Origin of the sequence: Microbispora amethystogenes (assembly GCF_016863015.1) — a bacterium.
GTDB classification, from domain to species: Bacteria; Actinomycetota; Actinomycetes; order Streptosporangiales; family Streptosporangiaceae; genus Microbispora; species Microbispora amethystogenes.
Window position 1 is genome coordinate 1 of sequence record NZ_BOOB01000015.1, and the last position, 56,683, is coordinate 56,683.

Below are 56,683 nucleotides of genomic sequence, written 5' to 3' on the forward strand. Positions count from 1 at the left end.
AACATGCGGCCGTACGACTGGGAGGGCATCTGGGAGCGTGTCGAGGAGACCGACGGAGAATCCGACCTGGTCGTGACCCACGTGAACGGGTGGACGCTCGCCTTCGAGGCCTGCGGTTGGGAAGGCAACCGGCCGGAGACGTTGCGGGAGCTGTCCCGGGGAGGTGAGGCGGTTTCCGTCATGCGACATGACTACGCCGCATCCCACCACTTCGCGCATGCGGTCGAGGGTGAACTCCGCACGGCTTTCCGGCCGGATTGGCCCCAGGAACGCTGGGGAGCGCGGCCTGACGCCCTGAACGCCGACCTGCGCGAGCTCGGACTAACGCCTTCGGGCCCACAGGAGGAGTCCCTGTACCGGCACGAGACAGTGGCTCCCGCGCTCGCGCTGGCCAGCCGCCTCTCCGGGGTCCTGTTCCACCGGGACATGGTGGAAAGTGACACTCTGCTCGGCGGGATCATCACCGCTCCCGTACCCGACGACCCTAAGTAAGCCCCTCACCGATTCGGCCTCTGCGACCAACTGCCGAATAACGCGTCGGCCGGTGACTGATTCGGCCGAGGGCTGCTGTGCCCCCGGAGGGCGACGAATAGACGTGATGCCGCGATGAGGACCGCGGGGCCGAAGACGAAGCACAGTGGGACGATCGCCGCAGGACCGCTCTCATCGACGGCGTAGACGCAGACCGCCGCGATCGCCGACAGCAGCAGCCCTTGCATCGCGATTCTCGCCCGCCGGTTCGGCAGCGGCAGGACCGCCCAGATCATCGCCGCCAGAAACATCCCCCACACCAGGAATACGCCGGCACCCCACATCGCACACCCTTTCGTCGGGAGTAGCCCACATTACTCACGCAGGTCGCGCATCGCCGCCGGGCCAGGCACTGCTGAAGACGATGCGGGGTCCGTGAAATCGCGGACCAGGCGCGGGGAGTGCCGGGCTCATTCGTCGGTCTCTTCGCAGGGGACCCATTGCATGCCGGCGGGAAAGGCGACCGTTCCGACTCCGCTGCGGTCCCATGCCAGCTGGGCCACGGCGAAGATGTTGCCGGCCCGCCCTCGTAAGCCGGCCATGGCCGGGCATGTCGTCTTGTTCGGCTCGTTGCCGGCGGCGACCGTCATCATCCGTACGTCTCCGGCCGCCGCCACGGCGGCCTCGCAGAGATCGCAGGTGCCGTCGCAGGCGAACAATCCCCAGCGGCGTGAATAACAGCCGAGGCTGATGTTGACGCACACCGGCGACGACGTCTTCCGCGCGAAGTCGCGGACCCATTCGATGCCCTTGACGAGGTCGCGGGGAGTCGCGCGGCCGTTTCCGTCGGCGACCTTCACGTTGAGCAGACGCGGCCGGCGGGTCAGGCCGTCCGCCAGGATGAGCGCCACCATCGTTCCGTGGCCGTTCGTGTCCTCGCCGTCGGGCTCCGTGGTCAGGTTCGTCCCGTCCACGATCAGCCCGCGCAGGAGGGGGTGACGGGAGAGCAGTCCCGTGTCGAGAATGGCGAAATACTCGGGCGTGGGTTCCTGGCGCTTCCTCGTCAGTTCGCGCCAGATTCCCGGCCACGCGGCCTCGGACGCGTCCGCGTCGAATCCGGCGCCCGCCTGCGCCTGCATATACGCCATCTTCACGCCCCGCTCGCGGAAGGCGAGCATCTGCTCGGTTTCCGCCGGACGGAGGTACGTGCCGGTGTCGTCGTCGAAAACGTACCGCATATATCTGCCGGGTGAGCTGCCCTCGTCTCCGGCGATCTCGACAATGCGCTCGTCCATATGAGCCGTGACCCACGACATGTGCCGGCCTAGGCGAAGAGGGAAATGATCAGAAGGACCACGCCGACCGCCACCAGAAGGGCGCAGAGCCTGACGCCGAACTCGGAGAACCACTCGGTGAAGCCTCTCCGGCCACGGTCTCCCAGAACGGTCACCTGGGCCGGCAGTTTGACGGCCACGATCCCCGCCAGCAGTGCGCCCACCACCAGCACCGCGAGTCCGACGCTCGTGGTCTCCGCCTTGGCTCCGGCGACCTCGCCCTTGAACTCGACGACCCCGCCCAGGCCCAGTATCGCCACCACGGCCCCCACGACGGCGAGGAGAAGGCCGGTGATGATAAGCACGGTGTACGTGATCGAAATCCTGGTTCTGTTGGTTTTCTCGCCCTTACGCCCTTTGCCCACGCTGCCGCTCCAGAGCCCAGATCCATCCAGAACCAATGTGAAAGGATCTATATCACATCTTCTTCGGGGGTATCCACGGTTTCCGCAGAGAAGATTTTTAGCGGTCCTTCTGCCACAACTCCGGAAATGGGCGCTAATGGCGAGATTGGGTGATATTTCCGCTTGTGAGAATCATGAGAAGCGTTCGATGGTCACGGGGATCGGGCCCGCGTGACGTATCGCCGTCGTCAGCCTCCGGAGCAGTGGCCGGAGGGCGTCGTCGGACGTGGTGCCCAGATGCGCCGTGAGATCGACGCAGCAGGCGACGCCGGGCCCGATGCGGCGCAGTTCCCAGGTGAAGACGTCCCGCGCCGTCCGCAGTCCGCCCGTCCCGGCGATCCGGGTACGCGGGTCGCCGGCGTCCTCGGCGAGCGTGACGACCTCCGGTGCGAGGCAGGCGAGGCCGGAGAGCCGGAGGTCGCCCGCGAACAGGACGCGGTAGACCCGGGAGTCCGGGAACCCGTCGGAGCCCCCTTCCGGGCCGAGCCGCAGGGGAGCGGAGTCCGGGAGGGCCAGGGTGTCGCGGAAGCACTCCCGCAGCTCCGTCTCGCCGGGAAGCGCGCCTCCCCCGAGGCGGCGATAGGTGGTCTCGGCGTCCGTACGGCCGACGGCGGCCACGTGGGCGCGTAGTCGCGGATCCTCGCGCATGGCCCGCCCGAAGGCCGCCGAGCTCTGCCAGGCGCGGTCGTCCGTGCTCCACGCGGCGGTGTTCAGGCCGATGGTCCGATGGTCGCCGGTGAAGACGAACTCCTCGACGACGAGACCCTCCGCCCGTACGGCGCCGGCACCCGCCTCGGGCGTGATCACGTAGTAGTCCAGGGCCGGCTGGGCGCCGGTGGAGGCGGTCGCCGCCTGCCCGGCGCGAAGGAGGTCACCAGTCACGGCCATACCGTACTGATCCGCCCCACGTCCGCGGCGGCGTGCTCCATCGGCGAGGCGCCCCCGTCCCTCCGATGAGAGGGTCGGGGCGCCGTCGCGTCGCGTACCGCCTGACGGTCGTGACGTGCCTGCTCGCGTCAGGCCGGGCGCGTGGTCGGGCGCGAACCGGTGCGCCTCAGTGGGACATGTCCATGCCGCCGCCGGAGCCGCCACCCATGTCGTGGCCGCCCGGCACGTTCCCGTTCTGGTCGGACACCATGAAGACCCCGGCCATGCCCATGTCCGAGTGGCTCTGGACGTGGCAGTGGTACATCCACATGCCCGGGCCGACGCGCTCTCCCGCGATCACCTGGAAGCCGAACGACTCGGCCGGGCCGGTGGTCTTCGTGTCGATGATCCGGCTCGGGTCCTGGGGGCTCTCCAGCAGGCCGGTGCGGTTGTCGGCCCATCGGTGGCCGTGGATGTGGAACGTGTGGAAGACGCTCCCGTGGGTGATCACGATGAACTCGACCCGCTCGCCGATCTTCGCGAGGAAGTGCGGCCCGGCCGCGAGGTTGTTGATCTTCACGTCGTTGAAGACGACGGTGAAGGTCTTGTCCGGCAGCGTGTCGCCCTTGCGGCGGACCACCAGCGGGCCGTAGAGGCCCTTCTTGATGCCTCCCGTGCCGTGGTCGGTGCCGACCACGTGGTCGTGGTAGTGCCAGTAGCCCGCGCTGCCGGGCTCGATGGTCCCGCCCGGGCGGCGGCCCGGCGCGTGGGTGCGCCAGACGTAGACGCGCCGGGCGCCCGGCTCGACCACGCTGTCGTTCATCCGCGTGCCGTCGCTGCTGGTCTCGTAGTCCACTCCGTGCACGTGGAGGCTGGCGGTGACGTCCGCGTTGTTCACCAGCTCGACTTCGAGGGTCTCGCCCTCGACCATCTCGATGAGCGGTCCGGGGATCGTGGCCTTGCCCGGCGCGAGTCCGTAGCCCATCTCGCCGTTCGGCAGGTTCTCCACGTAGAGGGTGATGCGGCGCGGCTTGCCGGGGTCGGCAGGCGGTGGCGCGGTCTTGCCGACCGGCGCCGCGTCGGCCTGAGCCGACACGACCAGCGGTGCTATCGCGGCGGCCGTCGCCGCCGTGGTGAAGGCGCGCCGGGAGAACACGCTCCGCGTCGTTCCTCTGCCTACCTCGGTCATGGTTCCCCAATCCGTTATGCGGCCCCGTCCGCGAGGTGCGTGGCCGCGACCCGGCGGTGGGGCCGGGCCTCACGGCGTGACGCCGGGGCCGGACCACGGGCATGGTCCGGCCCTGGAACCAGGCGGGACGAGACGGGCGCCCGATGCTTTCGACGGCACCGGGTGACACTTTCGATCGAATTAGGCGATAGTGGCCGAGGAAAGTCAATAAGTTGGAGATAAAGTGATGACACTTCGTCACATTCTCGCTTGAAGTGGTGCGAGATGACTCCGTTCTGTTGTCGCGCTGTCGCATTCTGTTGTCTACGTGGCGGGTCCAGCGGTGATCCGGAAGCCGTACGGGAGCGCGTGGCGGTTGCACGCGCGGGGCCGGTCAGTCGGCGCGGAAGGGGTCGTGCTCGGCGAGCAGTTTGTCGAGCCTGGCCTGGTCCACGCGGCTGACGACGGTCGCCTCCTCCTGGCGGTCCCGCACGCACTTGGCCAGCGTGAAGGTCGAGGTCACCACGTACATCAGCCCGAGGGCGAGGAACGACCGCACCCAGGTCGTGACGGGCAGGTAGAGGATCCCGGCGGCCAGACCGGCGAGGGAGATCACGAACGAGATGACGGCCTGCAGGTAGAAGGCCGTGGTCGTCGTGCTCTTCACGGGTTTCGTCATGCTGCCCATGCTGCGTGTCCCGCGCCGCGCGGACATGAGCGCCGATACTCAGTTACCGGTGAGTACGATCTCTCAGCCGGGCGGCCGGAGCGGCCTGCGGGCACGGTCAGCGTGATCGGCAGCCTCGGGAGCACGGCGCAGCGCGGGCGGCAGCCCTCCGGCGCGCGGCTCGGCGCGGGCGGCGGCCGCCGGAGGCAGGGCTCAGTTCGGGGAGATCTCGTGGAGCCGGCAGACCTGACGCCAGACGCGCGGGTCGAGGGTGCCGGCCCTGTCGTCGAACGAGGCGGAGGGCACCCGGACCGGCCCGGTGAGGTCGAGGAAGCTGTTGTGGTCCGCGCTCGGGTCCCACGTGCGGGTGGGGATCTCGACGTGGTCGGAGCGGTCGCTCCGGTCCTGGCTGGTGATCTTCAGGACCTCCGCGCCGCCGCGGTATGTCCTGAGCACCACGCAGGGACGCACCTTGTGCCCGGGGCCGTCCTCGTACGGCACGTCGGCCCACCAGATCTCACCCGGCTGCGGGCCGGTGCTCTCGCCGGCGGCGGCGCCCGTCCAGGTTCCGCCACGGGCCGTACGGGAGGAGGGCCTGGCGCCGGGCCGGGCGCCCCCTGACGGCCGCGCCGTCCCGCCCGAGGGGCGCGGCGCGGGCCGGCGGCGCGACGTCCCGCGGGCGGGCCCGCGGGACGCCTGGCGGACACGTCCGGACGCGACCAGCGCGACGAGCACGATCAGTACGGCCACGATCAGAAGAGCCACCCAGAGCATGCCCGACAGCCTAAGGCCCAGCCGCGTCCCGGGAGACCCCTTGACCCCTGCGCCCGATGTGGCCGTGGTCGTCCGTGATGCCCCTTCAGTGAGCGGACCACCCGGCGGCCGGTGAGCGCGTCAGCGAGCGTCCCAGGCGGCGAGCACGCGGCGCTCCTTGTCGGGGTCGATGCCGCTGCCCACCCGCACGCCGCGGAAGCTGCGCCGCTCCTCCGGGATGTCCTTCAGCCACTCCCAGGTGTCGCGCACCGTCTCGCGCAACGGGCGGCAGGTGAGACCGGCGGCGACGGCCTTGGCGGAGGAGTGGGTCCACACGCCGAGGCCGTCCGCGCCCGGGTACCACAGCGGAAGCTCGGTCCACGGCTCCACGCCCTGTGCGGTCAGGAAGTCGTCGTCGGCCCAGACGAGCTCCGCGCCGGAGCCGGTGACCTCCACGCAGTCGCCGAGCCAGCTTCCGAACGTGGCCTCGCCGGGCACCCCGCCCGTCATGTAGCGGCCCGTCGTGCCCGCGGCCGCCTGGTCGAGCGTGAACGCCGCGATGTCGCGGGCGTCGATGAGCTGGATGGGCAGCGCCGGGTCGCCGGGAGCGAGCACCCGGCCGCCCTTGGAGATGCGGTGGAGCCACCAGGGCAGCCGGCCGACGTTCTCGTGCGGGCCGATGATGAGCCCGGGCTGGACGACCAGGGCGGCGCCGTCGAAGTGCTCCTCGACCGCGCGTTCGCAGCCGGCCTTGAGCACGCCGTAGTCGCCGAACTCGGCGTCCGCGTCCGGGGGACACTCGTGGGTGGGGAAGGTCTCGTCGAGGCCCGTCTTGTCGGGCCAGTCCGGATAGGCCGAGATGCTGGAGATGAACGTGTAGTGCGGGGCGTGCCCGGACAGCGCCCGCACCGACTCCAGGACGACGCGGGGGACGAACCCGCAGACGTCCACGACCGCGTCCCACTGCCTGCCGTCCGCGAGCCGCCGCAGGTCGCCGGTGACCTCGCGGTCGCCGCGCACCGCCTCCACACCCGGCAGGTCCGTCCCGCTCCTGCCCCGGTTGAACGTCGTGACCTCGTGACCGCGCCGCAGCGCCTCCTCCACGATGGCCCGGCCCAGGAACACCGAACCACCGATGACCAGAATTTTCATACGGTCATCCTTGGCGCTGCGGCGCGCGGCGTCCGCCCGGTTTCACGATCGGCGGACATCGTCCGCTGAGAGCGCAAGCGGGTTGACGGCGGTGCGTCTCAGCCGGTGGTGCGCAGCTCCGGGACCGGGGTGAAGCGCTCCTGCTCCAGCGCGTGCACCCGGGCCGCGCCGATGTCGAAGTACAGGCCCGTGAGCTCCAGCCTGCCCGCCCGTACGCGAGCGTCCACGAGGGGGTGGGTCCGCAGGTTGTCGAGCTGCTGGATGACGTTGATCCGGCACAGCCGGTCGAGCGGCCCGGCGTCGTCGGCGTCCTGCCCGGGCCCGGCGGCGACGAACCGGGCCAGGGTCTGACGTCCGTGCCGCAGCCAGGCGCGCAGCGCCGGCAGGTCGGGCACCTCGCCGAGGAGGGCGGCCATCGCGCCGCACCCGGAGTGCCCGCAGACGGTGATCGTGCGGACCTCCAGCACGTTCACGGCGTACTCGATCGCCGCCGCCACCGAGTCGTCCGGCGGGACGGCGCCCGCCCGCGGCACGAGGTTGCCGATGTTGCGCACCGTGAACAGGTCGCCGGGGCCGCTCGCGGTGATGATGTTGGGCACGATCCGCGAGTCGGCGCAGGTGATGAACAGGTGCGACGGCGACTGCTTGCGGGCCATCCGGGTGAACAGGGGACGGGCCATCGGCGCCGTCCTGCGCTGGAACTCCCGGGTTCCCTTCAGGAGGTCGGGCACGCCCTGCGGCTCGCAGATCACGGCGTCGCCGTCGCCCGCGGCGCTCCCGCCGTCCGCCCCGATCACCTCGAGGGACCCGTACGAGTGCGCACCATCGGGGCGCCGGTAGGCCCAGGGCAGCCACCAGCGGTCGTGCCGGGGCGGGATCCTCGCGGGGAAGAGCCGGGCTCCGTTGATCGCGGCGGAGTACCACTCGCCGTGCGTCTCGTCCACGTCGACCTCGCCGCCGGCGCGTTCGTGCTCCAGCCGCCAGTCGTGCAGCGCCACGAAGGCGGCGTTGTCCATGAAGTCGAGGTGCAGGTCGAGCTCCACCGCCGACCCCGCCGGGATGGCGCGCAGCGCCTCGGTCAGCCGGGGCACGCCGAGGAACGTCAGCGATCCGGTGACGACGACCCGCCAGCGCCGCTCGCCGTCCTGGCGCACGTCGACCGAGACCCACGCGAGGCGGCGCAGGGCGAGCAGGGCGGCCAGCGCGAGGCCGATCGCCACGCCCTCGGCGAGCCCGATCAGCACGACTCCGGCCATCGTCACGACGTACACCGGCACCTCGCGGTGGTTGCGCAGGTTCCGCACGTGCCCGAGGTTGACCATCTGCACGCCGATGAACAGCAGCAGCGCCGCGAGCGCCTCCAGGGGGATCAGCGCGATCATCCAGGCGAAGGCCGTGGTGAACAGCAGCACCCACCCGCCGTGCAGGACCGTGGACCAGCGGCTGCGGGCGCCCGCCCGCGCGTTGGTGGTCGTACGGACGACGACCCCCGCCACCGGCAGGCCGCCGAGCACGCCGGACACCACGTTTCCCACGCCCTGCGCGGTGAGCTCGCGGTCGAGGTCGGCGCGGGGGCCGTCGTGCAGGCGGTTGGACGACACGGCGGTCAGCAGCGACTCCACCCCCGACAGGAGGGCGACGAGCAGGACGGCCCCGGCGATCGCGTGCCAGTCGCCCTGCGGCGCGAGCGGCGTCTGGACGGAGGAGAACCCGCCGCCGAGGTCGACCCTCGTCAGGTCCCAGCCCGAGACCCCCGCCGTCAGCGTCGCGATCACCAGCGCAGCCAGCGGGGCGGGCACGGCACGCAGCCGGGGGATCCGGCCCCAGACCAGCAGGACCGCGATCGTCAGCACACCGATCAGCACGGCGTGCGTGTGGTTGTTGACGATCTGGGCGGGCAGCTCGAGGACGTTCCCCAGCGCGGAGCGCTGCGGGCTGCCGCCGAGCACGATGTGCAGCTGGGAGAGCGCGATCAGCACGCCGAGCCCGGCCAGCATGCCGTGGACGACGGCGGGGGAGACCCCCAGGGCCGCCCGGGCCACCCGCAGCGCGCCGAGCCCGAGCTGGAGCAGCCCGGCCATGGCCGTGATCGCGCAGGTCGCGCGCCAGCCGTACGTGTGGACCAGTTCCGCGACGACCAGGGAGAGCCCGGCGGTCGGGCCGCTCACCTGGACGACGGACCCGCCGAGCGCCCCCACCACCAACCCGCCGACCACCGCCGCGATGAGGCCCGCCGCGAGGGGAGCGCCGGACGCGACCGCTACGCCGAGTGACAACGGCACGGCCACCAGAAAGACGACGACTGAGGCGGGCACGTCATGGCGGAGCACGGACTTCCAGTCACGACGCGAGATCGTCTCGTCACTGATGGTCATGGGCCGACGATACGTCAGCCACGAAGCCCGTCACCAGGCAGGAGACGGCAAAGTCACCGGTAGTAGTCGGGATAGTCGGTGTCGGGGTCGCGGTGGCTGCCCCGGCGGCGGCCGCCGGCCGACGTGGAGGCGTCGCCGTACAGCTCGTCGTAGGAGGGCCAGCTTCCGCCCATGTTCTGCTCGGGCCACGACGACTGCGTGCCGCCGTACCCCTGCTGCTGGTCGTAGCCGTACTGGCTCTGTCCCGACGGCGCGTCGTAGCCCGCCGACTCGTACGGCGAGGCGGAACCGGGCGTGGCGCCCGGCACGCTGTCGGAGGCGTCGATCGACGCCCAGCCCGGGTTCACCTCGTACGACGGCGTGGCCGGCGGTGCGTCCGGCGACGCGGCCGGATAGGAGGGCTGACCGGTGTGGTCCGCCTGGTAGCCGTCGTAGGACGGAGTCTGGTAGGTCTCGGCGTTCGGCCAGGAGGACGAGCCGTGCGACGGCTCGGGGTCGTCCAGCACGTCCCGGGCTGCCGCCCAGCCCGGAGCGGGAGCCGAGGCGGCGGGGACCGGCGGATAGCTGCCGGCCACCGGCCACCCGGGGTCGGTGGCACTGCCCTGGTTGCCGGGAGCGGGGGTGCCGGCGGCCGGCTCCTGGGCGGGGGAGTACGAGGGGCGCGCCGCCGGGAACGGGCCTGTGGAGGCCTGGGAGGGGTCGTAGGCGTCGGCGCGGGCCGGCTGGCGGGCCGTCCACGGGTCGAAGTCGCTCTGCGGCGCAGGCTCGGCCAGAGCGTCGGCGGGCTGGGCGATGGGTTGAACGGGGGCCGGGGGCGTGGCCGCCTCGAACGCGCCGCTGCCGCGGGCCGAGTCGTAGTTGCCCATGACGAAGGTCCCGGTCTCCGGGATGGGAGAGGCCGAGGCGGCGTCGTAGGAGCCGGCGGCGTGACTGTCGTAGGAGCCCGCGCCGCCGGCGGCCGGGAACGGGCCGGTGGCCGCGGCGCGGTTGAAGAAGCCGGTGTCCCCGGACGCGGCCATCGGGCCGGTGTTCGCCTGGACGCCGTCCAGGGCGTCGGCGCCCTGCGGAGCCGGATACGCACCGGTGCCCGACGGCGTGCCGAACGGGCCGGTGCCCGCGGACGCCGGGAAGGGGCCGGTGCCGGGGGGGACGTCGTAGGAACCGCTCGGCTGACCCGTGTCGGCGGCAGCGGCGGCGGCACGGCGGGCCGCTCGCGACGACCTGCCGGACCTGCCCGGCCTGCCGCTCTGCGTACCGGCCGGCGTTGCTCCGGTCGAGCGGGCGGCGGGGGCGTCGAACGGGCCGGTGCCGGGGGAGCCGGCCGCTTCCAGCAGGTCGGGCGTCGGCGCGGCGAACGTCATGGTCTTCTGCTCGGCCATCGCCGAGGCGGGGACGGGGGCGTCGGCGCGACCGGCCGCGGGGCGCGGGGGCAGGGGAGCCTGCACGGTCACCGCGTCGGCGTCGGCCGCCTGATCCTGAGGCGCGCCCGCCGGGCCGGAGGTGTCCTTGACGGGCCGGGGAGTGGCCATCCTCGCGGCGATCGTGCCGCCGAAGCCACCCTCGTCGGCGCGTACGCGCGACCAGTAGTCGTCGTCGTAGTCGTCCGGCTCGCCCCACTCGTCCACACCGCGTTTGCCGCGGGCGGCGGCGGGCTGTTTGCCGCCGCGCTGCGCGGGCCGCGCCTGCCGGCTTCCGGGGCGGGTGCTCGCGGGCCGCGGCTTGGGGGCTTCGGGCTCGGGCTCCTCGAAGGCGTCGAACCCCTTGGGGAAGCTCTCGAAGAACGTCTCCTCGGCCGGCCGGCGTGGCTTGGGACCCTTGTTCTCGGCCATCGCCTTGATGCGCTCGGACGAGAGAGCGCTCTCTCTGCGGTTCATCGACCGCATGCCCAGCGCCACGACCAGCAGCACGAGAAGCACGACGGCGACAAGACCGACAATGACCGCAGTCATAGCACCACCTTCAAGGCCATGGCCTTTCTGCGGCGCCGGTGAGGTCGCGCGGCCATCGACGCGACCTGCCCCCTCTGGCCACCTGCGCTCAGCAATTGGAACCGATTCTGCTCGACCACAATGACCGTTGTCACACCCTAGGTGAAGATTGGTGTAGCACGACTACCTCCGGTGCCCAGCATGTCACTCGATCGTGTTCGCCGTGAGGCGTCCACGTGCGATGGTGTGGCTCGCGATGCTCTCCAGCGTCCGCGCGAGGCCGGCACCCTGCTCGAGGCTGAGCTTGGCGTCCAACGCGTAGACAGTGAAACGGTAGCTGCCATCGGTCCGGCATGGGGGCGTATAGCCCACCTTCCCGCTCGTCGTCCTGCCCAGCCGGGCGCCCCGGGGGACGTCGTCCATGCCGAGCTCGGTCGTGTCGGGATCGATGTCGAACACCACCCAGTGCACCTCCGGACCGCCATGCGTGCTGCTGTCGTCGACCACGAGGGCCACGGACTTCGCGCCCGACGTGCCCGACCAGCGAAGAGGCGGGTTCCCCTGCCCCCCCTTGCAGGAGTAGTCCTGCGGCAGGGGGGCGCCGTCGCGGAACTGCGGGCTGGACACGCTGATGACGTCGAGGTTCCTCGGCGATCCGCCGCCGATGATCGCACAGCCCTGCGTGGCCAGCATGAGCGCCGTCACCGTGACGGCGGCTCCCGCGACCGCTGATTTTCTCGGCGACCCCATGCCCGATGATGCTACGCGGATTGGACAGGTGCCCCGACCGCATCGCGATGATCCTTACGGTGGTCCATGCCCGCGTTGGCCGGTTGACCTCCACTTTCTCGCCGTACGATCCGTATGACCGAAAAGTGAGTGTGGAGCGCTCCGGGGCTTGACCACCGGCAGCGGCCCGACCCGGCCGCCGGCCCGGCCGCCGACGACGGGCGTCGGCGCCGGTCCGGGGAGCCGGCAGGGCTCAGCAGGTGACGTCGGCGGGCGGCAGCGTCCCGGTGGTGAGGAATGCGTCGACCGCGCCGTTGAGGCACGTGTTGCCGTACGCGGGGTAGGGCGCGTGGGTGTGGGCGTCGATGGTGACCATGCGCGACCCGCGGATCCGTGCGGCGACGGCGCGGCTGTTGGCGATCGGCACGGCCACGTCCCGCAGCGCGGCGGTCACCAGGACCCCGGGCGACCGGTTGGCCGACAGCCGCACCGGCTCGTCCTCGATCCGCGGCCAGAACGCGCACGGGGTGATGTTGGCGTTGGCCGGCCCGAACAGCGGATACCGCTCGCCGTACGAGGCGATGTCCCGCAGGTAGTCGCGGGGGTCGCGGGGCCACGGCCCGTCCCCGCACCGGTAGGCCATGTTGGTCGCGGTGTGGTTGTCGGCGGGCACATCGGGCACTCCGGCCGGGGGCAGCGGGCGCACGGGGAACGGCACGAACGGCTCCCGCCCCGCGGCGAGGGCGGCGAAGGCCGCCGCGACCAGGCCGAAGGACCGCTCGTCGTAGATGCCCGCCACGAGCAGCGTCCCCAGCTCGCCTGAGTCCCAGGCGTGGCCCGCCACGACGATCGGGGCCGTCCGGGCGCGGCGGATGAGCCCCGAGACGGCGTCGGTGACCTTCTGCGCGGTGTCGCCGAGCCCGTAGTCGGCGTTCCGCTGGGCCGTCCAGGCGGCGAAGGCGGCCGTCCCGGCCTCGAAGGCCGGGGTGCGCGCCAGTTCGTACGCCCGCCAGGCCGTGTCCGGGTTGGGCGGGCTGTCCAGCACGAACCTGTCGACCCGGCGGGGGAACAGCGTGCTGTAGACGGCGCCAAGCATGCCGGCGTACGAGCCGCCGAGGTAGGAGACCTTCTCCTCGCCGAGCGCGGCGCGGATGACGTCCATGTCCCTCGCGGCGTTCGCCGTGGTGGCGTGGGGCAGCGCCCACCCGGCGGTCCGGACGCACGCGCGGGCGTACGCGCGGGCCTCGGCGGCGTCCGTGGGGAAGCTCCCCGAGGTGGCGGTGCGGACCCAGTAGCCGCCGGGCTCCTCCACGTCCTGGCCGCAGCCGATGGGCGTGCTGCGCTCGACGAACCGCATGTCGAAGCCGATCAGGTCGTAACGCGCCCGCACCTCGGGGGACAGCAGGGGGGCGAGGCTCGACGGCAGCGGGACGCCCGGCCCGCCGGGGCCGCCGCCGGTCGTGAGCAGCACCCCACGGCGGCGGGTGGGGTCGGTCGCGGGCAGCCGCGAGACGACGACCGTGATTTTCCGGCCGTGGGGACGGTGGTAGTCCAGTGGCACGGCGACCTCCGCGCAGCGCAGGGCCGGGTCGGCGACCCCCGCGCAGTCGCCCCAGTGCAGCTCCTGCCACCCGAACCGGCCCACCGCGCTGTCCGTATTGTCCGCGCCCTGGGCGGCTGTCGCCGAGTTGTCCGTGCCCCGCGCGGCCGCTGCCGTGCCGTCCGTGCCCGCCGTGCCCCGCGCGGCCGCTACCGCGCTGTCCGCCCCCTGCGCGGCTGCTGCCGCGCTGTCCGTGGCCCGCGCGGCCGCCGCCGGTGGTGCGGCCAGCACCGCCGCGAGCCCGGCGGTGAACACCGCGACGAGTACACGCCGCGACCCACCCGTTTGGTACGCCATCCTCACGGCCTCCTGATCATGTGGATGCCGTGGATCATGGACGACGTGCCGCACCCCACGCCACCCGCCGCGGCCCAGAAATCGGGCCGTACGGGAGGCGCGCAGTTCCCGGACGTCTCACCCGGGTACGCGCGTGAAACTTTCCCGAGAGCGCGCACCGCGCGTCGCGAAAGTCTCCGGACTGGACCGCCGGCGTCGACATATCAGCCGGACGGCGCCCTCCGGGCGACGCTGGCCCACACCGAGCCTTGGCCGCATGAATCATCGACCTCTTCGGCTACGCCGCCTGCTACCGCGGCGAACTCGAAGCGATCGAGTCGGCGGAGAGCCGCCACAGCACAAGCGGATGGATACCGCGACGGCTCCACTCACGGACGGCGATGAGTTGACGAGTAGGGCTAGAGCGCTGCCGCGCTCGTCAGTCCTGCTTGCGGGCGCCGAACATGATCTCGTCCCAGGTCGGTACGGAGGCTCGTCGGCCGCGTGACTTGCGAGGACGTGGGGGAGCGGGCTTCGGCACCGGAGGAGCGGGAGTCTCGGGCTTCGACTCCTTCGGACCATCCTTGGCGGTGTCCTTCGGGCTGTCCTTCAACCCGTCCTTCGCGCCGCTCTTGGCCTCGTCTCCCGTGCGGTCTCCCGCTCGCCTCGGTCGCGGCTGAGGAGCCCTGGCCGCCTCAGTGGGCGGTGCGGGCGCGGGAACGGCGGGCCGCGTCTTCTGGACCGTGTCATCCGCAGCAGCGGGTGCTGCAGGCTCCGCTGCCGGTACGGCAGGCGGGGCAGCGGTGTCCGCCGCGGCTTCCGCCCCAGCGCCCGCAGGAGCGCCAGGTGCGGTGTCCGTCTCCGTCTTCGTGGACGCTGCCGTGGCTGGAGCGGCTGTGGCGTCGGCTGCCGCCGGGCTGTCCACCGTTGAGGGGGCGGCACCGTCGGTGTTCGCCGTCCCGCCACGCCCAGCGGTGTTGGTGTCCGATGTGTCAGCGCTCGCCGTGTCCGCCACGCCGCCGGTTGGCGTGTCTCCAGCCGACGCAGCAGGTGCTGCGATGCTCGGCGCGCTGGGAGTGCTGTCATCGGCCACGTCCGCGCTCTTGGCGTCCGGGGCCGCGGAGCCTGTGGTCATGTCGGTGGCGGTGCCCGGCGCTTCGGGCGCCTTGGCGACCGCATCCGCCTGCTGCGGCGTCTCTGTGACAGGTCCCTCGACGGCCGGAGCGTCGTCGTCCACGCTCTTGGTAGTCGCTGGGGCGGCTGCCGCTGAAGGGTCGGCGGACGACACGCCGGCGGGCGCAGGAGCGGCGGAGGCGGGCGCTGCGACGTCGTGCGTCGCGGACTCTCCCACCGGCCGGGCGCCGGTGTCCGATTCGCGAGCATCGGCATCCGCCTTCGCGGCGGGTGTCGTAGCGGCGGCCGGGGCGTCCGTCGTGGCCTGCGTCGCCGGCTCAGCGACGGGGGCGGGCCGCATGTCGCCGTCAGCGACGGTCGCAGCGGCAGACGGAGTAGCGGAACCGGGTGTGACCGCCGCAGCGGTCTCCTTGGCGTCCAGCGCCGTCGTGGGGCCGGGCCGCGAATCCGCCGGCACGTCATCGGCGGCAGTCCGAGAGCCGGCCGGGGCGTCATCGGAGGCGGTTCGTGAGCGGGTGGCGGCGTCGGTGGGAGCATCCGGCACCGGGGCGGGCGTGACGGACTGCACTGCGGGTGACACATCCGCGCCAGAATCCGTCCGCTCACTGGCGGGGCCGTCCTGGCTGACCGTGAACTGCGGCGGCACGGGCGCGTCCGCGCCACGCTCCGCCTCCGCGCCGGAGGTCGCGGGCGTGGCCTGCACTGTGGAGTCCGTTGCGGTGGCGCTCTGCGCCGCAGGGGGCGCGGAGGTGGCAGGCGTGGCCGAAGGCTCGGGTTCGGTCTGCGCGGGAGGCGCGGCGGTCGCGGCGGCGTCCGGCGCCGAAGAAGGTTCGGGTTCCGTTCGAGCCGGGGGCAGCGCGTACGCCGCGACGTCCGGAACCGGGGCGGGCGGCGCGGCCGGGGACACGGGCGGGGTCGCGTCGTACCGATCCCGGCTGGCCGGGGGAGCTGGTGGGGCGGCGTCGTACGGGTCGCGGGCCGGCGGAAGGGCGGGCGGGGCGACCGGTTCGGGCGCGGAGATCAGCGACTGCGGCAGCCGGAAGGGCACCGGGGTGAGCTCCGGCCGGTAGGCGGCCAGCTCCTCCTCGGACGGATCCGTCCGTCCAGGGTCGCGCCGCGCGGCGGGGTCCTGGTGCCGTCCGGGCTCCGGGCGCAGCGGAGCGCCCAGCCGCGGCAGCGGCTCGACAAAAGCCGCGGGCTCGGCGAAGGCCGCGGGCTCGGCCCGCGGCGGCTCATATCTCACCGGCTCGGCGGCGCGCATGGGCTCGGGACGCACCGGCTCGGCACGCGCGGGCTCGGGCCGCGAGGGCTCATACCGTACGGGCTCGGGACGCACCGGCTCGGGACGGAACGCGGACTCGTCGCGGCTGCGGACCTCGTTGGGCAGCGGCGGCACAGGCGCGAGCTTGGAGGCGAGGCGGGGCACGAACGGCCGCACGGTGGCGTCGTCGGCCTGGTCCGGCTCGACGTACTCGGCCGCCGACAGGCGCATGGCCTCGTCGTCGTTCGGGGTGATGTGGCGGCGGCGGGGGTCGAAGAGCCACTCGGCGTGCCGGGTGTGGCCGTTCCAGACGAAGCCGAGCCGCACCCGCCAGAGGTTGTCGTCGCGCTTGGCCGAGTCCCAGTCGATCTCGTCGGCGGGCACGCCGCGCCGGGTGAGCCGCTCGGCCACCAGCTCGCCGAGCGTCGGCCCGGGGGTGGTCTCGCCGGGCATCCGGACGGGGACCCGCTGGGCCTGCTGGGCCATGTACTCGCGCTCCTGGAGAACGGGCCCCTCGAACCAGCGGACTCGTTCCACCGGGATCCCGGCGGTGGCCGCGATCTCCTCCGCCGTCTCGCCGGCACGGATGCGCGCCTGGATCTCCTTGGGACGCAACGGGCTCTCCACTTCGATCTCGTACTGGCCGAGACGGGAGAAGTTGCCGCGAACCGCAGCACGGAGCCGGTCGTCGACGGGCAGCGTGAAGCGCGTGCCCCGCCCGGCCGTCGCCAGGACGAGGTACGTTCCGTCTTCACTCACCGCGACGAGACGGAGCTCCTGCATGCGAGTCCCTTCGTCGTCGTGCTCTGTCTTCCCCCGGACCCTTGAGTCTCTCGCGTGAACCGGTTGCCTTCCAGCACCGTACCCGGCATGTCCGAACATCGCCTCGCCAGGAGGCGAGGCAGGTGTTGTGACCCCGGTCACATTTTTGACGTTCACTTCGCCGCAACCCGTCGGTCATGATCGACCAGAGGAAAGGCGGCACCCGGAACGCGAGAGTGAGGGTCGTGTCTCGGATGGCGCGCGCCCACGGCCCGTCCGTACGGCACGGCGGCGGCGCACGTGGCGTACGCCGTGCGGCCGGACCTGCGGGAGGGTCTCATTGCTGCGTTGCTCCCTCGGTTCGAGTGGCGCGCCGGGCTCCGGTCTGCCCGTGCTCCGCAATGTGCCTGCCCCGGGGGAGGCTCGGGCAACGCGACACGCGGAAGACGCCGGACCGTGGAGAGGGACTTTACGCGGCGATGGGGTCAGCCATCCCGCGACGCGCCGAGGACCCGGTCGAGGTAATCGTTGGCGAACAGCCCGTGAGGGTCCATCTCGCGCCGCAGCGCGACGAAGTCGCCGAACCGGGGATAGACGCCGCGCAGGTAGTCCGCGTCGCGGGTGTGCAGCTTGCCCCAGTGGGGCCGGCCCTCCAGCCGGGTCATGATCTCCTCGACGCCCGCGAAGTACTCCGGGTCGGGCGCGCCCCGGTAGACGTGGCAGGCGACGTACGCCGAGTCCCGGCCGTACGCGGTGGACAGCCAGGCGTCCGAGGGCGGCGTGACCCTGACCTCCACCGGGAACGTGACCGGCCGGCCCGAGCGGTCCAGCAGGTCGCGGACCTCCCGCAGGGCGCGGGCGAGGTGGCGGCGCGGGATCGCGTACTCCGTCTCCAGGAAGCGGACCTCGCGGACGGAGGTGAAGACGCGGTGGGAGGCGTCCACGAACTCCGACGTCCCGAGCAGCCGGGCGGACGCCCGGTTGATCGCGGGCACCGCCTGGGGGAGGCGGGCCCCGAGGGCGCAGGCCGCGCCGAACGCCGTGTTCTCCAGGAACACCTCGTCGAGCCACCTCTTGAACGTCGTTGGCGGCCGGGCCGGGCCGGCGTCGCGGTTGTTGCGCTTGACCAGGCAGGTGTCGGTGTGGGGCAGCCAGAAGAAGTCGAGATGGTCGTCGGCCCCGGTCAGGTCGTCGAGCGTGTCGAGGATCCGGCCGAACGCCATCGGCTCCCGCCGCGCGCGCAGCAGGAACGCGGGCTCGACCCGGAACGTGACGGCGGTGAGGATGCCGAGCGCGCCCAGCCCGACCCGGGCCGCGTCGAACAGGTCGCCCTCCCGCACGGTCGCGACCGAGCCGTCGGCGAGCACCATCTCCAGCTCGGCGACCTGGTCGGCGAGCCCCCCGGTGTGCCTGCCGGAGCCGTGGGTGCCGGTCTGGATCGCCCCGGCGGCGGTCTGCGCGGTGATGTCGCCCATGTTGGCGAGCGCGAGCCCCCGCCGGTGGAGCTCCTCGTTGAGCGCGTGGAGCGGAGTGCCCGCGGCCACCTTCACCCAGCCGTCGCCCGCGCCGAGCACGCCGGTCAGCGCGTTCGGCCGCAGCAGGACGCCGTCGGTCAGCGCCACCCCGGTGAACGAGTGCCCGGTGCCGGTCATGCGGACCCGGCGGCCCGCTCTCGCGGCGTCCCGTACGGCGTCCGCGACCTCGGCGGCCGAGGCGGGGGTGCGCACCTCGGCGGGCGTGACCGACTGGTTGCGCGCCCAGTTGACGAAGGCGTCCATGCTCTCCATCCAGTGGCCTGGCAGTGAACGTGAACACTACTCATGAACGCCCGCGCTGCCTACACGCCAAAAAAGAGCGTCAGCCGGCCCGCTGCCGTACGCGGGCCAGCGCCGACCCGCCGAGACCGACCGCGACGGCGAGCAGCGCGCACGCGTAGGAGAAGCCGTACGCGTTGGACGCGCCGTAGGCGTCGGTGAGCCGCCCGCCCGCCCACGCGCCGACGGCCACCCCGAGGCCGATGGACGTGGAGATCCACGCCATGCCCTCGGTGAGCTGCCCGGCCGGCACCATCCGCTCGACGAGCGAGAACCCGGTGATCAGCGTGGGGGAGATGGACAGCCCGGCGAGGAAGAGCGCCAGGGCCATCGCGCGGATGTCGTCCATCAGCAGCACCGGGGTGAACCCGGCCGCGAACAGCGACAGCCCCCGGACGAACCGGCTGCGCAGGCCGATCTTCCAGTGCCGGGAGCCGAACCACAGGCCCGAGATCATGCTGCCGGCCGCGACCGAGGCGAGCAGCAGCCCGGCCGCAGGCTTGTTGCCGTGCTCGTCGGCGAAGGCCACCGTGATGATGTCGACCGAGCCGAACACCGCGCCCATGGCGAGGAAGACGGCCGACAGCAGCGCCACCCCCGGGATCGCGATCGGCGACCCGCCCGCCCTGTGGTGCCGTACGACCGGTGGCTCGGTGCCGCGCAGGCAGGCGAAGACCAGCGTGCCCGACAGAGCCAGGACGATCGTGGCGATGAGCCCGGCGTAGGCGTTGACGCCCGTCGTCAGCGCGGTCACGAACGCCGGGCCGCCGACGAAGATCAGCTCGTCGGCCACCGACTCGAACGAGAACGCCGTGTGCAGCCGTGAGGGGTCGTCGAGCACGTGCGACCAGCGGGCCCGGACCATGGAGCCCAGCGACAGGCCGGTGGCGCCGGACGCCACGCCCGCCGCGTAGAGGGCCCACTGGGGGGTCCGGGCGTGCGCGCACAGCATCAGCGCGCTGATCGAGGCGGCGTGCAGGAGGATGAACGGGACGAGCACCCGCGACTGGCCGAAGCGGTCCACGAGCCGCCCCGACAGGGGAGCGGCGATCGCGAAGGCCACCGAGACGGTCGCCGCGACCGCCCCGGCCGTCGCGTACGACCCGGTGACGGCGTTGACGAGCAGGATGACCCCGATGCCGAGCATCGACATGGGCGCCCGACCCACGAACCCCGCGAAAACGAAGCCCTTGACTCCGGGCGTGCCGAACAGCCCGCGATACGGCCCGACCATTGGTGTTCCCCTTCAGCACGATGGTGCGTGTGCGTCCGGGCCGGCCGTTCGGACAGCGGCGGCGGCCTGCGGAATGTTCCGGTGAGAACTTCCGAGGCACGCGGACGTCGTAGATTTCCGGTTTCGACCATCGCCTGCCCGCCTATCATGGGGCAAGTGATTTTCCGTCGCCGGGGGTGCGGGGTCTGACTGTGCTTTCCCGCTCTTCCTACGCTACCGGGCGCATCCGTCCCATTGTGACCGGGCTCGCGGTCGTGATCGTCAGTGTGCTCGCCGTGGGTGTCGCCGCCCTCGTGACCTGGCCCGACGCCGATGCGCTCGCGGCCGGTGGACGGCCGCGCCCGGACAAGGCGCTGCCGGCCGCGCGGGCCACCACGGCCGCCCTCCTGCCCGACCAGACGCTGCCGTCGAGCGCGCCCGTCGCCGGTGGGCCGGGCGTGCAGGTCACGCCGCCGCAGCTGCTGGCGATCTCCCCGGCCACGGTCCCGGCGGAGACGCTTCGCAGGATCGCCAAGCTGCCGCACGTGCAGAAGGTGGCGGTCACCGACGGCGGCGCGGTCCACGTCTCCGGTACGGCCCTGCGCCTGCTCGCGGTCGACCCGGCGCAGTTCCGCTCCTGGACCCCCAAGCGGGTCGCCGAGCACCCGGAGGTGTGGAGCGGGCTGGCCCGGGGCGAGCTGGTCGCCGACAGCGGGACGATCAAGCGGCTCGGCATGCAGTTGGGCGTGGACTACCAGATCGACGGCGGCCCCCGGCTGCGGGTCGCCGCCTCGGCCTCGCTCGGGCTCCCCGACATCGACGGGCTGGTCAGCCGGGACGTGGGGCAACGGCTCGGCTTCCCCGGCGGGGTCGTGGTGCTCGTGCACGGCGACCCCGGCAAGGTGGACCGGGACGCGGTCGCCCGCCTGCTCGGCAAGGGCGCGCAGGTCGTGCGGATCGGCCCGGACAGCGATCGGCCGAAGGCCGCGAAGCCGCAGGGGCAGGCCCTGGTGGGCCGGCCGGCGAGCTACCTCGACCTCTACCAGCGCTCGGCGACCGTCTGCCCCGGCCTCTCCTGGACCGTCCTCGCTGCGATCGGCCAGGTGGAGAGCAGCCACGGCCGCAACAACGGCCCGTCGTCCGCCGGGGCGCTCGGGCCGATGCAGTTCATGCCCGCCACCTGGAAGTCGTACGGCGTGGACGGCGACGGCGACGGCAAGGCGGACATCTGGAGCCCCTTCGACGCGGTGCCGTCGGCGGCCACATACCTGTGCGCCAACGGGGCGGGCCAGGGCGGCGAGAAGCTCAGGAAGTCCGTGTGGTTCTACAACCACTCCTGGGACTACGTGAACAAGGTGCTGTCGCTCGCCGACGCCTACGCCCGCACGTACGCCTCCTGAGGTCAGGAAGGGCGGCGGGCCGGGGCCGGGCAGCAGGTGCCCGGGCACGGCGCGGGAGCGGGTTCGGCGAGCAGTTCGGCCACCATCGACACGAACCGCGGATGGGTGCCGGCGGTCGCGGCCCTGGTGAGCGGCATGCCGAGCTTGCCGGCCAGGTCGGCGGCCTCCGTGTCGAGGTCGTAGACGACCTCCATGTGGTCGGACACGAACCCGATCGGCACCAGCGTCACGGCCGGCACGCCCTCGGCGTGCAGCGCCTCCAGGTGGTCGCAGACGTCCGGCTCCAGCCACGGCACCTGCGGCGGGCCGCTGCGGCTCTGCCACACGAGGTCCCACGGCCGTCCCGCGTCCACCTGCTCGACCACCAGCCGCGCGGTCTCGCGCAGCTCGGCCTCGTACGCGCCCCCGGACGGGCCGGCGGTGCGCGCCATGGAGACGGGGATGCTGTGCGCGGTGAAGACGAGCCGGGCGCCGGTCCGCACGTCCTCGGGCAGCGTGGCGAGCGCCTCGCGGGTGTGGTCGGCCATCGCGGCCACGAACCCGGGGTGGTCGTAGTAGTGGCGCAGCTTGACGATCTCGGGAGCCCCCGGCACGGCGGCGCGGGCCCGGTCGATGTCGTCGAGGTACTGCCGGCAGCTCGAATAGGAGCGGTAGGCCGCGGTGACGAAGGCCGCCGCCCGGCGCACGCCGTCCTCCTTCATCCGCCGGACCGTGTCCTCCAGGAACGGATGCCAGTTGCGGTTGCCCCAGTAGATCGGAAGGTCCACATCCAGCGCGTCGATCAGCTCACGGCACTGCCGGTTGATCGGGCTGACCCCGCCGAACCGCTGGTAGTGCGCCTCGACCTCCAGCAGCCGCTCACGCGGCACGCCCCGGCCGCGTACGACGTTCTCCAGGAACGGCATGACGTCCTCGGGCCCTTCCGGCCCCCCGAACGAGACGACGAGCAGAGCGTCGTAGCCCGCGTCAGACCCCGTGGTGCTCCCCATGAAGGACAACACTATCGGGGGGTCGAGCCGGGCGGCCCGGGCGAGTAGGTTCGAGCGGTGACTGAATTTCCCGACATCCGCGAGTACATGGCCCTGCCGCGCGTGGCGTCGCTGCGACTGTCACCCGACGGAACCCGGCTCGTGTCCGTGGTCCAGTCCCTCAACCCCGACGGCAAGTCGTACGGAACGGCGCTGTGGGAGATCCCCCTCACCCCTGACGGCGAGCCGCACCGGCTGACGCGGTCGGCGAAGGGGGAGGCGGGCGCGGAGTTCACCCCCGGCGGAGACCTGCTGTTCGTCTCCCGGCGGCCCGACGAGACGGTCAAGGAGACCGGCGGCGAGGTGCCCGCGCTGTGGCTGCTGCCCGGGCGGGGCGAGCCCGTACGGCTGGCCACCCGCCCCGGCGGGATCGGCGCGGTCCGGGCGGCCGGCGACGTGGTGGTCTACGCCTCCGAGGTGCTGCCCGGCGACGCCGCGACCGAGGAGGAGCGCCGCAAGGGCCGCGAGGACGACGGCGTCAGCGCGATCCTGCACGAGGGCTACCCGATCCGGCGCTGGGACCACGACATCGGCCCGGCGCAGACCCGGCTCTTCGCCGGCCGTGCCGGCCGGGACGGCCTGGAGGACGTCCGGGACCTGACCCCCGAGCCGGGCGGCGCGCTGCGCGACGCCTCCTTCGCGGTCGTCCCCGACGGCTCGACCGTGATCACCGCCTGGCGGGAATTCCTGCCGAACGGCGCGGGGCGCACCGACCTGGTCGCCATCGACGTCGCGGACGGGTCGCGGCGGACGCTCGCGACCTCGCCGGAGCACGACTTCGGCGGGCCGGTCCTGGTGTCGCCCGACGGGCGGCACGTCGCCTGCACCCGCGAGCGGCACGCCACCGAGCAGGTCTCGGCCACGGTCGACCTGTGGGTGATCGACCTGGACACCGGGGTGGGACGGGCCGTCGCCGAGGAGATCTTCCCGGCGTCGGTCGCGTGGGCGCCCTCGTCGGAGGAGCTCTACGTCGCCGCCGACGACCGGGGCCGCCGCCCGGTCTTCCGGGTCGCCCTCGACGCGCCTTCCGACGCGGCGCTGACCCGGCTGACCTCGGACGACGGCGCCTACGCCGAGCTGTGCCCGGCCGCTGGAGGGGTGGTCTACGCCGTGCGCGGCGCGGTCGACTCGCCGCCCACGCCAGTGCGGATCGCCCCGGACGGCACGGTGACCACGCTGCCCTCGCCCGTTCCGGCGCTCGACCTGCCCGGCACCCTGACCGAGGTCACCGCCACGGCCGACGACGGCACCGAGATCCGGGGCTGGCTGGTGGTCCCCGCGGAGGCGACCGCCGAGAGCCCGGCGCCGTTCCTGCTGTGGATCCACGGCGGGCCGCTCGGGAGCTGGAACGACTGGAGCTGGCGCTGGAACCCCTGGCTGATGGCCAGGCACGGATACGCCGTGCTGCTGCCCGACCCCTGCCTGTCCACCGGGTACGGCCAGGGCATGATCGACCGGGGCTGGGGCGACTGGGGCCCGGTCACCCACGCCGACCTGATGGCGATCACCGACGAGTGCCTGAAGCGGCCGGAGATCGACGAGCAGCGGACGGCGGCGATGGGCGGGTCGTTCGGCGGTTACATGGCCAACTGGGTCGCCGGGCACACCGACCGCTTCCGGGCGATCGTGACGCACGCCTCCCTGTGGAACCTGGAGCAGTTCGCGGGCACCACGGACGACGCGGACTACTGGTATCGCGAGTTCGGCGCGCCCGGCTCGGCCCGCTACGAGCGCCTCTCACCCCACCGGTGGCTCGGCGAGATCAGGACGCCGATGCTGGTGATCCACGGCGACAAGGACTACCGCGTGCCGATCGGCGAGGCCCTGCGGCTGTGGTGGGACCTCCAGCGGTCGGGGGCCGAGGCGAAGTTCCTCTACTTCCCCGACGAGAACCACTGGGTGCTCAAGCCCGGCAACGCGATCGCGTGGTACGAGACCGTGCTGGCCTTCCTGGCCCAGCACGTGCTCGGGGAGGAGTGGCGCCGCCCGGCCTCCCTGCGGTGACCACCCGAGATCACTCGATCCCGGTTTGGGAGGATGTGCGGGTTACCCGTGGCCGTTCCGTTCCGGTGAACGGTCACGGACGATCACCGACTCGATAGGGGGCGCACCGGCATGGACGACCGTGTACGGGAGGAGGAGCTGCTGGACCTGGCGGCCCGCATAGCGGAGGAGGCCGGTCAGATGCTGCTCGCCAAGCGGCCCGCGCGGCCCGAGGTGCTCGCCACCAAGTCGAGCCCCACCGACGTCGTCACCGCGCTGGACCGGGCCGCCGAGGAACTGATCCGCGCCCGCATCGCCGAGGCCAGGCCGCGTGACGCGGTCCTCGGCGAGGAGGGCGGCGACACCCCCGGCGAGGGCGTGGTCCGCTGGGTCGTCGACCCCATCGACGGCACGGTCAACTTCCTGTACGGCGTGCCCGACTGGGCGGTCAGCATCGGCGTCGAGGTGGACGGTGAGATCGTCGCGGGGGTGGTCAACAACGTCCCGCGCGGCGAGCTGTTCACCGCCCGCCGGGGCGGCGGCGCGTGGCTCCGGGGCGAGCGGCTGCGCTGCAACACCGGCGTCCCGCTCGACCGCGCGCTCGTCGCGACCGGCTTCGGCTACGGCGCCGCCCGGCGCCGCGTGCAGGCCGAGGTGGTCGCGCAGGTGGTGCCGAGGGTCAGGGACATCCGGCGGGGCGGCTCCTGCGCGATCGACCTCTGCTCGGTGGCGGCGGGCCGGGTCGACGCCTACTACGAGCGCGGCGCCAACTACTGGGACCACGCCGCGGCCGGGCTGGTCGCCGCCGAGGCGGGGGCGCGGGTCGGCGGCCTGAACGGCAGACCGCTCAGCCCCGACATGGTGCTGTGTGCCGCCCCCGGGCTCTTCGAGGAACTGCACGACCTGCTCGTCCCCCTCGACCCCGAGCGGGACTGACCACCACACCCCCGGGTTCACCCCCGGCACAGGCGAGGGGGCCCGCCGGACGGCGGGCCCCCTCGTCAGGTGTTGGTGGGCTCAGCGGTTGATGGAGACGCCGTGATCCTCCGCGAGGCGGTGCAGGTCCTCGATCTCGGCGGTGAGGGTGTCGGCGAGGAAGTCGTCCCCGCTCGTCGTGGCCTCTTCAAGACCCTTGTAGGCCTGGTCGAGCCTGGATTCGATCGTGGTCGTGAACTCGCCCATCTCACCTTCTTTCTCAGGGGGCGGACGTGGCACGGGGGACGCCGGCGCGGAATCCGCTCAGGAGAGACGCGCCTACCCATGCACACGACAATGGAGGGTGCCCGGGGCCATACCCATAACCGAACCGATCGCAAACCTGTGAATTTCTGTGCTCTACGTCACGTAGAGTGCCGGGACCTCTTACCGGCGGCTTACGCCGGTCAGGGCCACAATGAGGCGTCCGTACCAGCGAGGAGGACCTTGATGCGCGTGCTTGTGGTGGAGGACGAGAGGGTGCTCGCGGACGCGATCGCCACCGGCCTCCGCCGGGAGGCGATGGCCGTGGACGTCGCCTACGACGGCGCCGCCGCCCTGGAGAAGACGGGGTACATCGACTACGACGTGATCGTGCTCGACCGCGACCTGCCGAAGGTCCACGGTGACGAGGTGGCCCGCCGCCTGGTCGCGGAGCGGTCCGCCTCGCGGATCATCATGCTCACCGCGGCGGGTGACGTCGACGCCAAGGTGGAGGGGCTGGAGCTCGGCGCCGACGACTACCTGGCCAAGCCGTTCGTCTTCATGGAGCTCGTGGCCCGGGTGCGCGCGCTCGGCCGCCGGTCCGCGCCGGCGCTGCCGCCCGTGCTGGAGCGGGCCGGGATCCGGCTCGACCCCGGCAAGAGGCAGGTGGCCCGGGACGGCGCGGAGATCCACCTCACCAAGAAGGAGTTCGCGGTGCTGGAGGAGCTGATGCGCGCCGAGGGCGCGGTCGTGAGCCAGGAGGACCTGCTCGACAAGGCGTGGGACGAGAACATCGACCCGTTCACCAACGTGGTCAGGGTGACGATGATGACCCTGCGCAAGAAGCTGGGCGACCCGCCGGTCATCGAGACCGTGCCGGGCGTCGGCTACCGGCTGTGACGCGCGGCCGGATGTCGGACCCGATGGGCACCGGTCCCTACCGCAGCCAGGTTCCGCCGCCGCCCAGCGGGCCGCCCGCCTGGGACGGCCCGCCGCCCCTGGTCGCCCACCCCGTCCAGCGGGCCAACATCCTCGACGAGATGCGGTCGCTGCAGAACCGCGTGAGCATCCGCTGGCGGCTGACCCTCACGTACGCCGCGCTGGTCTTCGTCGCGGGCGCGCTGCTGGTGATGGTCATGTACGTGCTGGTCGGTCACGCGATCAACGTCGGCTGGCAGAGCGTGCCGAAGATCCTGCTGCCGCCGAGCGTGCCGCAGGAGGTGATCGACGAGTTCAACAACAACTACGCCAACCTCCAGGCGGAGGCCACGGCGGCGGCGCGGGGCGAGCTGCTGCAGCGGTCGCTGCTGGCGCTGCTGGGCGTGGGCATCTTCGCCCTGATCCTCGGATACGTCGTGGCCGACCGGGCGCTGCGGCCGATCATCAAGATGACGACCACCGCGCGGAAGCTGTCGGAGACCTCCCTCGCCCACGAGCGCATCGACCTCCAGGGCCCCGACGACGAGCTGAAGGAGCTGGCCGACACGTTCGACGCCATGCTCACCCGGCTCAACACCGCCTTCGACGCCCAGCGGAGGTTCGTGGACAACGCCTCGCACGAGCTGCGCACGCCGCTGGCGATCAACCGCACCGTGCTGGAGGTCGCCCTGTCCGACCCCGAGGCGTCGGACGACCTCAAGGTGCTCGGGCGCACGCTCCTCGGCACCACCGCCCGCAACGAGCGGCTCATCGAGGGCCTGCTGCTGCTCGCCCGCAGCGAGCGGGAGCTGTCGGTGCGCAAGCCCGTGGATGTGCAGGAGGTGGCGAGGACGGCGGTGGAGCAACTGGCCGCCTTCGCGGAGGAGGAAGAGGTCATGGTCGAACACGACCTTCATCCCGCCGCCACGACGGGTGATCCCGTTCTCGTCGAGCGCTGCCTCTCGAACCTCGTGGAGAACGGCATCAAACACAATCTTGGTCCCGGCGGAAAAGTATGGGTCCGTACGGGAATGGTGGACGGGGGTGCGGTTGTTCAGGTCGCGAACACGGGACCGCACGTTCCCGCGTACGAGGTGGACAGCCTGTTCGAGCCGTTCCGGCGGCTGAATGCCGACCGGGTTCAGTCCGCCAAAGGCGCGGGTCTCGGCCTGTCCATCGTGCGCGCGATCGTCCGGGCGCACGGCGGAACGGTCGTCGCCGTCCCCCGCGACGGGGGCGGGCTCGTGGTGACGGTGCGACTCTCCGGAAACGGGGTTTCTCCGGGGATGCCGCAGTCGGCGCGCTGATGGAGCGTGCGCGCCGTACATGTGGTTGGATGTGCCGTCGAACACGGTGGGGATACCGCCGATACTGTGGTTTTCGCCATATTTGGCTAACCGCAGTCCCCGGCGGTGCACGCCACCCGTGTCGGGAGGTTCAGTGTTCGTTCAAGCGGGTACCGATTGCACGATTTTCCGGCCCCCGCGGGCACAACACCGGCCTCCCGAGCGTTAAGACGCGCGACACAGGCGCAGGGCAGATAGATGAGGGGGATGGAGTAGCAGATGGCTACCGACTACGACAGCCCGCGTAAGACCGACGACGACCTCAGCGAGGACAGCCTCCAGGAACTACAGGCGCGCCGCAGCGACAAGTCGTCGGGCAGCATCGACATCGACGAGACCGATCTGGCCGAGTCGCTGGAGCTGCCGGGGGCGGACCTGTCGAACGAGGAGCTCTCGCTTCGGGTGATTCCTCGGCAGGCCGACGAATTCACCTGCTCGCGGTGCTTCCTGGTGCACCACCGCAGCCAGCTGGCCTCGGAGAAGAACGGCCAGCAGGTCTGCCGCGAGTGTGCCGCCTAGGAGACCCTGAGGAGGGTCCGTGACTTCAGACGCGGATCGGACGAACGACGAGGTGGCCGACCTGGTCGGCAAACTCGTGGCCCCTGAGGAGACGGACGGGGCCGAGCGGCGACGGCTGCTCGGCCGCCTCAGCAAGGCCTTGGCGCAGTCCGCCAGGAAGGCGCGCGAGCGCGGCACCGGCCGGGGCCGGTGGCTCGCCGACGTCTTCATGAACATCGCCCCGCGGTTACCGATCAGGGACCTGGAGACGCTGCGGGAGCACCACTACGGGCTCACCGGCGACCAGCTCGCCGACGACCTCGTCCGCACCGCCGCCAAGGCGACCACGGCGGTCGGCGCGGTCGGCGGAGCGCTCGCCGCCGCCGAGTTCGCCGCCCCGCCCCTGCTGCTGTCCGCCCCCGCCCAGATCGTCGCCGAGACGCTCGTCGTGGCGGCCATCGAGGTGAAGCTCCTCGCCGAGCTCCACGAGGTGTACGGCGTGCAGGTGCCGGGCAACGGCACCCAGAGGGCGGCCGCGTTCGCCCTCGCCTGGTCGAAACAGCGGGGCGTCAATCCCCTCGCCCCCGGCTCGGCCACGATCGCGCTCGGCACCGCCGCGAAGACCGCGCTGCGCAACCGCCTGATGCGCACGCTCGGCAGGCACCTCACCACCCTCGGCCCCTTCCTCACCGGCGCGGTGGCGGGCGCCGCCCTCAACCGGGCCGCCACCAAGAAGCTCGCCGCCGCCGTGCGCGCGGACCTGCACCGCCGGCACGCCCTCCCGCCGAGCTGACCCCCGTTCCCGGCCCGTCCACTCCGCCGTCCCCGCACGCCTCCGTCGACGGCCGTCGGTCCAGGTGACCATCCCAATCGGCACTTCCCGTCCGTCCCGATGTTCCGGGTAGAGAAGTGTCACCGATTGGTCTAAACCACTGGGCGAGCCCCCGTGAGCTGCGTGAGATCATTCTCACAGTTTCAACTGTGAATTGTGCACGTCATTACGGGTATGGGGTCGCCTGGTGGCTTTCCGTATGGTGGTCACAGACGACCCTGGAGGGTTCATGCGTGATGGCACCAGCTCTTTTCTGATCGTCGCGAACCGGCTGCCGGTGGACCGCGTGGGGGAGAACGAGTGGCGTCGGAGCCCCGGAGGCCTGGTGACCGCCATCGCGCCCGTCATGCAGCGGCGTGACGGCGCCTGGCTCGGCTGGACCGGCGCGGCGGGAGAGGAGCTCAAGCCGTTCGACCACGACGGCATGCACCTGATCCCCGTGCCGCTCTCGCAGCTGGAGGTCGAGCTCTACTACGAAGGATTCTCCAACGCCACCCTGTGGCCGCTGTACCACGACGTGGTCGCCACCCCGGTCTACTCCCGGGTGCTCTGGGACGCCTACAAGGCGGTCAACGACCGGTTCGCCCGGGCCGCCGCCGAGGCCGCCGCCCCCGGCGCGGTCGTGTGGGTGCAGGACTACCAGCTCCAGCTCGTGCCGGCCATGCTGCGCAAGCTGCGGCCCGACCTGAAGATCGGGTTCTTCCTGCACATCCCGTTCCCGCCGGGCGAGCTGTTCTACCAGCTCCCCTGGCGCAACGAGATCCTGGAGGGCCTGCTCGGCGCCGACCTGGTCGGCTTCCAGCGGCCGGGCGGCGCCGCCAACTTCCTGCGCCTGTGCCGCCGCCTGCTCGGCGTGCAGTACCTGCGCAACGAGATCCAGCTGGAGGACCGGACGGTGCGCGCCGAGTCGTTCCCGATCTCGGTCGACTTCGGCGAGCTGGACCAGCTCGTCCGCGAGCCGCGCGTCCAGCAGCGGGCCAGGGAGATCCGGGCCGAGCTGGGCGACCCCGAGCACATGCTGCTCGGCGTCGACCGGCTCGACTACACCAAGGGCATCGGCCAGCGGCTCAAGGCGTTCGGCGAGCTGCTCGACGACGGGTCGGTCAAGCCGGGCGAGGCGGTGTTCGTCCAGGTCGCGACGCCGACCCGGGAGCGGGTCGCCGAGTACATCCGGCTGCGCAACGACATCGAGCTGCGGGTGGGCCGGATCAACGGCGAGCACGGCATGCTCGGCCGCCATCCGATCTCCTACCTGCACCAGTCGTACAACAAGGAGGAGCTGGCCGCGTTGTACTGCGCGGCCGACGTCATGGTCGTCACGCCGCTGCGCGACGGCATGAACCTCGTCGCCAAGGAGTACGTCGCCTGCCGCCACGACCTGCGCGGCGCGCTGGTGCTGAGCGAGTTCGCCGGGGCCGCCGACGAGATGCGCCAGGCCTACATGGTCAATCCGTACGACATCGCCGGAATGAAGCGCGCGATGCTGGCCGCGATGCGGGCGACCCCGCACGAGCTCGCCCGCCGGATGCGCTCGCTGCGGCGCAGGGTCGCCTCACACAACGTGGACAGGTGGGCCAGTGACTTCCTCACGGCCCTGGAGTCCGGGGAGCCGGTGCCTACGGAGTGAGGTCGCGGGCGGCGTCCTTCCAGGAGCGCCACTTCCTGGCCGCCGCCCGGGTCGCCACGATCCGGGTGACCTCGATGCCGAGGCCCATCACCACGGCGTAGGCGATCGCCTCGCCGAGGCCGATGTCCGGGGAGTCGGCGCTCGCCGGGGGCTCCTTGCCGGTCGCCTTCTCCCAGGCGTACGCCAGCACCTTGCGGGAGGCGAAGCCCACCGCGAGGCCCAGCAGTCCGCCGATGATCCGCCACTGCATGTCGGGCTTTTCCGACAGGCCGAGTTCCCGCTTGGCCGCGCGAGCCGTGTCCGCCATGATTCCTCCTCCATAACGACCTTAGTGTCTCCCCTCGGGGAGATGCGCCACGCCATACCATGTGGTGGCATGACCGAACAGCGACTCCCCGCAGCCATGCCCGAGAAACCTGCTCTCGACGGCCTGGAGGCGGTATGGGTAGCGCGCTGGGAGGCCGACGGGACCTACCGGTTCGACCGGTCCCGCGGCAGGGACGAGATCTACTCCATCGACACGCCGCCGCCGACCGTGTCCGGATCCCTCCACGTGGGGCACGTCTTCTCCTACACGCACACGGACACGATCGCCAGATACCGGCGGATGCGGGGACGCGAGGTCTTCTACCCGATGGGGTGGGACGATAACGGCCTGCCCACCGAGCGCCGGGTGCAGAACCACTTCGGCGTCCGCTGCGACCCCTCCGTGCCGTACGACCCGGACTTCACGCCGCCGGAGAAGCCGGACCCCAAGCGGCAGGAGCCGATCTCTCGCCGCAACTTCATCGAGCTGTGCGAGCGGCTCACCGCCGAGGACGAGAAGGCCTTCGAGGAGCTGTGGCGCCGCCTCGGCCTGTCGGTGGACTGGTCGCTGACCTACGCGACCATCGACGCCGGCGCCCGGGCCGCCTCGCAGCGGGCGTTCCTGCGGGGCCTCGCCCGCGGCGAGGCGTACGTCGCCGAGGCGCCCACCCTGTGGGACGTGACGTTCCGCACCGCCGTGGCCCAGGCCGAGCTGGAGGACCGGGAGTGGCCCGGCGCCTTCCACCGCATCGGCTTCGACCTGTCGCCCGCGCAGCGCGAGCAGGGGTTCGGCGAGCGGGTGTGGATCGAGACGACCCGGCCCGAGCTGATCCCGGCCTGCGTGGCCCTGGTCGCCCACCCCGACGACGAGCGGTACCGGCCGCTCTTCGGCACCACCGTGCGCACCCCGGTCTTCGGGGTCGAGGTGCCGGTCGTGGCCCACCACCTGGCCGAGCCGGACAAGGGCTCGGGCATCGCGATGATCTGCACCTTCGGCGACGTGACCGACGTGACCTGGTGGCGCGAGCTCGACCTGCCGACCCGGCCGGTGATCGGCTGGGACGGCCGCCTGCTCCCCGAGCCGCCGCACGGGGTGCCCGCCGGCCCGTACGCCGAGCTGGCGGGCCGCACGGTGCACGGAGCGCGGGAGCGGATCGTCGGGATGCTGCGCGAGTCGGGCCACCTGGACGGCGAGCCGCGCGCCATCCGGCGGCCGGTCAAGTTCTACGAGAAGGGCGACCGCCCGCTGGAGATCGTCACCACCCGGCAGTGGTACATCCGCAACGGCGGCCGGGACCTCGCCCTGCGCCGCGCGCTGCTCGACCGGGGCGGGGAGCTGGAGTGGCACCCGCCGCACATGCGGGTCAGGTACGACAACTGGGTGGAGGGCCTGGCCGGCGACTGGCTGATCTCGCGCCAGCGGTTCTTCGGCGTGCCGATCCCGGTCTGGTATCCCCTCGACGCCGAGGGCGAGCCCGTATACGAGGCGCCGATCACCCCGCCGGAGGGGGCGCTGCCCGTCGACCCCTCCAGCGACGTGCCGCCCGGCTACACCGAGGACCAGCGCGGCAAGCCGCTCGGTTTCGCCGGCGACCCCGACGTCATGGACACGTGGGCGACCTCCTCGCTGACCCCGCAGATCGCCGCCGGGTGGGAGCGCGACGACGACCTGTTCCGCCGCGTGTTCCCGATGGACCTGCGCCCCCAGGCCCACGAGATCATCCGTACCTGGCTGTTCTCGACGGTCGTGCGGTCGCACCTGGAGCACGGCGGGCTGCCCTGGCGGCACGCGGCGATCTCCGGGTGGATCCTCGACCCCGACCGCAAGAAGATGTCGAAGTCCAAGGGCAACGTGGTCACGCCCATGGGCCTGCTGGAGGAGCACGGCTCCGACGCGGTCCGCTACTGGGCGGCGAGCGGCCGGCCGGGCACCGACACCGCCTTCGACACGGGGCAGATCAAGATCGGCCGGCGGCTGGCCATCAAGATCCTGAACGCGTCGAAGTTCGTGCTGGGCTTCACGTCGGGCGGGGGAGGGGAGGTCACCGAGCCGGTCGACCTGTCCATGCTGGCCGCGCTCCGGACGGTCGTCGACGAGGCCACCGAGGCGTTCGAGGCGTACGACTACACGCGGGCGCTGGAGCGGACCGAGCGGTTCTTCTGGTCGTTCTGCGACGACTACGTGGAGCTGGTCAAGGCCCGCGCGTACGCCGGGGACGCGTCGGCGGTCGCCGCCCTGCGCGCGGCGCTCGGCGTGCTGCTGCGGCTGTTCGCGCCGTTCCTGCCGTTCGTGACCGAGGAGGTCTGGTCGTGGTGGCGGGAGGGGTCGGTGCACCGCGCCGCCTGGCCGTCTCCGGAGGACCTGCCCGAGGCGGAGCGCGGCGACCCCGCCGTGCTGGAGGCGGTGGCCGAGGTGCTGCGCCGGGTGCGGCGGGCCAAGTCGGAGGCCCGGAAATCCATGCGGGCCGAGGTGTCCCGGCTGACCGTGTCGGGGGGCCAGGCCGGCCTCGTCAGGCTCGCCCAGGACGACCTGTGCGCGGCGGGCAACGTCGAGGAGTTCGTCCTGGAGCCCGGCGACGCCCCCCTCGACGCCGTGGCCGAACTGGCCGGCTGACGGAGCCGCCGGCAGACGGAAGGTAAAACGACTGCGCGCCGCACCCCCGGGCATGCCAGGCTGGAGCCGTGATCCCGTCTAAGAGGCGAGCCCCCGAGAGGGTGCCGCCGACACTCGCCACGCTGGCTGCGTGGAGCTGGCGGCTGCTTCTGGTGGGAGCGGCGATCTACGTGCTGGCGATGATCATCGGCAGGATCAGTTTCGTGGTCCTGCCGGTGGCCGTCGCGCTGCTGCTCGCCGCGCTGCTGTATCCGCTCACCAGACGGCTGCGCGAGGCCGGACTGCGGCCGATCTACGCGACGTGGATCACGATGCTGCTCGGCCTCGCCGTGATCGTGGGCATCGGCATCCTCATCGGCACCCGGGCGAACGAGGAGTTCCCCGGGCTGGTCGCGCAGATCCAGCTCACCGCGCGCAACCTGCAGGGCTGGCTGCTGCACGGGCCCCTTCACCTGAAGGAGGCCCAGATCGCCGACATCGTCGACCAGCTGAGCCGGCAGGTCAACGAGCAGCGCAGCCAGATCACCAGCACCCTGCTGACCGGCGCCACCGCGTTCGTCGAGGTCCTGGCCTCGATCGTGCTGCTGCTCTTCGTGACGTTCTTCCTGCTCAAGGATGGCGACCGCATCTGGGCCTGGTTCCTGCGCGGCTTCGGCGAGGCCGCGCCCCGGGTCGACCGGGCCGGCCGGGCCGCGTGGGTGACGATCTCCCACTACGTGCACGGCACGGTGGCCGTCGCGGCCATCCACGGCATCGTGATCGGCATCGTGCTCGCCGGGATGCGGGTGCCGCTGTGGGCCCCGCTCGCCGTGCTCATCTTCTTCGCGAGCTTCATCCCGATCGTCGGCATCCTCTTCGCGGGGGCCATCGCGACGCTCGTGACCTTCGGCTCGCAGGGGTGGGTCTACGCCCTGGTGTTCGTCGGCATCCTCGTGGTCGAGCAGCAGCTGGAGAACCACGTGCTCCAGCCGCTGATCGTCGGCCGCGCGCTGGCCTTCCACCCGCTGGCGATCATCCTCGTCCTGGCCGTCGGCGGTGTGCTCGGCGGCATCGCCGGAGCGGCCGTGGCCGTGCCGCTCACGGCGGTCATCTACCGCGCGCTCCCGGAGCTGCGCTCCGACCGGCCCGCCATCGGGCCGTCGGGGAACGGGGAAGACGCGGGCCCGCCGGACGGCCCTCCGGGGCCCGGCGTGCCCGCTCTGGAGCCCGCCCCGGAGCCGGACCCGGAGCCCGGGCACGCCGGCTCCGCGGCCGAGAGGGGCGGGGAGGCGGAGGAGGACGGGACCACAGGGACGGCGTCGCCGTCCTCCGGCGCGGGAGAGGCGGTCTCGCCCCAGCGCAACGGGTAGGGTCTTGCCTCATGAGCAGCCCTGTGCCGAACGCCATATCGCCGGCGGGAACCGAGGCCGCCGCGTGAGCGTCGAGATCCTGATCCACCGGCTCGATCCGGGCCTGCCGCTTCCCGCGTACGCGCACCCCGGCGACGCCGGGGCCGACCTGTACGCGGCGGAGGACGTCGAACTGCTGCCCGGGGAGCGGGCCGTCGTGCGGACCGGCGTCGCGATCGCGCTGCCGGACGGCTACGCGGCTTTCGTGCATCCGCGTTCGGGCCTCGCCGCCCGGCACGGCGTCACACTGGTGAACGCGCCCGGCACGGTCGACGCCGGCTACCGGGGCGAGATCAAGGTCACGATGATCAACACCGACGCCAAGGACGCCGTACGGCTCCGGCGGGGCGACCGGATCGCCCAGCTCGTCGTCCAGCGGGTGGAGCGTGCGGCGTTCTACGAGGTGGACCGGTTGCCCGGCTCCGTACGGGGCACGAACGGGTTCGGCTCGACGGGGAGCTGACGGCTCCGGGCACGGGTACGCCCGGCACGGGCAAAATACGAGGAGAGTGAGCGAAGTGTTTCGACGCCGGCGACGCGCGGAGGAGGAGACCGCACCGGCCGTCCGGGAGGACAGCCCCGCCCCGGCGCGGACGACGGGCCCCTGGGACGCGGCGGACGACTACCCGGAGGCCGAACGGGTCGACCTGGGAGGCCTGCGCCTGCCCGTCGACCCCCGGTTCGAGATCCAGCTCAGGGTGGACGGCGACCAGATCACCGGGGTGATCGTCCTGCTGGGTGAGAGCCTGCTGCAGGTCCAGGCGGTCGCCGCGCCCAAGCGGAACGGCATCTGGGACGAGATGCGGGCCGACGCCGTCCGGGACGTCACCGCCGCGGGCGGGGCCCTGGAGGAGCGGGACGGGCCCTTCGGCCCCGAGCTCGTGGGCCGGGCCCCCGCGCAGGGCCAGACGGAGCCGCAGCCGGTGCGTTTCCTCGGCGTGGACGGCCCCCGCTGGTTCCTGCAGGCCGTCATCAGCGGCCCGGCGGCGGCCGGCGGGGAGGCCGGCGACGTCCTGGAGGACGTGGTCCGCGGCATCGTGGTGGTCCGCGGCGACGAGCCGATGCCGCCCCGGGAGGTGATCCCGCTGCGTCTTCCGGCGGACCGGCAGCCCGCCGACGAGCAGGCGCCCGGCCGGGAGGAGCTGCGGCCGTTCGAGCGCGGCCCGGAGATCAGCGAGATCCGCTGAGCGGCGGCGCGTCCGGCCCGCCGGGCCTCGCCCGCGGGCCGGGTGCCCGGCGCGCCGCGACCTCGCCCGCGGGCCGTTGGCGAATCGGGGGCAAGCCCTGCCCTTGCCGTCCTTCTGACGGGTCGGCGTTCTCACGTATGCTGCGGGGAGGCATGGCCCGGGAAACGGACACCCGGGGTGGAGCCAGACGATGGGTCCCCCCGCGGGGACAGCGAGCGAGGAAGCCGGGTGAGTGACCGATGGACACGCCGGAGCCTGCCAGACGAGGCGGACTGCGGGGTCTCCTGCGGCGGCTGAGCTCCAGCCAGGCCGAGCTGGAGGCCGCCGAGCTCCGGGAGGACCTGGAGCAGGAGGGGGCCACGCCCATCGCCCGGTGCGGTGAGCGCCAGCGTTCGTGTGTGGCGGGCACGCTGCGCACCGTCACCCTCCGCCCGCGCGGCGGCGCACCCGCCCTGGAGGCCGAGCTGTACGACGGGTCGGACGTGATCGACCTGGTCTGGCTGGGCCGCCGCAGGATCGCCGGGATCGAGCCCGGCCGGGTGGTGCGGGCCGAAGGACTGATCAGCGTCCAGGACGGCCGTAAGGTCATGTTCAACCCCCGCTACGAGCTGCGCCCGGCTGGTGGCCCTTGATCTCTCAGGAGACCGTATGAGCACAGCGGACATGACGGCCCCCGCGGCGCACGCCACCGTTGAGGCGGCCGTTCGTGCCCAGATGAGCAAGGCGCTGGGCGGCAAGCGGGGGATCGTCGAGGCGGCCGTGCCCACGATCGCCTTCACCGGCACGTGGATGACCACGCAGGACCTGAAGACCTCGCTGATCGTCGGCATCGCCTCGGCGGTGGCGCTCCTGCTGGTGCGGATCGCGCAGCGGACCACGCCGCAGTTCGTGCTCAACAGCCTGGTGGGCATCGGCATCGGCGCGTTCTTCGCCGCCCGCACCGGTGACGCCAAGGACGTCTTCCTGCCCGGGATCCTCTACAACGGGGCCTACGCGGCCGGCATGCTGCTGTCGATCGTGGTCCGCTGGCCCATCGTGGGCTTCCTGATCGGCTCGGTGACCGGCGACCCGACCGCCTGGCACAACGAGCCCGCCCTGGTGCGGCTGTGCGCGCGGCTGACGTGGCTGCTCATGCTGCCCTGCCTGCTGCGCGTGGTGGTGCAGCTGCCGCTCTACCTGGCCGACCACGTGACCGCGCTCGGCATCAGCAAGATCGCTTTGGGCTGGCCGCTCCAGGTGGCCGGGCTGGCGGCGATGGTGTGGGTGCTCGCCCGCGGCCGCACGCCGATCGAGCCGCCCGCCCAGCCGTCCGTCTGACCCTCTCCGCCGGTGCGGCCCGCGCGCCCCGGTGTTCCCGGGGCGGCGGGCGCCGTACGGTCAGGGGCGCTCGTGGGCCGACAGCAGTTCGGTGAGCTCCTGCTCGACCTCCTGGCTGGCGACGAACAGCAGCTCGTCGCCGGCCTCCAGCGGGTCGTCGGCCGAGGGGACCAGCACCCGGCCCTCCCGCAGGATCGCGACCAGGGCGGAGTCCACCGGCCAGGGGACCGAGCCGGTCCGCTGGCCCACCACCGGCGCGTCGTCGGCGAGGGTGAGCTCCACCAGGTTGGCCTGGCCCTGCCGGAAGGTCATCAGGCGCACCAGGTCGCCGACGCTGACCGCCTCCTCGACCAGGGCCGACAGCAGGCGCGGGGTGGAGACGGCGACGTCCACGCCCCACGACTCGTTGAACAGCCACTCGTTCTTCGGGTGGTTGACGCGGGCGACCACCCGGGGCACGCCGTACTCGGTCTTGGCGAGCAGTGAGACCACGAGGTTGACCTTGTCGTCGCCGGAGGCGGCGATGACCACCTGGCAGCTGTTCAGCCCGGCCTCGTCCAGCGAGGAGATCTCGCAGGCGTCGGCCAGCAGCCACTCGGCCCGGGGCACGCTGTCGATCTTGATGGCGCGGGGGTCGATGTCGATGAGCAGGACCTCGTGGCCGTTCTCCAGAAGCTCCACCGCGATGGAGCGGCCGACGGCTCCGGCGCCGGCGATGGTGACGCGCATCAGTGCTCCTCGTCGGACGGCGCGGCGGACAGCACCTTGTTGACCCGGTCCATGTCGCTCTCGGCGGCGACCAGGTGGAGGATGTCCCCTTCCTGGACGACGGTCGCGTCCCTGGGCACGAGCGCCTCGCCCATCCGGTTGACGAAGGCCACCCGTGCGCCGGTGGCGTCCTCGATCACCCTGGCCCGGGTGCCGATCCAGCCCTGGTGGAAGGCCACCTCGGCGAGGACGACCGTACCCGTCGGGTCGCGCCACAGGGGCTCGGCGCCCTCGGGCAGCACCCGGCGCAGGATCTGGTCGGCGGTCCAGCGGACCGTGGCGACGGTGGGGATGCCGAGCCGCTGGTAGACCTCGGCCCGGCGGGGGTCGTAGATGCGGGCGACCACGTTGTCCACGCCGAACATCTCGCGCGCGACCCGCGCCGAGATGATGTTGGAGTTGTCGCCGCTGCTCACGGCGACGAAGGCGGCGGCCGAGGCGATGCCCGCCTCTTCGAGGACGTCGCGGTCGAAGCCGATGCCGGTGACCCTGCGGCCCCGGAACCCGGCCCGCAGCCGCCGGAAGGCCTGCGGGTCGCGGTCGATGACCGCGACCGAATGGCCGTTGTCCTCCAGGATGTGGGCCAGGGTCGAGCCGACCCGCCCGCATCCCATGATCACGATATGCATGCTCCCCCGCCGTGGGTTTTGTGGCGGACTCCTAATGGAGACAGTATGTCGCCCTTACCGCCACCGCATGACTCGGGCACCGGGCGGGGGCACTAGGCTCAACAGACGTGTCCAAGGTGCCAGATCTTGTCAAGCGGCTCCTCGTGGGGCGTGCTCTGCGCAGCACCGCGCTCCACCACCAGCTGCTGCCCAAGCGTGTGGCGCTGCCGGTCTTCGCGAGCGACGCGCTGTCCTCGGTCGCGTACGCGCCGCAGGAGATCCTGGTCATCCTGTCGCTCGCCGGGGTCGGTCTCTACGCCATCAGCCCGTGGGTCGCGGCGGCGGTCGTCCTCGTCATGCTCGTCGTGGTCGCGTCCTACCGGCAGAACGTGCACGCCTACCCCAGCGGCGGCGGCGACTACGAGGTGGCCACGACGAACCTGGGGCCCACCGCCGGGCTGACCGTCGCGAGCGCCCTGCTCGTCGACTACGTGCTGACCGTGGCGGTGTCGGTCGCCAACGGCGCCGACTACGTGGGCGCGACGATCCCGTTCGTCGCCGAGCACCGCCCGCTGGTGGCGATCGCCATCGTCGTGCTCCTGACGATCATGAACCTGCGCGGCATCCGGGAGTCGGGCGTCGCGTTCGCCGTGCCCACCTACGCCTTCATGGCCGCGGTCATCGGCATGATCCTCTGGGGCCTGTTCCGTCTCCTCGTGCTGGGACAGGAACTGCGCGCCCCGACGGCGAACTACCGGCTTCTCGCCGAGCAGACGAACATCGCCGGGTTCGCGCTGGCGTTCCTGGTGCTGCGTGCCTTCTCCTCCGGCTGCGCCGCGCTGACCGGCGTCGAGGCGATCAGCAACGGCGTCCCGGCCTTCCGCAAGCCCAAGAGCAAGAACGCCGCGACGACACTGCTCATGATGGGCCTCATCGCGGTCACGATGTTCGGCGGGATCATCTTCCTCGGCCTCGCCTCCGGGGTGAAGGTGACCGACCCGGCCACCGTGGCCAGGGACCTCATCATCGACGGGCACCCCGCCGGGCCCGGCTACTACCAGCAGCCGATCATCGCGCAGGTCGCCTCCGCCGTCTTCGGCGGCGGCTCGGCCCTGTTCGTCGTCATCGCCGCGGTGACCGCGCTGATCCTCTTCCTGGCGGCCAACACCGCGTTCAACGGCTTCCCGGTGCTGGGGTCGATCCTCGCCCAGGACCGCTACCTGCCGCGGCAGCTCCACACCCGCGGCGACCGCCTCGCCTTCAGCAACGGCATCGTCATCCTCGCGGCCGGGGCCTGCCTGCTCATCTGGGCGTTCGACGCCGACGTCAGCAAGCTGCTCAACCTCTACATCGTCGGCGTGTTCGTCTCGTTCACCCTCAGCCAGATCGGGATGGTCCGGCACTGGACCCGGCACCTGAGGACCGAGAGCGACGCGAAGGCCCGCTTCCGCATGATGCGGGCCCGGGTGATCAACGGCGTCGGCGCGGTCATGACCGGGCTGGTGCTCGTCGTCGTGCTGGCGACCAAGTTCACCCACGGCGCGTACATCGTCTGCCTCGCGATGCCGCTGCTCTTCCTGATGATGAAGGGCATCAGGCGGCACTACGACCGGGTCGCCGCGGAGCTCGCCGCGCCGGAGGAGACCGAGGTCGACGAGTCGATGCTGCCCGCCCGCAACCACGCGGTCGTCCTCGTCTCCAAGATCCACAAGCCGACGCTCCGGGCTCTCGCGTACGCCAGGGCGACCCGCCCGTCCAGCATCGAGGCCGTGTCCGTCAGCGTGGACGCCGGCGAGGCGAGAAAGCTCAAGGACGAGTGGGACCGGCGGGGCATCGGGGTGCCGCTGAAGATCCTCGACTCGCCGTACCGCGAGATCACCGGCCCGGTGCTGGAGTACGTCAAGTCGCTGCGCCGCAGGTCGCCGCGCGACGTCGTCACCGTCTACATCCCGGAGTACGTGGTCGGCCGCTGGTGGGAGCACCTGCTGCACAACCAGAGCGCGCTGCGGCTCAAGGGCCGGCTGCTGTTCAAGCCCGGCGTGATGGTCACGAGCGTGCCGTGGCAGCTCGCCTCCTCCGACCGGCTCAGGCGCCGCAGAGAGCCGTCCGCCCCCGGGGCATCCCGCCGTTCCTACCAGCAGCCGTCGAAGGACGCGCAGGTCGGGGCATGACCGATACGAAAGGGGCCGGCCTGATGAACGGGAACGGCAGCACGGCGCCGGAGGAGTCCGCAGGGACGCTCCACGCGCGGCTCGAACTGACCGTGGGCGCGGTCGCCCACGGCGGCTGGTGCGTGGCCAGGCACGAGGGCCGGGTCGTGTTCGTCCGGCACGCGTTGCCGGGCGAGCGGGTCGTGGCCGAGGTCACCGAGGAGACCACCCGGTTCCTCCGGGCCGACGCGGTCGAGATCCTGGAGGCCTCACCGGACCGGGTCACGCCGCCCTGCCCGTTCGCCGGCCCCGGCCGGTGCGGTGGGTGCGACTGGCAGCACGCGTCGCTGGAGGCGCAGCGCCGGCTCAAGGCCGACGTCGTCGCCGAGCAGTTGCGGCGCCTGGCCGGGCTGGACCACAAGGTCGTGGTCGAGGAGGTGCCGGGGGCGCCGGACGGCCTCGGCTGGCGCACCCGCGTGCAGTTCGCCGTCGACCGGGACGGATCGGCCGGGCTGCGCAGGCACCGGTCGCACGAGATCGAGCACATCACGGGCTGCCTCATCGCCCATCCCGCCGTCGAGGAGGCCGGGGCCGAACGGCTCGCCTGGCCCGGCGCCTCCTCGGTCGAGGTGGTGGCGGCCTCCGGCGGGGACCGGGCCGTGATCGTCGAGCCCCTGCCGCACCGCCGGGCGACGATCCCGGACGTGGACGCCGCGGTCCTCCTCGACGAGGGCAGGCGGGGGACCCGCGCGCTGCGCGGCCGGGCCTCGCTGACCGAGCGGGTGGGGGAGCGGGACTACCGGGTCACCGCGAGCGGGTTCTGGCAGGTCCACCCCGGCGCGGCGGCCACGCTGCTCGGCGCGGTGCTCGACCTCGGCCGCCCCGAGCCGGGGGAGTGGGCCCTCGACCTCTACTGCGGGGCCGGCCTGTTCGCCGCCGGTCTCGCCGAGGCGGTCGGCCCGGAGGGCGCCGTGCTCGGCGTCGAGTCGGACCCGCAGGCCGTCCAGGACGCCCGGATCAACCTGCGCGACCTGCCGCAGGCGCAGGTCGAGCGGGGGAAGGTCGAGGAGGCCCTCGACCGGCTCGGCATCGAGCGGGCCGACCTGGTGGTCGCCGACCCGCCCCGCGCGGGGCTCGGCCGCCCGGTCGTCGACCGCGTCGCGCGCCTGGAGGCCCCGCGCGTCGTCTACGTCTCGTGCGACCCCGCCACCCTGGCGCGGGACATCGCCTGGTTCGCCCCGTACGGCTACCGCCTGGAGGACCTGCGGGCCTTCGACCAGTATCCGATGACCCACCACGTGGAATGCGTGGCCCTGCTCGTCAGGGACTGATCCCGCACCGCCTCACGGGCCCGGGCGGGCCATGCCCCCGAGCAGGAGGTCGGCCAGCCTCCCGACCGCCACGGGCGCGCTCTCGGGCGAACCGGCGCGGAAGGAGGCGATGGCCCTCAGGCCGATCCGCACGTCCTCGACCGACAGCCCAGGACGGACGCCGCCCGCGCTCCGGGCGCGCTCGACGAGCTGCTCGAGCCCTCGGGCCTGGGCGCGGCGCTGCCCGGCGAAGGCGGCGCCCGCGGGGTGGGAACCGAGCAGCGCCTCGTTCAACCCGCGGAGCCGCACCTGGTGTTCGGCGAACCGGCGGACGGTTCCGCGCAGCGCGCGCCAGGGGTCGGGGTCGTCCAGGGCCGCACGCATCTGCGCACGGCACGCCGTCACCTGCTCGGCGAGCACGGCGCGGACGAGGTCCTGTCGTGACGGGAAGTGCCGGTAGACGGTCGCGACGCCCAGGCCGGCACGCCGTGCGATCTCGTGCACGGGCAGGTCGAGCCCGTCCGCGGCGAAGGCGGCACGGGCGACCGCCAGGATGTGCCGCCGGTTGCGCTCCGCGTCCGTCCGTGGTTTCCGAGTCAATGTCGTCCGCGCCCCTCTCACTTCCGGCGATCCGAGACAGCCGCTCCCGTTTGCCCGCCTACGGTGGTCGACGGCCAATCGGAGACAACCGGATAGGTGGACATGTTGCCAAATGCGGAAATGCGCGCAGTGCGGTTCGACCGGTTCGGTCCCCCCGAGGTTCTCACCGTCGGGGGATCTCCCGCACCTCACGCGGGTCCCGGCGAGGTGCGCATCGCGGTGAGGGCCGCCGGGGTCTCACCGGTCGACCTCGCGCTGCGCGCCGGCACGTCGCCGTCGAGCGGACGACTTCCCCTGCCGCACATCCCCGGAGTCGACGCCGCCGGAGTGATCGACGAGGTGGGCGCGGACGTCACCGGGTTCGCCGCCGGGGACGAGGTCTTCGGCGCCGTCGACGTCTCACGGCTCGGCGGCGCCGCCGCCGAGTTCGCCGTGCTGGCCTTCTGGGCCGCGAAGCCGCCCTCGATGTCCTGGGAGGAGGCCGGCGCCGCCGGCACGAGCGTCGAGACCGCCACCCGGGCGCTCGACCGACTCGGCGTACGCGCGGGCACGACGCTGCTGGTCGACGGCGCCTCCGGCGGAGTCGGCAGCGTCGCCGTCCAACTCGCGGCCGCCCGCGGCGCCCGTGTGATCGGCACGGGCCGTCCGGACAGCCACGCCTTCATCGCCGCGCTCGGCGCGGTCCCGATCGCCTATGGGCCCGGGCTGGCCGAGCGCGTCCGGCCTCTCGTGGCCGGAGGGATCGATCTCGCGCTGGACGTCGCCGGGGCCGGCTCGCTCCGTGAACTCGTCACGATCACCGGTGCGCCGGAGTCGGTCCTCACCATCGCGGACTTCAGCGGCCCGCGGCTCGGAGTCGGCGTCTCCCGCGGTGAGCTCGGCGGGGAGCCGGACGGGCGGCACGGTCTCCCCCTCGCAGCCGCGCTGTCGGCGGAGGGGCGCTTCCGCGTTCCCGTGCGGGCGGTGTTCCCCATGGACCGGGCGGCCGAGGCGCACGCGGCCGCCGCGCGAGGGCCACAACGGGGCAAGGTCGTCCTCGCGGCTCCTCCCGCTCACGGCTCGGGGCGGCGGCCCTCCAGCGAGCCGAGGACGCGGGGGCGGGGATAATGGACGGATGAAATTGAGGATCTTCACCGAGCCGCAGCAGGGCGCGACCTACGACGACCTGCTCCGGGTGGCGCAGACGGCCGAACGCCTCGGGTTCGACGCCTTCTTCCGGTCTGACCACTATCTGCGGATGGGGGACGGCGACCCGGGGCCCGGTCCCACCGACGCCTGGATCACCCTGGCCGGGCTCGCCAGGGAGACCTCGCGCATCCGGCTGGGCACGCTGGTGACCGCCGGGACGTTCCGGCTGCCCGGCCCGCTCGCGATCAGCGTCGCCCAGGTGGACCAGATGAGCGGCGGGCGCGTCGAGCTGGGCCTCGGCACCGGCTGGTTCGAGGAGGAGCACACGGCGTACGGCATCCCGTTCCCTCCGCTGGGTGAGCGGTTCGAGCGCTTCGAGGAGCAGTTGGAGATCGTCACCGGGCTGTGGGCGGCGGCGAAGCCGTTCTCCTTCGACGGCGCGCACTACCGGCTGGCGGACTCGCCCGGCCTGCCGAAGCCGGCGCAGCGGCCCAGGCCGCCCCTGATCATCGGCGGCGGGGGAGCCAAGCGGACCCCGCGGCTGGTCGCGCGGTTCGCCGACGAGTACAACGTGCCGTTCCTCCTGCCCGAGGACACCGCCGCGGCCTTCGACCGGGTCAGGGCGGCGTGCGAGGAGGCGGGGCGGCAGACCGTCCTGCTGTCGGCGGCGCAGATCGCCTGCGTGGGCCGGGACGAGGCGGAGATCGCCCGGCGGGCCGCCGCCGTCGGCCGGGAGGTCGACGAGCTGCGGGTCAACGGCCTGGCCGGCACCCCGCAGGAGGTGGTCGAGAAGATCGGCCGGTTCGCCGAGATGGGCGCGGAGCGGCTCTACCTCCAGATCCTCGATCTGGACGACCTGGAGCACCTGGAACTGATCGCGGCCGAGGTGCTGCCGCAGGTGTGAAAAGCCGGTAGCCGGTGAAAGGGGGCATCCGGCACACTTTGCCGGGTGCTCCTGACGATCACGACGACCCTGCGCCCCGCGACGGACCTCGGTTATCTCCTGCACAAGCATCCCGGCCGGGTGCAGGAGTTCGGGCAGTCGTTCGGCACCGCGCGGGTCTTCTACCCCGAGGCGGACGGGGACCGGTGCACGGCGGCGCTGCTGCTGGAGGTCGACCCCGTCCGGCTGGCCCGCTCCCGGGGCACGTCCTCGCCCGACTTCTCGCTGAGCCAGTACGTCAACGACCGGCCGTACGCCGCATCGTCACTGCTGGCGTCGGCGCTCGCCGACGTGTTCCGCACGGCGCGGACCGGGCGGTGCGCCTCTCGCCAGGACCTCGCCGACTCGGCGATCCCGCTGGAGATCACGCTGCCCGCCCTGCCGTGCCGGGGAGGGGCCGATCTCGCGCACCGGCTGTTCGCGCCGCTGGGCTGGGAGGTCGGCGCCGAGGCCGTGCCGCTGGACCCCGGCTTCCCCGAGTGGGGCGACTCCCGGTACGTGCGGCTCGCGCTGCGCGGGAACGTGCGCCTGGCCGACGCGCTCAACCACCTGTACGTCCTGCTCCCGGTGCTCGACGACGCCAAGCACTACTGGCTGGCGGGCGACGAGGTCGACAAGCTCGTCCGCGCGGGGGAGGGCTGGCTGGCCGGCCATCCGGACAAGGGGCTGATCACCCGCCGCTACCTCGGCCGGAGGTGGGCGCTCACCCGCACCGCCTTCGCGCGTCTCGCCGAGCTCGGCGACGACGTGGAGGAGAGCCTGGACCCGCCGGTGGAGGAGGAGCCGGGTGTCGAGACCCCCGCCCCCGCCGCACCCGACGCCGGAGCCGGGCAGGCCGAGCCCGGCGTTCCCGAGCCCGGTGTTTCTGAGCCCGGCAGCCACACGCCCGGCGCCGCCACGCTCCAGGACGACGAGCCTGTCTCCGGCGACGAGCCTGGTGACGGGCCCGGTGACGGGCCCGGGGAGGCGCCCGGTGAGGCGCGGGTGCCGCTGAACACCCTGCGCCGGGACGCGGTCGCCGCGGTGCTGACGGAGATCGGCGCGCGCTCGGTGATCGACCTGGGCTGCGGCTCGGGACAGCTGCTCGGCGTCCTGCTGCGGGATCCCGCCCTCACCCGGGTGACCGGCATGGACGTGTCGGCCCGCGCGCTCGCGCTGGCCAAGCGCCGCCTGCGCGCCGACCGGATGCCGGACGCCGTGCGCGCCCGCCTCACCCTCTTCCAGGGCTCGCTGACGTACACCGACGCGCGCCTGGCCGGGTACGACGCCGCGGTGCTGATGGAGGTCGTCGAGCACGTGGACCCGCCGCGGCTGCCCGCCCTCGAACGGGTGGTCTTCGGCACCGCCAGGCCGTCCCATGTGATCGTGACGACGCCGAACGTGGAGCACAACGTGCGGTACGAGTTCCTCGCGGGGGACCGGCGCCACCCCGACCACCGGTTCGAGTGGACCCGCGCGGAGTTCGCGCGGTGGGTCGAGGGCGTCTGCGCGGCGTACGGATACACGGCCGATCTGCGGCCGGTCGGCGAGGACGACCCCGAGGTGGGCCCGCCGACCCAGATGGCGGTCTTCGGCAGGAAGGAGGAGCGGCCGTGACGGAAGTCAGCGTTCCGGAGTCGTCGCTGGTGGTGCTGGTGGGCGTGTCCGGCAGCGGCAAGTCGACGTTCGCCGCCCGGCACTTCGCGCCCACCCAGGTCATCTCCTCCGACTTCTGCCGTGGCCTCGTCTCCGACGACGAGAACGACCAGACGGCGACGTCCGAGGCGTTCGACCTGCTCCACCACATCGTGGGCGTCCGCCTGCGGCGCGGCCTGCTCACGGTGGTCGACGCGACCAACGTGCAGTGGGAGGCGCGCAGGAAGCTGATCGAGCTGGCCAGGGCGCACGACGTGCTCGCCGACGCGATCGTGCTGGACGTGCCCGAGGAGGTGGCCCGCGCCCGCAACGCGGCCCGCCCCGACCGGGCCTTCGGGCCGCACGTCATCACGCGGCAGAGCAGGGAGCTGCGCCGGTCGCTCGGCAAGATCTCCAGGGACGGCTTCCGCCGGGTGCACGTCCTGCGTGGAGACGAGATCGGCGACGTGACCGTCACGTACGAGAAGGCGTGGACCGACAGGACCCACCTCACCGGGCCGTTCGACATCATCGGCGACGTGCACGGCTGCCGGGCGGAGCTGGAGTTGCTGCTGACCACGCTCGGCTGGGAGGTCGGGCCGGAGGGCGCCGTCCACCCCGAGGGCCGTACGGCGGTCTTCGTGGGCGACCTCGTCGACCGCGGCCCCGACACGCCCGGGGTGCTGCGGCTGGTCATGGGCATGGTCGCGGCGGGCACCGCGCTGTGCGTGTGCGGCAACCACGAGGCAAAGCTGGTGCGGGCCCTGGACGGCCGCAAGGTGCGGGTCGCGCACGGACTGGAGCGGTCGCTGGAGCAGCTCGACGCCGAGCCCGCGGAGTTCCGCGTGGCGGCCCGCACCTTCATGGACGGCCTGATCAGCCACTACCGCCTCGACGGGGGCAGGCTGGTCGTCGCGCACGCCGGGCTCAAGGAGGCCTTCCACGGGCGGGCCTCCGCACGGGTGCGGTCGTTCGCCCTGTACGGCGACACGACCGGGGAGACCGACGAGTACGGCCTGCCGGTGCGCTACCCCTGGGCGGACGACTACCGGGGACGCGCGATGGTCGTCTACGGCCACACCCCGGTGCCCGAGCCGGAGTGGGTCAACAACACGATCTGCCTCGACACCGGCGCCGTCTTCGGCGGGCGGCTGACCGCGCTGCGCTACCCGGAGAGGGAACTGGTGTCCGTTCCGGCCGAGAAGGTCTGGTACGAGCCCGTACGCCCGCTCACCGCGCGGACGCCCGCCCGCGACCCGGGCGTGCTCGACATCGGCGACGTGGACGGCACCCGTTTCGTGGAGACGCGGTTCGGCGGCCGGATCAGGATCGCGGAGGAGAACTCCCGCGCCGCGCTGGAGATCATGAGCCGGTTCGCCGTGGACCCGCGGTGGCTGGTCTACCTTCCGCCGACGATGGCGCCGCCGGAGACCTCCGCGCTGGACGGCTACCTGGAGCACCCGGCCGAGGCGTTCGAGGAGTTCGCCCGCGCGGGCGTCTCCCGGGTCGTGTGCGAGGAGAAGCACATGGGCTCGCGGGCGATCGCCGTGCTGGCGCGGACCCCGGAGGCGGCGGCGCGCCGCTTCGGCGTCGCCGACGGCACGGCGGGCAGCGTCTACACCCGCACCGGCAGGCCGTTCTTCGACGCGCGCATGCCGGAGCTGGTGGACCGGCTGCGCGAGGCGTGCGCGCCGCTGTGGGAGGCGCTGGAGACCGACTGGGTGGCGCTCGACTGCGAGCTGCTGCCCTGGTCGGCCAAGGCCGAGGGGCTGATCCGCGACCAGTACGCCTCGGTGGGGGCGGCCGCGCGGGCGTCGCTGCCCGCGGCGGTCGCGATGCTTGAGACGGCGGCGGAACGTGGCCTGGATGTAGGCGCTCTGCTCGACCGCACCCGCCGCCGCGCTCACAACGCTGCCCTGTTCCGCGACGCCTATGCGCGTTACTGCTGGCCGGTCTCGGGTCTCGACGGCGTACGGCTCGCACCGTTCCAGATCCTCGCCTGCGAGGGCAGGGCGACGGCGGTGGACGAGCCGCACGAGTGGCACCTGAAAACCCTCGGCCTGATCGACTCCCCGCTCGTCACCGCGACCCGCCACCGGTTCGTCGACCTCGGCGTACCGGGGGAGCGCGAGGCGGCCGTGGCGTGGTGGACGGACCTGACCGAGACCGGGGGCGAGGGCATGGTGGTAAAGCCCGCCTCGTTCACCCCCGTCCCGGTGACCCAGGTGTCTTCGGGCGGGGTCCGGGAGGCCGGCGCCCCGGACGCGCCGCGGCCGGTGAGGGCGCAGCCGGGCGTGAAGGTGCGCGGCCGGGAGTATCTGCGGATCATCTACGGCCCCGACTACACCGAGTCGCTCGATCTGCTGCGCCGCAGGTTCACCGGGAGGAAGCGCTCACTGGCGCTGCGGGAGCACGCGCTCGGGCCGGAGGCGCTGGCGCGCCTCGCGGAGGGGGAGCCGCTCTGGCGGATCCACGAGGCGGTCTTCGCCGTGCTCGCCCTCGAGTCGGAGCCGGTCGACCCCCGTCTGTGAGACCGGACAGCCCCCGGGTCCCGGACCACGGTCTCGGCCCACACGGCCAGGACCGGCAGCACGATCCCGGCGCCGATCATGCCCGCACCAGGGACCGGACGTGCTGCTCCCCACCGTACGCGGAGGGCGTCCTCCTGGCTGCCAAGGGCGCGGGGCGACCGACCTCGGGCTTCCCGAGGCTCGGCGGCGGGGCTCAGTCCGTGAAGCGGGCCAGGAACAGCCCGAGCCTGAGCTCGTGGTGCTCGCGCGGCAGCCGCCCGCCGCGCATGAGGGTCACCAGGCCGTGCAGGCCCGCCCAGAAGGTCTCGGTCAGCGCGCCCAGGCTGTCGCCGCCCGAGTAGGGGCGGACGGCCTCGGCCAGCTCGCCGAAGGCCGCCTGCAGGGCGGGCGGCGCCTCGGGGGTGGCGAACGGCAGCGGGACGATCTGGTTGAACATCACGTCGTAGAGGGCCGGGTGCCGGTCGGCGAAGGCCATGTAGGCCGCGCTGACGCCGGCGATGGCGCGGCGGGCGTCCGGCGCCGCGGTCCTGGCCGCGCGCAGGTCCACGGCCAGGTCGGCGCAGCCCTCCACGGCGACGGCCGCCATGATCGCTTCCTTGCCCTTGAAGTGGCTGTAGAGCACCGGCTGGCTGTACTCGACGCGCTCGGCCAGCCGCCGGGTCGTGACCGCTTCCCAGCCCTCGGCCTCGGCCAGCTCCCGGGCCGCCGTAATGATCAGCTTCTCCCGCTGAGCGCGCTCACGCTCCCTGCGTGACTGGATCGACATGCCTGAACCCTAGCAGTGCTAGCGTTTAGGGCATTGCTCTGCTAGCGTCATTATTATTCCTAGCGCTGCTAGTTCTCGGAGAGAAGACATGCTCACCCCCATCGCGTACGGCCTCGCCGTCGTCCTCAACCTGTTCGTCCTGTTCATTGGAGCCCGTTTCCTGCTCGCGCCCCACGCGGCGGCCGCCGGCTACGGGGTCCCGGCCAAGAAGGACGGCGACGTCGCCTACCTGACGATCAAGGGCCTGCGTGACGGGGGCTACGGTCTGCTGGGCCTGGCCCTGCTGGCCTTCGCCGGCGCCCGCGCCGAGGCCTGGTACATGCTGATCGTCGCTCTGTTGCCCCTGGGCGACACCCTGATCGTGCTGCGCAACGGCGGCACCCGGGCGGTCGCCTTCGGCATCCACTTCGCGACCGCCGTGATCGTGCTCATCAGTGCCGCCCTGCTCTTCGCCGTCTGACCCCGCACTAGCATCGCGGCATGGCCCCCACCAAGGCCGACCTCGAGGCGGCCAGGAACGCGACGATCGAGGACGTGCTCGGCCCCGGCCTCGACGTGCTGTTCTGCGGGATCAACCCCAGCCTCTACTCGGCCGCGACCGGTCATCACTTCGCGCGGCCCGGTAACCGGTTCTGGCCCGCCCTGCACCTGTCCGGTCTCGTGCCGCGCAGGCTCGCACCGTCCGAGCAGCGCCTGCTCCCGTCCTACGGGCTGGGCATCACCAACATCGCGACCCGGGCGACCGCCCGTGCCGACGAACTGGACCCGGAGGAGCTCCGCGTGGGCGGCGAGCGGCTCGTGCGGCTGGTGGCGGAGGTCCGGCCCCGCGTCCTGGCGATGGCGGGGGTGTCGGCCTATCGGGTCGCCTTCGCGCGCCCCGCCGCCCGGATCGGCCCGCAGGAGGAGACGATCGCCGGGACGGCGCTGTGGGTGCTGCCCAACCCCAGTGGGCTGAACGCCCACTGGAGGCTGGAGGCCATCGCGGCCGAGATGGCCCGCCTGCGCCCACCGCGGGCCTGACGGGATCGACCGCGGCGGTCAGGGACGGCCCCGGGTCCTCCCCCGCGTGCGTGCCGGGCACCCCAGGACGTAGCCGCCGTCGCGGCCGCCCACCTCGCACGGACCGCCGCGACGCTCGCCATCCTGCGCACGGTGCTGGAGCACCGGCGGGACGGGGCCTGAGCCCTGTCCCGCCGGCCGGGACGGGCGAATCTCAGGGGTGGCCGGGGTGGGAGAGGATGCGCCAGGGCGAGGGAGGCGGCAGGGGCGCCACCTCACGGTCGTGGAAGGCCACCATGTCCTCCGCCTCCGCGTACAGCTCGGAGATGATCTCGGCGCACTCGTCGATCACACCGGCGTCGGTGATCCGCCGGCCGCCCACGTGCGCCCCCATATCGTCGTAGAGGACCTCGTACATCAGGCCCGGGCCCAGGATGAGCAGCTCGGGCAGCGGCGCGCGTTCCTCCAGGTGCCGCACCGACCGGGCGTGCAGGGCCCGCGCCCGCTCGCCCGCCCGGGTGCGGGCCGCGAGCAGGATGACCTCCCACTGCAGGTACGGCGTCGGCGGCGTCTCCACGATCCGCAGGCGGCGTAGCTCCGCCCGGGGCGGGAGGTCGTCGGCGAAGCGCATCTCGCCCATCAGCGCGAGCGACCGGTCCCAGTCTCCGCTCACCATCGCGACCCAGCTCGGCGTGTCGGGCTCGTGGAAGTGCTGGGCGCGTTCCAGCTTCCACACCACTCCCTCCACCTCGCGCAGGTGCTCGTAGAGCTCGGTCCGGTACTCCGCCGCGTGGAGGACTTCTCCCGCGACCTTTCTGACGTGCTCGAACGCTTCTCCGGGCATGGGGCCTCCTCGGCCGAAGCCGAATCGTGGTCGGAGCGCGCCCGGCCCCGGCCCGGATCGAGGAACGTGGCGCGCGTCGGTGCTTCCCGCGGACGTGTGGCGCGTGTCAGTTCCCCGTCGAGTTGCTGCACACGCTCGTCTCCGCGGCGTCCAGCAACCTGATCCTGATCTGCCTCGTCCCCGCCGTTCGCTCGGTCTGCGGCACCACCTCGGGTTCCGGCTCGGCTGTCTGCATCTCACCCTCCGTTCATCGGGGTGGCCGCAAACTCTCCCCCGAGGGCGACATGTCGATCGTTGGCCTCCGCCGATGCCGGGTCAAGGCCCAATTCGTGATCGGTGCGGCCGGTGCCGGTGCCGCGCGAGGCGGAGGACCGTCGTCACCAGCCAGGCCAGGAACAGCAGCTTGGCGACCAGGAACAGCGGCCAGGCGTGCCCGGAGACGAACGCGACCACGAGGACCACCGCGGCCACGATGGGCAGGACCGGCGGCCCGACCCTCGGACGCCTCGCGCCCGCCCAGTGCGCCGCGTGGGGCGGCCCCCAGGCCGCCGCGTACGGCCTCCAGGCGGCGGGGTGGCCGTAGCCGTGGTGGCCGTGACGGTGGTGGTGCTGCCAGGGGTACGGCGGTCCCGGCGGGGGAGCCGCCGCCCGGAAGCCGGGGAGGAGGTCGGATGTCACCCGCCGCAGGTCCTCCTCCGTACGGGCGGCGAGGGTGGTGTCGAGGCGCTCGTCGAGTTCCTCCCGGGTGATGCGGCCCTGCGCGAACGCGTCGTGCAGGATCCGCATCACCTCGTCGCGCTCCCTGTCGCCGATACGCAGGGCCCCGGCGGGAGGCCGGCCGGCCCCGCCACGGGTGTCGTCGGGGAAGCCCATGATCACTCCTCGGCGGGGTCGCCGTCGGCGAGAATCCGGTAGAGCTGCCGCCGGGTCTCGGTCAGGACCTGCCGCGCCTGCCTGATCTGCCCGTCGCTGCCCGACTGGGCGATCTGGAACAGCGCCGACGCCGCCTGCCTGGACAGGCCGAACAGCTCGTGGACGTCGTCCCCGATGTCCGGCGTCATGTCCTCCCAGGGCGCGCGGACCTCGCTCTCGTGCTGCGCGACGTAATCCCGGCCCGCCTCGGTGAGCTGGAACGTCTTGCGCCCGTCGGTCTCGTCGGCGCGGACCAGGCCCTCGTCGCTGAGCTGCTGGAGCGCGGGGTACACCGCGCCCGGGCTGGGCTTCCAGCCGCCCTGGCTGCGCTCGGCGATCTCCTGGATGATCTGGTAGCCGTTGCGCGGCTCCTCCGCGAGCAGCGCGAGGATCGCAGCGCGCACGTCACCGCGCTTGGCCTTGCGGGGCCGCCCGAAACCCCGGCCGCCGAACGGGAAGTTCCCGCCCGCCCACGGCCCGAACGGGCCGCCGGGGCCGCCCGGGCCGAAACCGCCCCACGGACCGCGCCCCCGCATGCCGCCCCTGTGCCGGTGCTCGTGCGAACCTGCCTGCTGATGCTCCTGGTGCCACATGGCCGCCTCCTTCATGTTCGCGTACGCCCGGCGCAGGGCGCCCCGCAGATGGCGGCGCATCTCGTCGCGGAGCGCCTCCCGGGCGTCCCGGGCATCCCGGGCGTCGTGGTGGTCGTGGCCGGCCCAGGGCCCGCCGAACGTGTGTGCCTGGCTCATCGCGTGTCCCTTCTTCCCGATCCGTTCTCGATGCTTCAACGATATATCGAGATTGTTCTCCCGGTGCGCCCTGGGGAAGAGTGATGTAGCTCACCCGGAACTTTTTCCGGCTGCCGGGAACACCGCCCGAGACCGTAGCGTTATCTGGCACAGGCGGGATCGTTCTGCTCTGGGAGGGCTGGGGGGTGCTCTTGGAGCGGGACGATCCCGCACCCTTTTTCGGCGGGTCGCGCCGCCGCCCTATCTGACGTCGAACGGCCGCCGGGTTGGCGACGGGAGCCCCGACACAGGCCCGGCCTCGTGGGCGCTTCGCGGATTTTGTCGGTGCTTTGCCGTACAGTCTCAAGGCGTGATCTTGACATGATGGGGCACTCGCACGCCCTCAGCGGGGCGGCGGTGTGGCTCGCGGTCGCGCCGGCCCTGGTGGCGCTGCCGGGCGCGGTGGGCCATGTGGAACTGGCGACGCTGACGGGCCCGATCCTGACTCCGCCTGAGCTGGTCGCGGGGGCGGTGGTCTGCGCGGGCGCGGCCATGCTGCCCGACCTCGACCATCCCAGCGCCACGATCGCCCAGACGTTCGGCCCGGCGACCTACCTGCTGAGCAAGGGCGTCAACTTCGTGAGCGGCGGGCACCGGCACGCGACGCACTCGCTGTTGTTCAGCATCGTGATGGGGGTGGGTGCGCACCTGCTCGGCGACCGCTACGCCGTGGGCCGCGACATCCTGGTCGTCCTGATGATCGGCCTGGCGCTGCGCGCCGTGGGGCTCGGCGTGCCCGGCAAGACGCTCATCTCCGCGGTGGTGAACGTCGGAATGACCGCCGCGCTGTTCCTGACGTTCATGGTGCTCGGGGTCACCTACTCGTGGCTGGGGATCGCCATCGGGGTCGGCTGCCTCGTGCACATCATCGGTGACTGCCTGACCGAGCGCGGCTGTCCCGTCTTATGGCCGATCAAGGGGCGCTGGCTCCTGCCGTTCGACATCGGCATCAAGACCGGCAGGGCGTTCGAGAAGCAGTTCCTCGGCCCGGCCCTGTCGATCGTGGTGATCGCGCTGCTCTGCCTGCGGTTGATGCCCGCCTGAGCACGGGCCGCCGGCCTGTCTGAGACGCGCGGCCCGGACGCCTACCCACAAGTAACTTGATGTCGAGATATCGGGAGAGATATCTTGATGTCGAGACATCCTCGCGCCGCACAGGTAAGGGCGACCTGATTGTCAGGAGTGTTCCTTCGGTGCGGGAGGATGCATAGCGAACTTGTGGAACAAGCCCGGAACCTGGGGAGGCGAACTTCGTGTCCGCGAACAGCTTCGGCAGCCGTGACACGCTGCGCGTCGGCGACGCGTCATACGAGATCTACCGGCTGGACGCCGTCGAGGGGTCGGCGCGCCTCCCGTACAGCCTGAAGATCCTGCTGGAGAACCTGCTGCGCACCGAGGACGGCGCGAACATCACCGCCGACCACATCCGCGCCCTCGCCGGGTGGGACCCGAACGCCACGCCGAGCGTGGAGATCCAGTTCACCCCCGCCCGCGTGATCATGCAGGACTTCACCGGCGTCCCGTGTGTGGTGGACCTCGCCACCATGCGTGAGGCCGTCCGCGACCTGGGCGGGGACCCCGCCAAGATCAACCCGCTGGCCCCCGCCGAGATGGTCATCGACCACTCGGTCATCGTGGACTACTTCGGCCACCCCGACTCCTTCCAGCGCAACGTCGACCGGGAGTACGAGCGCAACCGCGAGCGCTACCAGTTCCTGCGCTGGGGCCAGACGGCCTTCGACGAGTTCAAGGTCGTCCCGCCGGGCACCGGGATCGTCCACCAGGTCAACATCGAGCACCTGGCCCGGGTCGTCATGATCCGCGACGGCCGGGCGTACCCCGACACCTGCGTGGGCACCGACTCGCACACCACGATGGAGAACGGCATCGGCGTCCTCGGCTGGGGCGTCGGCGGCATCGAGGCCGAGGCCGCGATGCTCGGCCAGCCGATCTCCATGCTGATCCCCCGGGTGGTCGGGTTCAAGCTGACCGGCAAGCTGCCCGCCGGCGCCACCGCGACCGACCTCGTGCTCACGATCACCGAGATGCTGCGCAAGCACGGTGTCGTCGGCAAGTTCGTCGAGTTCTACGGCGAGGGCGTCAGCAGCGTGCCGCTGGCCAACCGCGCCACGATCGGCAACATGAGCCCGGAGTTCGGCTCCACCTGCGCCATCTTCCCGATCGACGGCCAGACGACCGACTACCTCACGCTGACCGGCCGCTCGCCGGAGCAGGTCGCGCTGGTCGAGGCGTACGCCAAGGAGCAGGGCCTGTGGCTCGACCCCTCGGCCCCCGAGCCCGTCTTCAGTGAGTACATCGAGCTCGACCTGTCGACCGTCGTCCCGTCGATCGCCGGGCCGAAGCGCCCGCAGGACCGCATCCCGCTGGCGGACGCCAAGTCGGCCTGGCGCGCGGCGGTGCGCACCTACGTCGCCGACGACAGCGTCGAGGGTCCCGCCGACGAGGCGTCGGCCGAGTCCTTCCCCGCCTCCGACTCCCCGGCGATCTCCCGTTCGGGGGCCGGTGACGTGCCGCACGCGGTGCGGCGGAACGGCGAGCGGCCGAACCGCCCGACGACGGTCACGCCGGCGGAGGGCGCCCCGTTCGAGATCGACCACGGCGTGGTCACGATCGCCGCGATCACCTCCTGTACCAACACGTCCAACCCGTACGTCATGCTCGGCGCGGCCCTGCTCGCCAGGAACGCCGTGGACAAGGGCCTGGCGCGCAAGCCGTGGGTGAAGACCTCCCTCGCCCCGGGCAGCCAGGTCGTCACCGGCTACTTCGAGCGGTCCGGCCTCCAGCCGTACCTCGACAAGCTGGGCTTCAACCTGGTCGGCTACGGCTGTACCACCTGCATCGGCAACTCCGGCCCGCTGGACCCGGAGATCTCCGAGGCGATCCAGGAGAACGACCTCGCGGTCACCGCCGTGCTGTCGGGCAACCGCAACTTCGAGGGGCGCATCAACCCCGACGTCAAGATGAACTACCTGGCCTCGCCGCCGCTGGTCGTGGCGTACGCGCTGGCCGGGACCATGGACATCGACCTGAACAACGAACCGCTCGGCGTCGGAGCCGACGGGCAGCCGGTCTTCCTCAAGGACATCTGGCCCGCGCCCGAGGAGGTCGCGGCCGTGGTGTCCGAGTCGATCGGCCAGGACATGTTCCTGCGCGACTACGCGGACGTGTTC

General features: G+C 72.4%; 51 protein-coding genes (1 of these 51 cut by a window edge). 25 read left to right on the forward strand and 26 right to left on the reverse strand.

Annotated features, from left to right (window positions below):
- On the forward strand, positions 1-492 hold a 492-nt coding region (locus tag Mam01_RS11080; protein ID WP_239101219.1), incomplete at its 5' end, for a DUF6461 domain-containing protein.
- A gap of 5 nt (positions 493-497) precedes the next feature.
- Here the strand turns inward: Mam01_RS11080 and Mam01_RS11085 are convergent.
- From Mam01_RS11085 to Mam01_RS11155, 15 genes are all read right to left on the reverse strand, one after another.
- Positions 498-815 carry a hypothetical protein gene (locus Mam01_RS11085; RefSeq protein WP_204285294.1) on the reverse strand — a complete coding sequence of 106 codons (318 nt, stop codon included), beginning with the start codon at positions 813-815 and terminating at the stop codon, positions 498-500.
- A 126-nt stretch (positions 816-941) separates the two neighbouring features.
- Positions 942-1,766 carry a S8 family serine peptidase gene (locus Mam01_RS11090; protein WP_204285295.1) on the reverse strand — a complete coding sequence of 275 codons (825 nt, stop codon included), beginning with the start codon at positions 1,764-1,766 and terminating at the stop codon, positions 942-944.
- A gap of 29 nt (positions 1,767-1,795) precedes the next feature.
- Positions 1,796-2,110, reverse strand: coding sequence for a hypothetical protein (locus Mam01_RS11095; protein WP_204285296.1), 315 nt, complete (start codon positions 2,108-2,110; stop codon positions 1,796-1,798).
- Positions 2,111-2,341: 231 nt separating this feature from the next.
- Positions 2,342-3,091 carry a hypothetical protein gene (locus Mam01_RS11100; protein ID WP_204285297.1) on the reverse strand — a complete coding sequence of 250 codons (750 nt, stop codon included), beginning with the start codon at positions 3,089-3,091 and terminating at the stop codon, positions 2,342-2,344.
- Between the two features lie 172 nt (positions 3,092-3,263).
- Positions 3,264-4,265, reverse strand: a complete 1,002-nt coding sequence (locus Mam01_RS11105; protein WP_204285298.1) for a multicopper oxidase domain-containing protein — start codon at positions 4,263-4,265, stop codon at positions 3,264-3,266.
- A 373-nt stretch (positions 4,266-4,638) separates the two neighbouring features.
- Positions 4,639-4,923 carry a YiaA/YiaB family inner membrane protein gene (locus Mam01_RS11110; RefSeq protein WP_150931982.1) on the reverse strand — a complete coding sequence of 95 codons (285 nt, stop codon included), beginning with the start codon at positions 4,921-4,923 and terminating at the stop codon, positions 4,639-4,641.
- Between the two features lie 201 nt (positions 4,924-5,124).
- A complete protein-coding gene (locus tag Mam01_RS11115; RefSeq protein WP_204285299.1) occupies positions 5,125-5,685 on the reverse strand; it encodes a type II toxin-antitoxin system PemK/MazF family toxin in 561 nt (186 codons plus the stop codon).
- 120 nt (positions 5,686-5,805) lie between these two features.
- Positions 5,806-6,816, reverse strand: coding sequence for an NAD-dependent epimerase/dehydratase family protein (locus Mam01_RS11120; RefSeq protein WP_204285300.1), 1,011 nt, complete (start codon positions 6,814-6,816; stop codon positions 5,806-5,808).
- A gap of 98 nt (positions 6,817-6,914) precedes the next feature.
- Positions 6,915-9,191, reverse strand: coding sequence for a SulP family inorganic anion transporter (locus tag Mam01_RS11125; protein ID WP_204285301.1), 2,277 nt, complete (start codon positions 9,189-9,191; stop codon positions 6,915-6,917).
- A gap of 53 nt (positions 9,192-9,244) precedes the next feature.
- Positions 9,245-11,140 carry a hypothetical protein gene (locus Mam01_RS11130; RefSeq protein WP_204285302.1) on the reverse strand — a complete coding sequence of 632 codons (1,896 nt, stop codon included), beginning with the start codon at positions 11,138-11,140 and terminating at the stop codon, positions 9,245-9,247.
- Between the two features lie 183 nt (positions 11,141-11,323).
- A complete protein-coding gene (locus Mam01_RS11135) occupies positions 11,324-11,869 on the reverse strand; it encodes a YbhB/YbcL family Raf kinase inhibitor-like protein (RefSeq protein WP_204285303.1) in 546 nt (181 codons plus the stop codon).
- A 232-nt stretch (positions 11,870-12,101) separates the two neighbouring features.
- Positions 12,102-13,745, reverse strand: coding sequence for an alpha/beta fold hydrolase (locus Mam01_RS11140; RefSeq protein ID WP_204285304.1), 1,644 nt, complete (start codon positions 13,743-13,745; stop codon positions 12,102-12,104).
- 418 nt (positions 13,746-14,163) lie between these two features.
- Positions 14,164-16,902, reverse strand: a complete 2,739-nt coding sequence (gene sepH, locus Mam01_RS36545) for a septation protein SepH (RefSeq protein ID WP_239101220.1) — start codon at positions 16,900-16,902, stop codon at positions 14,164-14,166.
- 464 nt (positions 16,903-17,366) lie between these two features.
- Entirely contained in the window at positions 17,367-18,659 is a 1,293-nt protein-coding gene (locus Mam01_RS11150; RefSeq protein ID WP_239101221.1) for a D-arabinono-1,4-lactone oxidase, read from the reverse strand.
- Between the two features lie 79 nt (positions 18,660-18,738).
- Positions 18,739-19,929 (reverse strand): MFS transporter, encoded by a 1,191-nt coding sequence (locus Mam01_RS11155; RefSeq protein ID WP_204285306.1) that lies wholly within the window; start codon positions 19,927-19,929, stop codon positions 18,739-18,741.
- A 236-nt stretch (positions 19,930-20,165) separates the two neighbouring features.
- On the opposite strand from Mam01_RS11155, the gene Mam01_RS11160 reads away from it, so the two are divergent.
- Complete coding sequence (locus tag Mam01_RS11160; protein WP_239101222.1) at positions 20,166-21,308, forward strand: lytic transglycosylase domain-containing protein; 1,143 nt, start codon at positions 20,166-20,168, stop codon at positions 21,306-21,308.
- 2 nt (positions 21,309-21,310) lie between these two features.
- Here the strand turns inward: Mam01_RS11160 and Mam01_RS11165 are convergent, their stop codons facing one another.
- Entirely contained in the window at positions 21,311-22,297 is a 987-nt protein-coding gene (locus Mam01_RS11165) for a ferrochelatase (protein ID WP_204285307.1), read from the reverse strand.
- A gap of 87 nt (positions 22,298-22,384) precedes the next feature.
- On the opposite strand from Mam01_RS11165, the gene Mam01_RS11170 reads away from it, so the two are divergent.
- On the forward strand, positions 22,385-24,340 hold the full coding sequence (locus Mam01_RS11170; protein ID WP_204285367.1) for a prolyl oligopeptidase family serine peptidase: 1,956 nt from the start codon (positions 22,385-22,387) through the stop codon (positions 24,338-24,340).
- 111 nt (positions 24,341-24,451) lie between these two features.
- Entirely contained in the window at positions 24,452-25,255 is an 804-nt protein-coding gene (locus Mam01_RS11175; RefSeq protein WP_204285308.1) for an inositol monophosphatase family protein, read from the forward strand.
- 81 nt (positions 25,256-25,336) lie between these two features.
- Here the strand turns inward: Mam01_RS11175 and Mam01_RS11180 are convergent, their stop codons facing one another.
- Positions 25,337-25,501: a hypothetical protein gene (locus tag Mam01_RS11180; RefSeq protein WP_165900481.1), complete on the reverse strand. Its 165-nt coding sequence runs from the start codon at positions 25,499-25,501 to the stop codon at positions 25,337-25,339.
- Positions 25,502-25,744: 243 nt separating this feature from the next.
- Between Mam01_RS11180 and Mam01_RS11185 the strand changes: the two genes are divergently transcribed.
- From Mam01_RS11185 to Mam01_RS11205, 5 genes are all read left to right on the forward strand, one after another.
- On the forward strand, positions 25,745-26,398 hold the full coding sequence (locus Mam01_RS11185) for a response regulator transcription factor (RefSeq protein ID WP_111698089.1): 654 nt from the start codon (positions 25,745-25,747) through the stop codon (positions 26,396-26,398).
- Positions 26,399-26,409: 11 nt separating this feature from the next.
- Positions 26,410-27,723 (forward strand): sensor histidine kinase, encoded by a 1,314-nt coding sequence (locus tag Mam01_RS11190; RefSeq protein WP_204285368.1) that lies wholly within the window; start codon positions 26,410-26,412, stop codon positions 27,721-27,723.
- Between the two features lie 258 nt (positions 27,724-27,981).
- Positions 27,982-28,281 carry a DUF4193 domain-containing protein gene (locus Mam01_RS11195; protein ID WP_030454398.1) on the forward strand — a complete coding sequence of 100 codons (300 nt, stop codon included), beginning with the start codon at positions 27,982-27,984 and terminating at the stop codon, positions 28,279-28,281.
- 19 nt (positions 28,282-28,300) lie between these two features.
- Complete coding sequence (locus tag Mam01_RS11200; protein WP_239101224.1) at positions 28,301-29,053, forward strand: hypothetical protein; 753 nt, start codon at positions 28,301-28,303, stop codon at positions 29,051-29,053.
- 268 nt (positions 29,054-29,321) lie between these two features.
- The gene (locus tag Mam01_RS11205; RefSeq protein WP_150931962.1) at positions 29,322-30,719 is read left to right on the forward strand and encodes an alpha,alpha-trehalose-phosphate synthase (UDP-forming); all 1,398 of its coding nucleotides are present in this window, start codon (positions 29,322-29,324) and stop codon (positions 30,717-30,719) included.
- Here Mam01_RS11205 and Mam01_RS11210 read toward each other — a convergent pair.
- Entirely contained in the window at positions 30,709-31,026 is a 318-nt protein-coding gene (locus tag Mam01_RS11210; RefSeq protein ID WP_187406012.1) for a DUF4235 domain-containing protein, read from the reverse strand. The two genes, Mam01_RS11205 and Mam01_RS11210, sit on opposite strands and share 11 nt — an antisense overlap.
- 69 nt (positions 31,027-31,095) lie before the next feature.
- Here Mam01_RS11210 and valS point away from each other — a divergent pair, with 69 nt between their 5' ends.
- The 6 genes from valS (at position 31,096) to Mam01_RS11240 (ending at position 37,531) form a co-directional block, all read left to right on the forward strand.
- Positions 31,096-33,639, forward strand: a complete 2,544-nt coding sequence (gene valS, locus Mam01_RS11215; RefSeq protein ID WP_204285310.1) for a valine--tRNA ligase — start codon at positions 31,096-31,098, stop codon at positions 33,637-33,639.
- A gap of 68 nt (positions 33,640-33,707) precedes the next feature.
- Positions 33,708-34,988, forward strand: coding sequence for an AI-2E family transporter (locus Mam01_RS11220; RefSeq protein ID WP_239101225.1), 1,281 nt, complete (start codon positions 33,708-33,710; stop codon positions 34,986-34,988).
- Positions 34,989-35,052: 64 nt separating this feature from the next.
- A complete protein-coding gene (gene dut, locus Mam01_RS11225; RefSeq protein WP_150931957.1) occupies positions 35,053-35,490 on the forward strand; it encodes a dUTP diphosphatase in 438 nt (145 codons plus the stop codon).
- A gap of 55 nt (positions 35,491-35,545) precedes the next feature.
- Positions 35,546-36,214, forward strand: coding sequence for a DUF3710 domain-containing protein (locus tag Mam01_RS11230; protein ID WP_204285311.1), 669 nt, complete (start codon positions 35,546-35,548; stop codon positions 36,212-36,214).
- A gap of 239 nt (positions 36,215-36,453) precedes the next feature.
- Positions 36,454-36,846: an OB-fold nucleic acid binding domain-containing protein gene (locus Mam01_RS11235; protein ID WP_204285312.1), complete on the forward strand. Its 393-nt coding sequence runs from the start codon at positions 36,454-36,456 to the stop codon at positions 36,844-36,846.
- A 16-nt stretch (positions 36,847-36,862) separates the two neighbouring features.
- Entirely contained in the window at positions 36,863-37,531 is a 669-nt protein-coding gene (locus Mam01_RS11240; protein ID WP_204285313.1) for a DUF3159 domain-containing protein, read from the forward strand.
- A gap of 60 nt (positions 37,532-37,591) precedes the next feature.
- Here the strand turns inward: Mam01_RS11240 and Mam01_RS11245 are convergent, their stop codons facing one another.
- A complete protein-coding gene (locus Mam01_RS11245; protein ID WP_150931951.1) occupies positions 37,592-38,260 on the reverse strand; it encodes a potassium channel family protein in 669 nt (222 codons plus the stop codon).
- Entirely contained in the window at positions 38,260-38,928 is a 669-nt protein-coding gene (locus tag Mam01_RS11250; protein ID WP_204285314.1) for a potassium channel family protein, read from the reverse strand. The genes Mam01_RS11245 and Mam01_RS11250 overlap by 1 nt, the downstream gene beginning before the upstream one ends.
- 107 nt (positions 38,929-39,035) lie before the next feature.
- Between Mam01_RS11250 and Mam01_RS11255 the strand changes: the two genes are divergently transcribed.
- Positions 39,036-41,078 (forward strand): APC family permease, encoded by a 2,043-nt coding sequence (locus Mam01_RS11255; RefSeq protein WP_204285315.1) that lies wholly within the window; start codon positions 39,036-39,038, stop codon positions 41,076-41,078.
- Between the two features lie 23 nt (positions 41,079-41,101).
- Entirely contained in the window at positions 41,102-42,388 is a 1,287-nt protein-coding gene (locus Mam01_RS11260) for a class I SAM-dependent RNA methyltransferase (protein WP_204285371.1), read from the forward strand.
- Positions 42,389-42,400: 12 nt separating this feature from the next.
- Here the strand turns inward: Mam01_RS11260 and Mam01_RS11265 are convergent, their stop codons facing one another.
- Positions 42,401-42,967 (reverse strand): TetR/AcrR family transcriptional regulator, encoded by a 567-nt coding sequence (locus tag Mam01_RS11265; protein ID WP_204285316.1) that lies wholly within the window; start codon positions 42,965-42,967, stop codon positions 42,401-42,403.
- 120 nt (positions 42,968-43,087) lie between these two features.
- Between Mam01_RS11265 and Mam01_RS11270 the strand changes: the two genes are divergently transcribed.
- Genes Mam01_RS11270 through Mam01_RS11285 form a run of 4 tightly spaced genes read left to right on the forward strand, consistent with a single transcriptional unit; the run spans position 43,088 to position 49,183 of the window.
- Positions 43,088-44,074 (forward strand): NADP-dependent oxidoreductase, encoded by a 987-nt coding sequence (locus Mam01_RS11270; protein WP_204285317.1) that lies wholly within the window; start codon positions 43,088-43,090, stop codon positions 44,072-44,074.
- A gap of 7 nt (positions 44,075-44,081) precedes the next feature.
- Positions 44,082-44,999 (forward strand): LLM class F420-dependent oxidoreductase, encoded by a 918-nt coding sequence (locus tag Mam01_RS11275; protein WP_204285318.1) that lies wholly within the window; start codon positions 44,082-44,084, stop codon positions 44,997-44,999.
- 45 nt (positions 45,000-45,044) lie between these two features.
- Positions 45,045-46,634: a 3' terminal RNA ribose 2'-O-methyltransferase Hen1 gene (locus tag Mam01_RS11280; protein WP_204285319.1), complete on the forward strand. Its 1,590-nt coding sequence runs from the start codon at positions 45,045-45,047 to the stop codon at positions 46,632-46,634.
- The gene (locus tag Mam01_RS11285) at positions 46,631-49,183 is read left to right on the forward strand and encodes a polynucleotide kinase-phosphatase (RefSeq protein ID WP_204285320.1); all 2,553 of its coding nucleotides are present in this window, start codon (positions 46,631-46,633) and stop codon (positions 49,181-49,183) included. The genes Mam01_RS11280 and Mam01_RS11285 overlap by 4 nt, the downstream gene beginning before the upstream one ends.
- Positions 49,184-49,376: 193 nt before the next feature.
- Here the strand turns inward: Mam01_RS11285 and Mam01_RS11290 are convergent, their stop codons facing one another.
- Positions 49,377-49,949 carry a TetR/AcrR family transcriptional regulator gene (locus Mam01_RS11290; protein WP_204285321.1) on the reverse strand — a complete coding sequence of 191 codons (573 nt, stop codon included), beginning with the start codon at positions 49,947-49,949 and terminating at the stop codon, positions 49,377-49,379.
- A gap of 88 nt (positions 49,950-50,037) precedes the next feature.
- Here Mam01_RS11290 and Mam01_RS11295 point away from each other — a divergent pair, with 88 nt between their 5' ends.
- The gene (locus tag Mam01_RS11295) at positions 50,038-50,409 is read left to right on the forward strand and encodes a DUF4267 domain-containing protein (protein WP_182874288.1); all 372 of its coding nucleotides are present in this window, start codon (positions 50,038-50,040) and stop codon (positions 50,407-50,409) included.
- A 20-nt stretch (positions 50,410-50,429) separates the two neighbouring features.
- A complete protein-coding gene (mug, locus tag Mam01_RS11300) occupies positions 50,430-50,969 on the forward strand; it encodes a G/U mismatch-specific DNA glycosylase (protein ID WP_204285322.1) in 540 nt (179 codons plus the stop codon).
- Between the two features lie 193 nt (positions 50,970-51,162).
- Here the strand turns inward: mug and Mam01_RS11305 are convergent, their stop codons facing one another.
- The 4 genes from Mam01_RS11305 to Mam01_RS11315 form a co-directional block, all read right to left on the reverse strand.
- Positions 51,163-51,792: a DUF6879 family protein gene (locus Mam01_RS11305; protein WP_204285323.1), complete on the reverse strand. Its 630-nt coding sequence runs from the start codon at positions 51,790-51,792 to the stop codon at positions 51,163-51,165.
- Between the two features lie 106 nt (positions 51,793-51,898).
- Positions 51,899-52,027, reverse strand: coding sequence for a hypothetical protein (locus Mam01_RS37305; protein ID WP_263641801.1), 129 nt, complete (start codon positions 52,025-52,027; stop codon positions 51,899-51,901).
- A gap of 80 nt (positions 52,028-52,107) precedes the next feature.
- Positions 52,108-52,665: a DUF1707 SHOCT-like domain-containing protein gene (locus Mam01_RS11310; protein ID WP_204285324.1), complete on the reverse strand. Its 558-nt coding sequence runs from the start codon at positions 52,663-52,665 to the stop codon at positions 52,108-52,110.
- A 2-nt stretch (positions 52,666-52,667) separates the two neighbouring features.
- Positions 52,668-53,453 carry a PadR family transcriptional regulator gene (locus tag Mam01_RS11315; RefSeq protein WP_204285325.1) on the reverse strand — a complete coding sequence of 262 codons (786 nt, stop codon included), beginning with the start codon at positions 53,451-53,453 and terminating at the stop codon, positions 52,668-52,670.
- Positions 53,454-53,813: 360 nt separating this feature from the next.
- Here Mam01_RS11315 and Mam01_RS11320 point away from each other — a divergent pair, with 360 nt between their 5' ends.
- On the forward strand, positions 53,814-54,536 hold the full coding sequence (locus Mam01_RS11320; protein ID WP_204285326.1) for a metal-dependent hydrolase: 723 nt from the start codon (positions 53,814-53,816) through the stop codon (positions 54,534-54,536).
- A gap of 209 nt (positions 54,537-54,745) precedes the next feature.
- On the forward strand, positions 54,746-56,683 hold the 5' portion of the coding sequence (locus tag Mam01_RS11325) for an aconitate hydratase (RefSeq protein WP_204285327.1). The gene runs 837 nt beyond the window's last position; the window shows 1,938 of its 2,775 coding nt (coding positions 1-1,938); its start codon is at positions 54,746-54,748; the stop codon falls past the right edge of the window.

Bases quoted from the DNA above. Each gene is read 5' to 3' on its own strand.
- Mam01_RS11245 (WP_150931951.1), bottom strand. From the start codon at position 38,260: ATGCGCGTCACCATCGCCGGCGCCGGAGCCGTCGGCCGCTCCATCGCG.
- Mam01_RS11235 (WP_204285312.1), top strand. From the start codon at position 36,454: ATGGACACGCCGGAGCCTGCCAGACGAGGCGGACTGCGGGGTCTCCTG.
- valS (WP_204285310.1), top strand. From the start codon at position 31,096: ATGACCGAACAGCGACTCCCCGCAGCCATGCCCGAGAAACCTGCTCTC.
- Mam01_RS11150 (WP_239101221.1), bottom strand. From the start codon at position 18,659: ATGGACGCCTTCGTCAACTGGGCGCGCAACCAGTCGGTCACGCCCGCC.
- Mam01_RS11295 (WP_182874288.1), top strand. From the start codon at position 50,038: ATGCTCACCCCCATCGCGTACGGCCTCGCCGTCGTCCTCAACCTGTTC.
- Mam01_RS11320 (WP_204285326.1), top strand. From the start codon at position 53,814: ATGATGGGGCACTCGCACGCCCTCAGCGGGGCGGCGGTGTGGCTCGCG.
- Mam01_RS11120 (WP_204285300.1), bottom strand. From the start codon at position 6,816: ATGAAAATTCTGGTCATCGGTGGTTCGGTGTTCCTGGGCCGGGCCATC.
- Mam01_RS11135 (WP_204285303.1), bottom strand. From the start codon at position 11,869: ATGGGGTCGCCGAGAAAATCAGCGGTCGCGGGAGCCGCCGTCACGGTG.
- Mam01_RS11110 (WP_150931982.1), bottom strand. From the start codon at position 4,923: ATGACGAAACCCGTGAAGAGCACGACGACCACGGCCTTCTACCTGCAG.
- Mam01_RS11170 (WP_204285367.1), top strand. From the start codon at position 22,385: ATGGCCCTGCCGCGCGTGGCGTCGCTGCGACTGTCACCCGACGGAACC.
- Mam01_RS11195 (WP_030454398.1), top strand. From the start codon at position 27,982: ATGGCTACCGACTACGACAGCCCGCGTAAGACCGACGACGACCTCAGC.
- Mam01_RS11180 (WP_165900481.1), bottom strand. From the start codon at position 25,501: ATGGGCGAGTTCACGACCACGATCGAATCCAGGCTCGACCAGGCCTAC.
- Mam01_RS11305 (WP_204285323.1), bottom strand. From the start codon at position 51,792: ATGCCCGGAGAAGCGTTCGAGCACGTCAGAAAGGTCGCGGGAGAAGTC.
- Mam01_RS11090 (WP_204285295.1), bottom strand. From the start codon at position 1,766: ATGGACGAGCGCATTGTCGAGATCGCCGGAGACGAGGGCAGCTCACCC.
- Mam01_RS11085 (WP_204285294.1), bottom strand. From the start codon at position 815: ATGTGGGGTGCCGGCGTATTCCTGGTGTGGGGGATGTTTCTGGCGGCG.
- Mam01_RS11105 (WP_204285298.1), bottom strand. From the start codon at position 4,265: ATGACCGAGGTAGGCAGAGGAACGACGCGGAGCGTGTTCTCCCGGCGC.
- Mam01_RS11165 (WP_204285307.1), bottom strand. From the start codon at position 22,297: ATGGGGAGCACCACGGGGTCTGACGCGGGCTACGACGCTCTGCTCGTC.
- Mam01_RS11125 (WP_204285301.1), bottom strand. From the start codon at position 9,191: ATGACCATCAGTGACGAGACGATCTCGCGTCGTGACTGGAAGTCCGTG.
- mug (WP_204285322.1), top strand. From the start codon at position 50,430: ATGGCCCCCACCAAGGCCGACCTCGAGGCGGCCAGGAACGCGACGATC.
- Mam01_RS11250 (WP_204285314.1), bottom strand. From the start codon at position 38,928: ATGCATATCGTGATCATGGGATGCGGGCGGGTCGGCTCGACCCTGGCC.
- Mam01_RS11270 (WP_204285317.1), top strand. From the start codon at position 43,088: ATGCGCGCAGTGCGGTTCGACCGGTTCGGTCCCCCCGAGGTTCTCACC.
- Mam01_RS11290 (WP_204285321.1), bottom strand. From the start codon at position 49,949: ATGTCGATCCAGTCACGCAGGGAGCGTGAGCGCGCTCAGCGGGAGAAG.
- sepH (WP_239101220.1), bottom strand. From the start codon at position 16,902: ATGCAGGAGCTCCGTCTCGTCGCGGTGAGTGAAGACGGAACGTACCTC.
- Mam01_RS11315 (WP_204285325.1), bottom strand. From the start codon at position 53,453: ATGAGCCAGGCACACACGTTCGGCGGGCCCTGGGCCGGCCACGACCAC.
- Mam01_RS11275 (WP_204285318.1), top strand. From the start codon at position 44,082: ATGAAATTGAGGATCTTCACCGAGCCGCAGCAGGGCGCGACCTACGAC.
- Mam01_RS37305 (WP_263641801.1), bottom strand. From the start codon at position 52,027: ATGCAGACAGCCGAGCCGGAACCCGAGGTGGTGCCGCAGACCGAGCGA.
- Mam01_RS11310 (WP_204285324.1), bottom strand. From the start codon at position 52,665: ATGGGCTTCCCCGACGACACCCGTGGCGGGGCCGGCCGGCCTCCCGCC.
- Mam01_RS11140 (WP_204285304.1), bottom strand. From the start codon at position 13,745: ATGGCGTACCAAACGGGTGGGTCGCGGCGTGTACTCGTCGCGGTGTTC.
- Mam01_RS11210 (WP_187406012.1), bottom strand. From the start codon at position 31,026: ATGGCGGACACGGCTCGCGCGGCCAAGCGGGAACTCGGCCTGTCGGAA.
- Mam01_RS11205 (WP_150931962.1), top strand. From the start codon at position 29,322: ATGCGTGATGGCACCAGCTCTTTTCTGATCGTCGCGAACCGGCTGCCG.
- Mam01_RS11175 (WP_204285308.1), top strand. From the start codon at position 24,452: ATGGACGACCGTGTACGGGAGGAGGAGCTGCTGGACCTGGCGGCCCGC.
- Mam01_RS11155 (WP_204285306.1), bottom strand. From the start codon at position 19,929: ATGGTCGGGCCGTATCGCGGGCTGTTCGGCACGCCCGGAGTCAAGGGC.
- Mam01_RS11190 (WP_204285368.1), top strand. From the start codon at position 26,410: ATGTCGGACCCGATGGGCACCGGTCCCTACCGCAGCCAGGTTCCGCCG.
- Mam01_RS11240 (WP_204285313.1), top strand. From the start codon at position 36,863: ATGAGCACAGCGGACATGACGGCCCCCGCGGCGCACGCCACCGTTGAG.
- Mam01_RS11130 (WP_204285302.1), bottom strand. From the start codon at position 11,140: ATGACTGCGGTCATTGTCGGTCTTGTCGCCGTCGTGCTTCTCGTGCTG.
- Mam01_RS11185 (WP_111698089.1), top strand. From the start codon at position 25,745: ATGCGCGTGCTTGTGGTGGAGGACGAGAGGGTGCTCGCGGACGCGATC.
- Mam01_RS11115 (WP_204285299.1), bottom strand. From the start codon at position 5,685: ATGCTCTGGGTGGCTCTTCTGATCGTGGCCGTACTGATCGTGCTCGTC.
- Mam01_RS11260 (WP_204285371.1), top strand. From the start codon at position 41,102: ATGAACGGGAACGGCAGCACGGCGCCGGAGGAGTCCGCAGGGACGCTC.